This is a genomic window from Micromonospora aurantiaca ATCC 27029 (assembly GCF_000145235.1).
GTDB lineage: Bacteria > Actinomycetota > Actinomycetes > Mycobacteriales > Micromonosporaceae > Micromonospora > Micromonospora aurantiaca.
The window spans coordinates 2,497,083-2,545,000 of the sequence record NC_014391.1; the positions used below are offsets into that span (position 1 = coordinate 2,497,083).

General features: G+C 73.7%; 49 protein-coding genes, 1 pseudogene and 1 riboswitch (2 of these 51 cut by a window edge). Of the genes and pseudogenes, 34 read left to right on the forward strand and 16 right to left on the reverse strand.

What is annotated here, in order from left to right; translation table 11 throughout:
• Window positions 1-506: the 3' end of an RsmB/NOP family class I SAM-dependent RNA methyltransferase gene (locus MICAU_RS11715; RefSeq protein ID WP_013285525.1), read on the forward strand. It extends 1,144 nt beyond the left edge of the window; only the last 506 of its 1,650 coding nucleotides appear in the window; the start codon falls outside the window, past its left edge; its stop codon occupies window positions 504-506.
• 236 nt (window positions 507-742) lie between these two features.
• Window positions 743-2,491 carry a M28 family metallopeptidase gene (locus MICAU_RS11720; protein WP_013285526.1) on the forward strand — a complete coding sequence of 583 codons (1,749 nt, stop codon included), beginning with the start codon at window positions 743-745 and terminating at the stop codon, window positions 2,489-2,491.
• A 43-nt stretch (window positions 2,492-2,534) separates the two neighbouring features.
• On the opposite strand, the gene MICAU_RS11725 is transcribed toward MICAU_RS11720, so the two are convergent.
• Together MICAU_RS11725 and MICAU_RS11730 are read right to left on the reverse strand one after the other, a co-directional pair.
• A complete protein-coding gene (locus tag MICAU_RS11725) occupies window positions 2,535-3,425 on the reverse strand; it encodes a septum formation family protein (RefSeq protein WP_013285527.1) in 891 nt (296 codons plus the stop codon).
• A 77-nt stretch (window positions 3,426-3,502) separates the two neighbouring features.
• Entirely contained in the window at window positions 3,503-4,390 is an 888-nt protein-coding gene (locus MICAU_RS11730; RefSeq protein WP_013285528.1) for a septum formation family protein, read from the reverse strand.
• Between the two features lie 261 nt (window positions 4,391-4,651).
• Between MICAU_RS11730 and rpe the strand changes: the two genes are divergently transcribed.
• The 25 genes and pseudogenes from rpe to argH all read left to right on the forward strand — a co-directional run bounded on the left by rpe (window position 4,652) and on the right by argH (window position 28,381).
• A complete protein-coding gene (gene rpe, locus MICAU_RS11735) occupies window positions 4,652-5,332 on the forward strand; it encodes a ribulose-phosphate 3-epimerase (RefSeq protein WP_013285529.1) in 681 nt (226 codons plus the stop codon).
• A 1-nt stretch (window position 5,333) separates the two neighbouring features.
• Complete coding sequence (locus tag MICAU_RS11740) at window positions 5,334-6,290, forward strand: response regulator (protein WP_013285530.1); 957 nt, start codon at window positions 5,334-5,336, stop codon at window positions 6,288-6,290.
• Between the two features lie 73 nt (window positions 6,291-6,363).
• A riboswitch (FMN riboswitch) is annotated at window positions 6,364-6,536 on the forward strand.
• Window positions 6,537-6,706: 170 nt separating this feature from the next.
• Window positions 6,707-7,768, forward strand: coding sequence for a bifunctional diaminohydroxyphosphoribosylaminopyrimidine deaminase/5-amino-6-(5-phosphoribosylamino)uracil reductase RibD (gene ribD, locus MICAU_RS11745; RefSeq protein ID WP_013285531.1), 1,062 nt, complete (start codon window positions 6,707-6,709; stop codon window positions 7,766-7,768).
• 1 nt (window position 7,769) lies between these two features.
• A pseudogene (locus MICAU_RS11750) lies at window positions 7,770-8,391 on the forward strand (riboflavin synthase); the annotation flags it as partial.
• Window positions 8,381-9,076 carry a nicotinamide riboside transporter PnuC gene (gene pnuC, locus MICAU_RS11755; protein WP_013285533.1) on the forward strand — a complete coding sequence of 232 codons (696 nt, stop codon included), beginning with the start codon at window positions 8,381-8,383 and terminating at the stop codon, window positions 9,074-9,076. The pseudogene MICAU_RS11750 and the gene pnuC, both read left to right, overlap by 11 nt.
• The gene (locus tag MICAU_RS11760) at window positions 9,073-10,338 is read left to right on the forward strand and encodes a bifunctional 3,4-dihydroxy-2-butanone-4-phosphate synthase/GTP cyclohydrolase II (protein ID WP_013285534.1); all 1,266 of its coding nucleotides are present in this window, start codon (window positions 9,073-9,075) and stop codon (window positions 10,336-10,338) included. Before pnuC ends, MICAU_RS11760 begins: the two co-directional genes overlap by 4 nt.
• 4 nt (window positions 10,339-10,342) lie before the next feature.
• Window positions 10,343-10,840, forward strand: a complete 498-nt coding sequence (gene ribH / locus MICAU_RS11765) for a 6,7-dimethyl-8-ribityllumazine synthase (protein ID WP_013285535.1) — start codon at window positions 10,343-10,345, stop codon at window positions 10,838-10,840.
• Between the two features lie 44 nt (window positions 10,841-10,884).
• Window positions 10,885-11,148 carry a phosphoribosyl-ATP diphosphatase gene (locus MICAU_RS11770; RefSeq protein ID WP_013285536.1) on the forward strand — a complete coding sequence of 88 codons (264 nt, stop codon included), beginning with the start codon at window positions 10,885-10,887 and terminating at the stop codon, window positions 11,146-11,148.
• Window positions 11,149-11,191: 43 nt separating this feature from the next.
• Window positions 11,192-12,037: an ATP phosphoribosyltransferase gene (gene hisG / locus MICAU_RS11775; protein ID WP_013285537.1), complete on the forward strand. Its 846-nt coding sequence runs from the start codon at window positions 11,192-11,194 to the stop codon at window positions 12,035-12,037.
• Window positions 12,034-12,996, forward strand: a complete 963-nt coding sequence (locus MICAU_RS11780; RefSeq protein ID WP_013285538.1) for a DMT family transporter — start codon at window positions 12,034-12,036, stop codon at window positions 12,994-12,996. The genes hisG and MICAU_RS11780 overlap by 4 nt, the downstream gene beginning before the upstream one ends.
• Window positions 12,993-13,466, forward strand: a complete 474-nt coding sequence (locus tag MICAU_RS11785; RefSeq protein ID WP_030271068.1) for a PH domain-containing protein — start codon at window positions 12,993-12,995, stop codon at window positions 13,464-13,466. Before MICAU_RS11780 ends, MICAU_RS11785 begins: the two co-directional genes overlap by 4 nt.
• Window positions 13,467-13,791: 325 nt before the next feature.
• The gene (infC, locus tag MICAU_RS11790) at window positions 13,792-14,439 is read left to right on the forward strand and encodes a translation initiation factor IF-3 (RefSeq protein ID WP_013285540.1); all 648 of its coding nucleotides are present in this window, start codon (window positions 13,792-13,794) and stop codon (window positions 14,437-14,439) included.
• Between the two features lie 19 nt (window positions 14,440-14,458).
• Window positions 14,459-14,653, forward strand: a complete 195-nt coding sequence (rpmI, locus tag MICAU_RS11795) for a 50S ribosomal protein L35 (RefSeq protein ID WP_007075851.1) — start codon at window positions 14,459-14,461, stop codon at window positions 14,651-14,653.
• Window positions 14,654-14,685: 32 nt separating this feature from the next.
• Window positions 14,686-15,078, forward strand: a complete 393-nt coding sequence (gene rplT, locus MICAU_RS11800; RefSeq protein ID WP_013285541.1) for a 50S ribosomal protein L20 — start codon at window positions 14,686-14,688, stop codon at window positions 15,076-15,078.
• Window positions 15,079-15,110: 32 nt separating this feature from the next.
• A complete protein-coding gene (locus tag MICAU_RS11805) occupies window positions 15,111-15,995 on the forward strand; it encodes a TrmH family RNA methyltransferase (RefSeq protein ID WP_013285542.1) in 885 nt (294 codons plus the stop codon).
• Between the two features lie 168 nt (window positions 15,996-16,163).
• Window positions 16,164-17,225 (forward strand): phenylalanine--tRNA ligase subunit alpha, encoded by a 1,062-nt coding sequence (gene pheS, locus MICAU_RS11810; protein WP_013285543.1) that lies wholly within the window; start codon window positions 16,164-16,166, stop codon window positions 17,223-17,225.
• A 26-nt stretch (window positions 17,226-17,251) separates the two neighbouring features.
• A complete protein-coding gene (locus tag MICAU_RS11815; protein ID WP_013285544.1) occupies window positions 17,252-19,846 on the forward strand; it encodes a phenylalanine--tRNA ligase subunit beta in 2,595 nt (864 codons plus the stop codon).
• A gap of 172 nt (window positions 19,847-20,018) precedes the next feature.
• The gene (argC, locus tag MICAU_RS11820) at window positions 20,019-21,020 is read left to right on the forward strand and encodes an N-acetyl-gamma-glutamyl-phosphate reductase (protein ID WP_013285545.1); all 1,002 of its coding nucleotides are present in this window, start codon (window positions 20,019-20,021) and stop codon (window positions 21,018-21,020) included.
• Complete coding sequence (gene argJ / locus MICAU_RS11825; RefSeq protein ID WP_013285546.1) at window positions 21,017-22,189, forward strand: bifunctional glutamate N-acetyltransferase/amino-acid acetyltransferase ArgJ; 1,173 nt, start codon at window positions 21,017-21,019, stop codon at window positions 22,187-22,189. The genes argC and argJ overlap by 4 nt, the downstream gene beginning before the upstream one ends.
• Complete coding sequence (gene argB, locus MICAU_RS11830) at window positions 22,186-23,073, forward strand: acetylglutamate kinase (protein ID WP_013285547.1); 888 nt, start codon at window positions 22,186-22,188, stop codon at window positions 23,071-23,073. The genes argJ and argB overlap by 4 nt, the downstream gene beginning before the upstream one ends.
• Window positions 23,070-24,269, forward strand: coding sequence for an acetylornithine transaminase (locus MICAU_RS11835; protein WP_013285548.1), 1,200 nt, complete (start codon window positions 23,070-23,072; stop codon window positions 24,267-24,269). The genes argB and MICAU_RS11835 overlap by 4 nt, the downstream gene beginning before the upstream one ends.
• Window positions 24,266-25,192 carry an ornithine carbamoyltransferase gene (gene argF / locus MICAU_RS11840; RefSeq protein WP_013285549.1) on the forward strand — a complete coding sequence of 309 codons (927 nt, stop codon included), beginning with the start codon at window positions 24,266-24,268 and terminating at the stop codon, window positions 25,190-25,192. Before MICAU_RS11835 ends, argF begins: the two co-directional genes overlap by 4 nt.
• Window positions 25,189-25,701: an arginine repressor gene (locus MICAU_RS11845; protein WP_013285550.1), complete on the forward strand. Its 513-nt coding sequence runs from the start codon at window positions 25,189-25,191 to the stop codon at window positions 25,699-25,701. The genes argF and MICAU_RS11845 overlap by 4 nt, the downstream gene beginning before the upstream one ends.
• A complete protein-coding gene (locus MICAU_RS11850; protein ID WP_013285551.1) occupies window positions 25,698-26,903 on the forward strand; it encodes an argininosuccinate synthase in 1,206 nt (401 codons plus the stop codon). Before MICAU_RS11845 ends, MICAU_RS11850 begins: the two co-directional genes overlap by 4 nt.
• A gap of 14 nt (window positions 26,904-26,917) precedes the next feature.
• Window positions 26,918-28,381, forward strand: coding sequence for an argininosuccinate lyase (gene argH, locus MICAU_RS11855; protein ID WP_030271078.1), 1,464 nt, complete (start codon window positions 26,918-26,920; stop codon window positions 28,379-28,381).
• Between the two features lie 275 nt (window positions 28,382-28,656).
• Here the strand turns inward: argH and MICAU_RS11860 are convergent, their stop codons facing one another.
• The 3 genes from MICAU_RS11860 to MICAU_RS11870 form a co-directional block, all read right to left on the reverse strand.
• Window positions 28,657-29,010 carry an MmcQ/YjbR family DNA-binding protein gene (locus MICAU_RS11860; RefSeq protein ID WP_013285553.1) on the reverse strand — a complete coding sequence of 118 codons (354 nt, stop codon included), beginning with the start codon at window positions 29,008-29,010 and terminating at the stop codon, window positions 28,657-28,659.
• Between the two features lie 72 nt (window positions 29,011-29,082).
• A complete protein-coding gene (locus tag MICAU_RS11865; protein WP_013285554.1) occupies window positions 29,083-29,508 on the reverse strand; it encodes a hypothetical protein in 426 nt (141 codons plus the stop codon).
• A gap of 154 nt (window positions 29,509-29,662) precedes the next feature.
• Entirely contained in the window at window positions 29,663-30,301 is a 639-nt protein-coding gene (locus tag MICAU_RS11870) for a DNA-3-methyladenine glycosylase (RefSeq protein ID WP_013285555.1), read from the reverse strand.
• Between the two features lie 139 nt (window positions 30,302-30,440).
• Here MICAU_RS11870 and MICAU_RS11875 point away from each other — a divergent pair, with 139 nt between their 5' ends.
• Both MICAU_RS11875 and MICAU_RS11880 read left to right on the forward strand, forming a co-directional pair.
• Window positions 30,441-31,538: an LLM class flavin-dependent oxidoreductase gene (locus tag MICAU_RS11875; RefSeq protein WP_013285556.1), complete on the forward strand. Its 1,098-nt coding sequence runs from the start codon at window positions 30,441-30,443 to the stop codon at window positions 31,536-31,538.
• A complete protein-coding gene (locus tag MICAU_RS11880; protein ID WP_013285557.1) occupies window positions 31,535-32,161 on the forward strand; it encodes a CE1759 family FMN reductase in 627 nt (208 codons plus the stop codon). The genes MICAU_RS11875 and MICAU_RS11880 overlap by 4 nt, the downstream gene beginning before the upstream one ends.
• Before the next feature lie 178 nt (window positions 32,162-32,339).
• On the opposite strand, the gene MICAU_RS11885 is transcribed toward MICAU_RS11880, so the two are convergent.
• Both MICAU_RS11885 and MICAU_RS11890 read right to left on the reverse strand, forming a co-directional pair.
• Complete coding sequence (locus MICAU_RS11885) at window positions 32,340-33,224, reverse strand: universal stress protein (protein WP_013285558.1); 885 nt, start codon at window positions 33,222-33,224, stop codon at window positions 32,340-32,342.
• Between the two features lie 70 nt (window positions 33,225-33,294).
• Window positions 33,295-34,203 carry a universal stress protein gene (locus MICAU_RS11890; protein ID WP_013285559.1) on the reverse strand — a complete coding sequence of 303 codons (909 nt, stop codon included), beginning with the start codon at window positions 34,201-34,203 and terminating at the stop codon, window positions 33,295-33,297.
• Between the two features lie 158 nt (window positions 34,204-34,361).
• On the opposite strand from MICAU_RS11890, the gene MICAU_RS11895 reads away from it, so the two are divergent.
• The gene (locus tag MICAU_RS11895) at window positions 34,362-34,832 is read left to right on the forward strand and encodes a cyclic nucleotide-binding domain-containing protein (protein ID WP_013285560.1); all 471 of its coding nucleotides are present in this window, start codon (window positions 34,362-34,364) and stop codon (window positions 34,830-34,832) included.
• A 12-nt stretch (window positions 34,833-34,844) separates the two neighbouring features.
• On the opposite strand, the gene pflA is transcribed toward MICAU_RS11895, so the two are convergent.
• From pflA to ppdK, 5 genes are all read right to left on the reverse strand, one after another.
• Complete coding sequence (gene pflA / locus MICAU_RS11900; protein ID WP_013285561.1) at window positions 34,845-35,672, reverse strand: pyruvate formate-lyase-activating protein; 828 nt, start codon at window positions 35,670-35,672, stop codon at window positions 34,845-34,847.
• Window positions 35,669-37,912: a formate C-acetyltransferase gene (gene pflB, locus MICAU_RS11905; protein WP_013285562.1), complete on the reverse strand. Its 2,244-nt coding sequence runs from the start codon at window positions 37,910-37,912 to the stop codon at window positions 35,669-35,671. The genes pflA and pflB overlap by 4 nt, the downstream gene beginning before the upstream one ends.
• A 66-nt stretch (window positions 37,913-37,978) precedes the next feature.
• Window positions 37,979-38,989: an alcohol dehydrogenase AdhP gene (gene adhP, locus MICAU_RS11910; RefSeq protein WP_013285563.1), complete on the reverse strand. Its 1,011-nt coding sequence runs from the start codon at window positions 38,987-38,989 to the stop codon at window positions 37,979-37,981.
• 167 nt (window positions 38,990-39,156) lie between these two features.
• Window positions 39,157-39,600, reverse strand: coding sequence for a hypothetical protein (locus tag MICAU_RS11915; RefSeq protein WP_013285564.1), 444 nt, complete (start codon window positions 39,598-39,600; stop codon window positions 39,157-39,159).
• Window positions 39,601-39,612: 12 nt separating this feature from the next.
• The gene (ppdK, locus tag MICAU_RS11920; RefSeq protein WP_013285565.1) at window positions 39,613-42,273 is read right to left on the reverse strand and encodes a pyruvate, phosphate dikinase; all 2,661 of its coding nucleotides are present in this window, start codon (window positions 42,271-42,273) and stop codon (window positions 39,613-39,615) included.
• 133 nt (window positions 42,274-42,406) lie between these two features.
• Here ppdK and MICAU_RS11925 point away from each other — a divergent pair, with 133 nt between their 5' ends.
• From MICAU_RS11925 to MICAU_RS11935, 3 genes are all read left to right on the forward strand, one after another.
• Window positions 42,407-42,910, forward strand: a complete 504-nt coding sequence (locus MICAU_RS11925) for a GNAT family N-acetyltransferase (protein WP_041798969.1) — start codon at window positions 42,407-42,409, stop codon at window positions 42,908-42,910.
• A 9-nt stretch (window positions 42,911-42,919) separates the two neighbouring features.
• Window positions 42,920-43,555: a hypothetical protein gene (locus MICAU_RS11930; protein WP_013285567.1), complete on the forward strand. Its 636-nt coding sequence runs from the start codon at window positions 42,920-42,922 to the stop codon at window positions 43,553-43,555.
• 146 nt (window positions 43,556-43,701) lie between these two features.
• Window positions 43,702-45,057 (forward strand): hemolysin family protein, encoded by a 1,356-nt coding sequence (locus MICAU_RS11935; RefSeq protein ID WP_013285568.1) that lies wholly within the window; start codon window positions 43,702-43,704, stop codon window positions 45,055-45,057.
• A 30-nt stretch (window positions 45,058-45,087) separates the two neighbouring features.
• Here MICAU_RS11935 and MICAU_RS11940 read toward each other — a convergent pair whose 3' ends face one another.
• From MICAU_RS11940 to MICAU_RS11955, 4 genes are all read right to left on the reverse strand, one after another.
• Entirely contained in the window at window positions 45,088-45,405 is a 318-nt protein-coding gene (locus tag MICAU_RS11940; RefSeq protein ID WP_013285569.1) for a hypothetical protein, read from the reverse strand.
• On the reverse strand, window positions 45,392-45,772 hold the full coding sequence (locus MICAU_RS11945; protein ID WP_013285570.1) for a hypothetical protein: 381 nt from the start codon (window positions 45,770-45,772) through the stop codon (window positions 45,392-45,394). Before MICAU_RS11945 ends, MICAU_RS11940 begins: the two co-directional genes overlap by 14 nt.
• Window positions 45,769-46,995, reverse strand: coding sequence for an NRAMP family divalent metal transporter (locus MICAU_RS11950; RefSeq protein ID WP_013285571.1), 1,227 nt, complete (start codon window positions 46,993-46,995; stop codon window positions 45,769-45,771). Before MICAU_RS11950 ends, MICAU_RS11945 begins: the two co-directional genes overlap by 4 nt.
• An 86-nt stretch (window positions 46,996-47,081) precedes the next feature.
• Entirely contained in the window at window positions 47,082-47,471 is a 390-nt protein-coding gene (locus MICAU_RS11955; RefSeq protein ID WP_013285572.1) for a PaaI family thioesterase, read from the reverse strand.
• 101 nt (window positions 47,472-47,572) lie between these two features.
• Here MICAU_RS11955 and tyrS point away from each other — a divergent pair, with 101 nt between their 5' ends.
• Window positions 47,573-47,918, forward strand: partial view of a tyrosine--tRNA ligase gene (gene tyrS / locus MICAU_RS11960; protein ID WP_041799235.1) — the start only. Its footprint extends 938 nt past the window's final position; 346 of the gene's 1,284 nt are visible here — the first part of the coding sequence; it begins with the start codon at window positions 47,573-47,575; its stop codon lies off the right edge, out of view.

Genomic DNA, 47,918 nt, shown 5'->3' on the forward strand with positions numbered 1-47,918 from the left:
GGCTGACAGCTGTCGAGGTGGCCGAGCACCGGGCCCGGCTGGTCGCCCAGGCCACCCGCGGGCTGCCGGTGACTGTGGTGCACACGGACGGGCGCACAGTGGGCAGCGACCCGAAGCTGCCGGAGGAGCACTTCGACCGGGTGCTCGTGGACGCGCCGTGCACCGGGCTGGGCGCGCTGCGCCGTCGCCCGGAGTCGCGGTGGCGCCGCCAGCCGTCGGACCTGCCGCCGCTGACCCGGTTGCAGCGGGAACTGCTCACCGCCGGGCTGCGGGCGGCCCGGCCGGGCGGCCTGGTCGCGTACGTGACGTGCTCGCCGCACGTGGTGGAGACGCACGTGACGGTGACCGAGGCGGCCCGGCGGTGCGGCTTCGACGTCGACTTCGTCGACGCGCGGCCGTTGCTGCCGGCCGGCATGCCGGGCCTGGGCGACGGCCCCACTGTGCAGCTCTGGCCGCACCGCCACGGCACCGACGCCATGTTCCTGGCGGTCCTCCGCCGGGTCTGACCCACCTCTCCTCGCAGTCGATCAAGGAGTTCGTGTCGCCTGGGCCGCCGTGCCCGGACACGAACTCCTTGATCGTCATGCGGAGAAATGGGGAGGGATGGAGCGTGTGCGGCATCCCGGTGGGGAGAGGGGGCCGGTGGGATGTGACAGCCCGTTGACTGTTTGATCGATGCATGTAACTGTTTCGACCACCGGTCCCGGCACCCCCGCCCGCCGAACCCCCACGAGGAGTCTCCATGAGACGCAGAACGCCGACCACGAGCCTCGCGCTCGCCCTCGTCGCCACCCTGACGACGGCGAGCCTGGCCGGCACCGCCTCCGCCGCGCCCGCTCCGGCCGCCGCCCCCGCCCCGGCCGTCGCCGCCCTCGCCGCGCCGGACGTCTCCCTGAGCAACATCCAGGCCCACCTCACCCAGTTCAACTCCATCGCCACCAGCAACGGCGGCAACCGGCGCTCCGGCTCGGCCGGCTACACGGCGTCGGTCAACTACGTCAAGGGCAAGCTGCAGGCCGCCGGCTACACGGTCACCGAGCAGAACTGCTCCACCTGCACCTACCCCGGCAACAACCTGATCGCCGAGTGGCCGCAGGGCCCTTCCGACCAGGTCGTCATGTTCGGCGCCCACCTGGACGGCGTCTCCGCGGGCCCCGGCATCAACGACAACGCCTCCGGCTCGTCGGTGCTGCTGGAGAACGCGCTGGTGCTGGCCGCGCAGAACCCGACCATGACCAAGCGGGTCCGGTTCGCCTGGTGGAACGGCGAGGAGCAGGGCCTGCAGGGCTCCAAGCACTACGTCAACCAGCTCAGCTCCACCCAGCGGGGCTACATCAAGGGCTACTACAACTTCGACATGGTGGGCTCGCCCAACGGTGGCTACTTCATCAACCGGATCACCTCGGCCACGGCCGCGCCGCTGAAGGCGTACTGGGACTCGTTCGGCATCTCGCCGGAGGAGAACACCGAGGGCCAGGGCCGCTCGGACGACTACTCGTTCGCCAACGCCGGCATCCAGACCTCCGGCTACGCGGCGGGCGCCAGCTACACCAAGAGCTCGGCGCAGGCCAGCAAGTGGGGCGGCACTGCCGGTGCGGCGTACGACGGGTGCTACCACCGCTCCTGCGACAACACCAGCAACATCAACACGACCATCCTCAACCGGGCCGCTGACGGTGTGGCGTACGCGATCTGGCAGCTCGCCGTCGGCGGCGGCACGCCGTCCAACGACTTCTCCGTCTCGGTGAGCCCCACCTCCGGCAGCGTCGCCCGGGGCGGCTCCACCACCGCCACGGTCAGCACCGCCACCACCGCCGGCAGCGCGCAGACCGTGGCGCTGTCCGCCAGCGGCGCCCCGAGCGGCGTCTCGGTGAGCTTCAGCCCGTCCTCGGTCACCTCGGGCGGCTCGGCCACCATGACCGTCACCGCCTCGTCGACGGCCACCACCGGCACGTTCACGCTCACCGTGACCGGCACCGGCTCGGCCACCCGCACCGCCAGCTACACGATCACCGTGACCGGCGGCAGCGGCGGCTGCACCGGCGGCCAGCTCATCGGCAACAGCAGCTTCGAGTCCGGCACCACGCCGTGGACGGCCAGCTCCGGCGTGATCACCAACAGCTCCAGCCAGGCGGCCCGCACCGGGTCGTACAAGGCGTGGATGAACGGGTACGGCTCCTCGCGTACCGACACGCTGTCCCAGTCGGTCACGCTGCCGTCCGGGTGCAGCAGCTACACGTTCTCGTTCTGGCTGCACATCGACTCGGCCGAGACGACCACCTCGACCGCGTACGACAAGCTCACGGTGCAGGTCGGTTCGACGACGCTGGCCACGTACTCGAACCTGAACAAGGCCACCGGCTACACCCAGCGCACCTTCAACCTGGCCGCGTACGCCGGTCAGACGGTCACGCTGAAGTGGACCGGGGTCGAGGACTCCTCGCTGCAGACCAGCTTCGTCGTGGACGACGTGACGCTGCAGGTCGGCTGAGCGGTCCCGGGCGGGGTGGGCGCCGGCCCACCCCGCCCGGGTCTCACGTGATCGGCAGCGCCTTCGCGCCCGCGCCCTTGACCGACCGGGTCAGCGAACGTTCGGAGACCCACAGGAAGCACTGCACGCCCCGGTCACCGTCGCGCCACTGCTCCTCGAACGGGTGGTAGATGATGGTGCCGGCCCGGTACTGCATGTTGCCGTCGTTCGGCAGCCCGGCGTACTTGGCGATCAGGCCGCGGCAGGCCTTGTGCGTGCGCAGCGGCGTGCGTTCGAACTCGGCGTAGCTGATGTCCGGCGCCTGGTAGACGCCGACGAACTCGGCGTGGTGCTTGCTGGTGCAGGCCACCGGCCGCATCGACTGCACCTCGTCCTTGCTCAGCTTCGGGTTGAAGCAGCCGAGCGCGAGCTTCGAGCCGGGCTTCAACGCACCCCGCAGACTGCCGGTGCGCTGGGCCACGGCACCCTCGTCCAGATCGGTGATCTCGGCGACGTCGCAGCGGTACCAGCGGGCCCCGCCGGACCACGCGAGCGCCGAGGGGAAGACCACCGCCAGGCGTAGCCGCCCGCCGCGCCAGTCCCCGCCGACGGCCCTGGTGACCTGCCGGGCGCAGTCGGCGTGCGCGGCGCGCACGCCGGCCGAGCCGGTCCGCGGCGGTGCGGAACGCTCCGCCTCCGCGCCGGTCATCGTGCCCACGTGCAGCGTCTCGGTGCGGTGCGGGGTGGCGCAGTCGACCGGCTGGTAGCCGCTGAGGTAGCCGACGTCGGCGACAGTGGGATGACAGGCCCCGCTCTGCGGCACGAAACCGACCGGCGCGGCGAACGCGGGCCAGTCGTCGACCAGGTCCCGGTCCACTCCGGCCGGCGCGGCACAGCCGCCGAGCGCCAGCGCCAGCGCCGCGCCCACTGTGACCGCCACCCGCCATCGCCGCATCCCGACCGACCTCCCCCGCGCATCCGGCGCCGCCCGGTCGACCGGTACGCCTCGGCGGTGCAGCATACGGCAGCCGCTCAGGTGACCGGGAGTCCCTCGGGTCCGGCGCCGCGCACCGAGCGGTTCAGCTTGCGGTCGTCACTCCACAGGAAACAGCGCACGCCCCGGTCGCCCTCCTCCCACTCCCGCTGCGACGGCGGGTAGAAGATGGACCCGGCCCGGTACGGCAGCTCGGCGTTGTCCGGCACCTCGGCGAACGCGGCGATGAGCGTCATGCAGCGCCGGTGCGTGGCGGGCGCGCCCCGGGTGAACTCCGCCCAGCTCATGTCGCGTTCCTCGTACACGCCGACGAACTCCGCCCGGTGCGGTTCGGTGCACAGCACCGGGGCCATGTAGTTGAGGTTCTGGCCGATCAGCTTCGGGTCGAAGCACCTGTGCACCAGCGGGTTGTCGCCGACCAGCGCGCCCCGCAGGCTGCCGACCCGGTTGACCGGGCGGGTGTTGTCGATGCTGTCGGTCTCGGCCAGGTCGCAGCGGAACCAGCGGGCGCCGGACGTCCAGGCGGTGACGGTGGGCAGCGCGATGTTCAACGTGAGCCGGGCGGCGCGCCAGTCCCCGCCGATCATCTCCCGGGCCCGCTGGTCGCACTCGGCGCGCGCGGTCCGCAGCGCCGGTGAGCCCGGTTCGGGGCGTACGCCCTGCGCCGCCGGCCCGCTGAACCGGCCGACGTGCACGGTCTCGGCCAGGTGGCTGCCCGCGCAGTTCACCGTCTCGTACGTGGCGGCGGCCACCACTGTGCTCAGCCGGGGCAGGCACGCCTCGGTCGCCGGGACGAACAGTTGCGGCACCGGCAGCGCCGCCCAGTCGTCGATCAGGTCGCCGTCGGCCCGATGCACCTGAGCGCAACCCGCGAGCACCGCAGTCGCGGCGCCGGCCAGCGCGAGCACGTGGAGCCACCGTCGCATCGTCCGCCCCTTCCGGGAGAGATGACAGCCGGTCGTCATAGGCCCGACCGGCGTCCCCCGCGCCCGGGCGTGCAGCATACGTGACCGTCCCTGTAGGAGTTTCGTCATCTTTCAATCGATCGGCCAGTCACCGGCGACTATTCGTGCCGATTTTTTCTCCGGACGGCCGGATGGTGCACCACGGGTGACGGAAGGATCACCGCTGGTCGCTCCGGGAGCCGTGCCGCTACCTCCGGATCACCGCGTTCGTACACTGGCCCCGTGACCGTACCGCCGCCGATCGTCGCGCCCAGCATCCTGGCCGCCGATTTCGCCCGCCTCGCCGACGAGGTCCGTGCCGTGGAGCCCGCCGCCGACTGGCTGCACGTCGACGTCATGGACAACCACTTCGTACCCAACCTGACCATCGGGCTGCCGGTGGTGCAGAGCCTGCGCGCCGTCACCGGGATCCCGTTCGACGTGCACCTGATGATCACCGACCCGCGCCGCTGGGCGCCCGGGTACGCCGACGCCGGGGCGTACAACGTCACGTTCCACGCCGAGGCGTGCGACGACCCGGTGGCGCTGGCCAAGGACCTGCGCTCGGCCGGGGCGAAGGCCGGGCTGGCGATCGACCGGGACACCCCGATCGAGCCGTACCTCGAACTGCTGCCGAGCTTCGACACGCTGCTGATCATGACGATCAAGGCCGGCTTCGGCGGCCAGCGCTTCCTGCCGCAACTGCTGGACAAGGTGCGCGCGGCCCGCCGGCACGTCGACAGCGGGCACCTGGAGCTGCGCATCGAGGTCGACGGCGGCATCGCCGCGGACACCATCGAGCAGGCCGCCGCGGCCGGGGCCGACGCGTTCGTCGCGGGCACCGCCGTCTACGGCGCCGACGATCCCGCGGAGGCGGTACGCCGCCTGCGGGGCCTGGCGGAACGCGCGATGACCGGGGCCTGAGATGGACCCGGCCGGCGAGCGACCCGACGTGATCCTCGTCGTCGACGACGACGAGGACATCGCCCGCTTCGTCGAGTTCAACCTGCGCCTGCACGGCTTCGAGGTGCTGCACGCCGCCGACGGCCAGGAGGCGCTGGAGGTCATCGAGCGGCAGCGGCCCGACCTCGCAGTCGTCGACCTGATGATGCCGCGCATCGACGGGCTGGAGCTGACCCGGCGGCTGCGCGCCGACCCGATGACCTCGGCCCTGCCGGTGATCATGCTGACCGCCAAGGGGATGACCCAGGACAAGGTCAACGGGCTCAGCGTCGGCGCGGACGACTACCTGGTCAAGCCGTTCGACACGCTGGAACTGGTGGCCCGGGTCAACTCCACGCTGCGGCGCAACAAGGAGTTCCGGGAGGTCTCGCCGCTGACCGGGCTGCCCGGCAACAGCCGGATCCGGCGGGAGATCAGCGACCGGGTACGCAACGGCGTCGACTACGCCGTCGGCTACATCGACATCGACCGGTTCAAGAGCGTCAACGACCGGTACGGCTTCGTGCGCGGCGACGAGTTCATCTCGGCGCTGGCCCGCAGCCTGCACCGGGCGGTGGTGTCGATCGGGCTGCCGCCGGCGTTCCTCGGCCACGTCGGCGGCGACGACTTCGTCATCGTCTGCGCGCCCAGCCAGGTCCGGCCGCTGACCAGCCGGGCCGTCGTCGACTTCGAGAAGGCCGCCGACGCGCTCTACGACGCCACCGACCGGGAACGCGGCTTCGTCGAGCTGAAGGACCGGCGCGGCAACATCCGCCGCGCCGCGCTCGTCACGCTCTCCATCGGCGTGTCGCTGTCCGATTCCGGCAAGCGGTTCACCGACCCGCTGGAGGCGATCGCGGTGGCCTCGGAGATGAAGACGGTGGCCAAGAGCCAGCCCGGCTCGTACGTGGCGGTGGACCGCCGGCGCGGCGTCACCTGACCGGTCCTGTGAGGTAGCTCGCCTCTGTGGCGCGCGCCCGGGCGGAACGTGTAAGACTTCCCCTATACCCACCACGCGCTGGCGGGGCTCGGTGAAATTCCGAACCGGCGGTGATCCACGGTCCGACCGTGGTAAGCCCGCGACCCGGACGGCTTCGGCCGGACGGTGGACCTGGTGAGAATCCGGGGCCGACGGTTGGGGTGCGGCTCGTCCGCCCCCAGAAAGTCCGGATGGGAGACAGCGCGCGGAACGGGGGAGGCCCCTGCCGGCCGCTGAGCACCCTCAGCCGCCGCGTGGGCTCCCCGGGGTCGGCGTCGCCGTCCCCGGGTTCTCCGCCGCCGCGTGTCCGCGGCTTTCGTGGCCGTTCCTCCCGAACCCCGCCCGCGCGCGACCGGCGAGCGGGAGGACAGGCGGCCATGGCGAGCGTCTCCGTCGACGAGGCGATGCGTCGTGCCATCGAACTGGCCGTGCGCGGCCTCGGCGCCACGAGCCCCAACCCGGTGGTCGGCTGCGTGCTGCTCGACACCGACGGCGAGGTCGTCGGCGAGGGCTTCCACGCGTACGCCGGCGGCCCGCACGCGGAGATCGTCGCGCTGGCCCAGGCCGGCACGCGGGCCCGCGGCGGCACCGCGGTGGTCACCCTGGAACCCTGCGACCACACCGGCCGCACCGGCCCGTGCAGCCACGCGCTCATCGCCGCCGGGGTGTCCCGCGTGGTGATCGCCGTGCCCGATCCCAACCCGGTCGCCTCCGGCGGCGCCGCCACGCTGCGCGCCGCCGGGGTCCAGGTCGCTTTGGGGGTACGCGCGCAGGAGGCCGAGGCCGGCAACGTCGCCTGGCTCACCTCGATGCGCCGCGGCTGGCCGTACGTGATCTGGAAGTACGCGGCCACGCTCGACGGGCGTTCCGCCGCCGCCGACGGCACCAGCATGTGGATCACCTCCGAGGCGGCCCGGATCGACGTGCACGCGCTGCGCGGCACCGTCGACGCGGTGCTCGCCGGGGTGGGCACCGTGCTCACCGACGACCCCCGGCTGACCGCCCGCAACCTGCGCGACGGCACCATGGCCATCCGGCAGCCGCTGCGGGTGGTGGTGGACAGCTCGGGGCGTACCCCGGCCGACGCCCGGGTCCGCGACGGCGCCGCCCGCACGTGGATCGCCACCGCCGCGGAGGTCGGCGCCGGGCCGGACGGCCGGGTCGACCTGCCGGCGCTGCTCGCGGAGCTGCACCACCGGGGCGTGCGGGCCGCGCTGCTGGAGGGCGGGCCGACGCTGGCCGGCGCGTTCCTCGCCGCCGGCCTGGTCGACAGGATCGTCGGGTACGTCGCGCCGAAGCTGCTCGGCGCCGGCCCGACCGCGCTGCTCGACGCGGGCGTGAGCACCATCGCCGACGCCATCGATCTGGAGATCACCGACGTTACGCGGGTCGGTCCCGACCTGCGGATCACCGCGCTGCCCCGGAAGAGGGAGAGCTGACATGTTCACCGGCATCGTCGAGGAACTGGGCGAGATCGTCCGGAGCACCGAGACCGGCGACGACTCCGCGCTGGTCGCCATCCGCGGCCCGCTCGTCACCTCGGACGCCCGGCACGGCGACTCGATCGCCGTCAACGGCGTCTGCCTCACCGTGGTCGACGTCGACGGCGGCGTGTTCACCGCCGACGTGATGGGAGAGACGCTGCGCCGTACCGCGCTCGGCGCGCTGCGCCCCGGCGACCCGGTCAACCTGGAACGAGCCGCCGCGCTGAACAGCCGTCTCGGCGGGCACCTGGTGCAGGGCCACGTCGACGGCGTCGGCGAGATCGTCGCCCGGGAGCCCGCCGCGCAGTGGGAGACCGTGCGGTTCCGGCTGCCCGCCGGGCTCGCCCGGTACGTGGTGGAGAAGGGCTCGATCACCGTCGACGGCGTGTCGCTCACAGTCGCCGAGGCGGGCGACGACTGGTTCTCGGTCGGCCTGATCCCCACCACGCTCAAGCTCACCGTGCTCGGCACGAAGCGGATCGGCGACCCGGTCAACCTGGAGGTCGACGTGCTGGCCAAGTACGTCGAGCGGCTGCTCGGCGACCGCGGCGCGGGGGGTGCCCGGTGATGGGCCCGCTCGGCTGGCTGCTCGACGCCCAGGTGCACGTGGCCGGCTCGCCGGTGCTGGTCCGGGAGATCGTCGGCAACGTCTTCGGGCTCGGCTCGGCGCTGCTCGGGCTGCGCCGCGTGGTTTGGGCCTGGCCGGTCGGCATGATCGGCAACGCGCTGCTGTTCACCGTGTTCCTCGGCGGTGTCTTCGTCACCCCGCAGGCGCACGACCTCTACGGCCAGGCCGGCCGGCAGGTCTTCTTCTTCGCCGTCAGCGTGTACGGCTGGTGGCGCTGGTCGCGCAACCGGCGTGCCGGTGGCGGGGAGGAGCCGGCCGTGGTGCCGCGCTGGGCCACCTGGCCGGAGCGGCTCGGCCTGCTCGTGGCCGCCGCCGTCGGCACCGCCGCCGCGTACCCGGTGCTCGCCGCGCTCGGCTCGTGGGGGCCGCTGCCGGACGCCTGGATCCTGGTCGGCAGCCTGCTCGCCACGTACGGCATGGCCCGCGGCTGGGTCGAGTTCTGGCTGATCTGGATCGCCGTCGACGCGGTCGGCGTACCGCTGCTGCTGCGCGGCGGCTTCTACCCGTCGGCCGCCATGTACCTGGTCTACGGCGCGTTCTGCGCCGCCGGCCTGTACAGCTGGTGGCGCACCTCCCGGGCCGTCGCGACCGCGCCCGCCCCGATCCCGGCGACGTACTCGGAGGCCGTGGCATGAGCACGTTCGGTTCGATCGAGCAGGCGGTGGCGGACATCGCCGCCGGGCGTCCGGTGGTCGTGGTCGACGACGAGGACCGCGAGAACGAGGGCGACCTGATCTTCGCGGCCGAGCTGGCCACCCCGGAGCTGGTCGCGTTCATGGTCCGGTACACCTCCGGCTACATCTGCGTGCCGCTGACCGAGGACGAGTGCGACCGGCTGGATCTGCCGCCGATGCACCACACGAACCAGGACCGGCGCGGTACCGCATACACGGTGACTGTGGACGCCCGGGAGGGCGTCAGCACCGGCATCTCGGCCGCCGACCGGTCGCACACCATCCGGCTGCTCGCCGACGCCGCCACCGGCCCGACCGACCTGGCCCGGCCCGGTCACGTGGTGCCGCTGCGCGCCCGCGCCGGCGGGGTGCTGCGCCGTCCCGGGCACACCGAGGCGGCGGTGGACCTGACCCGGATGGCCGGGCTGCGCCCGGCCGGGGTGCTCTGCGAGCTGGTGAACGACGACGGCACCATGATGCGCCTGCCGGACATGGAGAAGTTCTGCGCCGAGCACGGGCTGACGCTCGTCACCATCGCGGACCTGATCGCACACCGGCGGCGTACCGAGAAGCAGGTCGAGCTGGCCGCCGAGGCCCGGATGCCCACCCCGTACGGCGTGTTCAAGGCGCTCGGCTACCGCGCCGAGCACGACCCGGCCGAGCACGTCGCGCTGGTCATGGGTGACCTCGGCGACGGGCGGGACGTGCTGGTGCGGGTGCACTCCGAGTGTCTCACCGGCGACGTGTTCGGCTCGCTGCGCTGCGACTGCGGGCCGCAGTTGCAGGCCGCGCTGGCCCGGGTCGCGCAGGAGGGCCGCGGCGTGGTCCTCTACGTGCGCGGGCACGAGGGCCGGGGCATCGGCCTGCTGCACAAGCTCCAGGCGTACCAGCTCCAGGACCAGGGCCGCGACACCGTGGACGCGAACCTCGACCTGGGCCTGCCGGCCGACGCCCGCGACTACGGCACAGGTGCGCAGATCCTCTACGACCTGGGCGTCCGGTCGATGCGGCTGCTGACCAACAACCCGGCCAAGCGGGCCGGGCTGGAGGGGTACGGCCTCACCGTGACCGGCCGGGAGGGGCTGCCGGTGCGGTCCAACCCGGAGAACGTGCGCTACCTGCGCACCAAGCGGGATCGGATGGGCCACCTGCTGGACGGACTGGACGAGGTGACCGAGGCGCCGATGGGCCGCCCGGTCGCCGGTGACGAGATCGGAGCGTAGGGCGATGGCGGGTTTCGGTGAGCCGGGCGTGACCGCGGTGGACGCCGCCGGGATGACTGTGGGCGTGGTGGCCGCCCGGTGGCACGGCGACCTGACCGACCACATGACCGAGCGTGCGGTGGCCGCCGCGCAGGCGTGCGGGGCGCGGGCCGTGGTGGCCCGGGTGGCCGGCTCGGTGGAGCTGCCGGTGGTGGCCCAGGCGATGGCCCGCCGCTTCGACGTGGTCGTCGCGCTCGGCGTGGTGGTACGCGGCGCGACGGCGCACTTCGACTACGTCTGCAAGTCGGTCACCGAGGGGCTGACCCGGGTGGCGCTGGACGAGGGCAAGCCGGTGGCGCACGGGGTCCTCACGGTGGACACCGTCGAGCAGGCCCGCGACCGGGCCGGGCTGCCCGGCTCGGCCGAGGACAAGGGCTGGTCGGCGACCGTGGCCGCGCTGGACGCCGCCCTGGCCGTCCGCGCCCTCGACGCACAGTCCGCCCACCGGGTCGGCTTCGCCTGACCCACCCGGCCCGTCACCAGGAGCGGCTGGAAGAATCGCCTTCCGTGAAGACGTTCGAGGAGTTGTTCGCCGAGCTGCAGGCCAAGGCCGCCGCCGGCACCCCGGGCTCGGGCACCGTCGAGGCGCTCGCCAAGGGCGTGCACTTCATCGGCAAGAAGGTCGTCGAGGAGGCGGCCGAGTCGTGGATGGCCGCCGAGCACGAGGGCCCGGAGCGGGCCGCCGAGGAGATCTCCCAGCTGCTCTACCAGGCGCAGGTGCTGATGCTCGCCACCGGCCTGGAACTGAAGGACGTCTACCGACATCTCTGAGTGCCCGTCCGCTGATCATCCGATCGAACGAAGGAGCACTCCCATGCTGCGTGTCGCAGTACCCAACAAGGGCGCCCTGGCCGAGTCGGCCGCCGGGATGCTGCGCGAGGCGGGCTACCGCCAGCGCACCGACCCGAAGGACCTCGTCTGCCGGGACGAGGCCAACGACATCGAGTTCTTCTACCTGCGCCCCAAGGACATCGCCACCTACGTCGGCTCCGGTGACCTGGACGTCGGCATCACCGGCCGCGACCTGCTGATCGACTCCGGCGCGCCGGCCGAGGAGATCGTCGACCTCAACTTCGGGCGGGCCACGTTCCGGTTCGCCGCCCGGCCCGACGACGTCGCCTCCGTCCAGCAGCTCGGCGGGCACCGCATCGCCACCGCGTACCCGGGTCTGGTCGAGCGGCACCTGGCCGAGCTGGGCGTCAAGGCCGACGTGATCCGCCTGGACGGCGCGGTGGAGAACGCCATCCGCCTCGGCGTGGCCGACGTGGTCGCCGACGTGGTGGAGACCGGCGCGACGCTGCGCCAGGCCGGCCTGGTGGTCTTCGGCGAGCCGCTGCTGCGCTCCTCGGCGGTGCTGGTCCGCCGCGCCGGTGCTCCCGGCGGCGCGCAGCAGGAGCAGTTGCAGCGCCGGCTGCACGGCGTGCTCGTCGCCCGCCGGTACGTGATGCTCGCCTACGACGTCCCGGCCGGCCTGCTCGACCGGGCCAGCTCGCTGACCCCCGGCATCGAGTCGCCCACCGTCTCGCCGCTGCACCGGGAGGGCTGGGTCGCGGTGCAGGCGATGGTGCTCCGCGACGACGTCCACCGGATCATGGACGAGCTGTACGAGCTGGGCGCCCGCGCGATCCTCGTCACCAACATCCACGCCTGCCGGCTGTGAGACCGCTGCCGCTCCCGGCCGCGCTCGCGGTGGTCGTGGCCGGCGGCGTGGCCTCGGCCGCCCAGGGCGCGGTCAACGCCGAGATGGGGGAGCGGACCGGTGCCCCGGTCCTCGGCGCGGTCGTCAACAACCTCGGCGGCTGCCTGCTGGTGCTGGCCGGGATCGTGGCGCTGCCGTCGATGCGCGCCGGGCTGGCCGGGCTGCGCCGCTCCGGGCTGCCGTGGTGGGCGTACCTCGGCGGGGTGGGCGGCGCGGTGATCGTGCTGGTCGCTTCGGTGGTGGTGCCGGTGCTCGGGGTGGCGGTGTTCACGATCGCCCAGGTGGCAGGCGGCAGCCTCGGCGGCCTCGCGGTGGACCGGGCCGGGCTGGCCGCGACCGGGCGGATGCCGCTCACAGTGCCCCGGGTCGGCGGCGCGGTGCTCGGCGTCGGCGCGGTGGCCCTCGCCCAGCTCGGCCGCCCGGTCGGTGACCTGGCGGTCGGGCTGGTGCTGCTCTGCGTCCTGGGCGGGCTGGCGGTGGCGGGGCAGTCCGCGCTCAACGGCCGGGTCGCCGCCTCGGTCGGCCCGGCCGCCGGCCTCGCTGTCAACTTCGCGGTCAGCACAGTGCTGATCGGCGCGGTCGCGGCGCTGACCGGAGCGCTCGCGAGCCAGCCCCGCTGGCCTGCCCAGTGGTGGCTCTACGTCGGCGGCCTGCTCGGCGTCGGCATCGTGCTCTCGCTGCTGGTCGGGGTACGCGCCGCCGGGGTGCTGCGTACCGGCCTGGCGCTGGTGGCCGGGCAGCTCGGCGGCGCGCTGCTGCTGGACCTGGTGCTGCCCGGCGGCCCCGGTGTCCGGCTGCCGGTGCTGGCCGGCGCCCTGCTCACGCTGCTCGCCGTGGTGGTCACCAGCCTGCGCCGGCGTGGCCCGGACCGTGTGGCGGCCGAAGGCGCGCCCGAACCGGATGGCAGACTGGTCGGGTGAGCGATTCCGTGGTGACCGTGCGACCCCGCCGCGTCCGGGTCGTCTGCTGGGTGTCGGCCGTCACGCTGATCGTGGTGTTCAGCCTCGTCGCGACGTCGCTGACCGGCGCCACCGGCAACGGATACGGCACGTTCCAGCGCGGCGACCAGTTCGCCATGATCGGCCTGGGTGTCTTCGGCGCGCTCGGCTTCCTGCTGTTCACCCGCCCTCGCGTGATCGCCGACGCCAGGGGCGTCCGGGTGCGCAACGTGTTCAGCTCGTACGAGCTGCCGTGGGAGGTCGTCCGCGGTGTCCGGTTCGACAGGGGCGCCCCGTGGGCCAGCCTGGAGCTGCACGACGACGACCTGCTGCCGATGGTCGCCTTGCAGGCCGCCGACAAGGAGAGCGCGGTCGAGGCGGTCCGCGCGTTGCGCCGCCTGCACCAGGCGCACCTGGCGGCGCTGTCCGCCGGCCAGTCGGCACCCCGCTGACCAGCGAGCCCGGTTTGGGCTGGCCTGGGCCGAGGGTGTAGTGTTGCGGAGTCGACCAGACTGCCCCCGTCCCTGACGCGCGGGCGGTCGAGAAGCGGAGCGCCCGCTCCCACCCGAGTCGCCGCCACGGTGGCCGGGTCCGGTCCCCGGTTTCGGGCACGTCCCGACGCCGGATGCGCGATCCTGTGATCGTGCCGACCGGTCGAGTGGGCCCTGGCATACGCCGGGGCCTTCTGCTTTCCGGGTCGGCTCCCACCCGGGAGCCCACGGAGTCGGCACCGTAGGAGACTCGACTCGAGGAGGCCCCATCAGCGTCGAACCACGCGTGAACGAGCAGATCCGGGCACGTGAGGTCCGACTGGTCGGCCCTGAGGGTGAGCAGGTGGGCATCGTCCCGCTGGAGCGCGCCCTGCAGCTGGCCGCGGACGTCGACCTGGACCTGGTCGAGGTTGCGCCGATGGCGCGCCCGCCGGTGTGCAAGCTCATGGACTTCGGCAAGTTCAAGTACGAGAGCGCACTGAAGGCGCGCGAAGCGCGGCGTAACCAGCAGCAGACCGTCATCAAGGAGATGAAGCTCCGGCCGAAGATCGACCCGCACGACTACGAGACCAAGAAGGGTCACGTGGTGCGGTTCCTCAAGGCCGGCGACAAGGTCAAGGTGACGATCATGTTCCGCGGTCGGGAGCAGAGCCGCCCGGAGCTGGGCTACCGGCTCCTGCGCCGGCTCGAGTCCGAGATCACGGACCTTGGATACGTCGAGGCCGCGCCGAAGCAGGACGGCCGAAACATGATCATGGTTCTCGCTCCGCACCGGGCCGTCAAGGCCTCCGCGGTCGCCGCCACGGCGTCCCGCGGTGGACCGCGCGACCGGGCAGCGGAGGAACCGGCCGCTCCGGCCGGCGAGACCCCGGCGGCCGGCGAGACCGCAGCAGCCGGTGAGACCGGCACGACCGCTGAGACCAGCGGCCAGTAACAGGGGAGAAGACGTTCCAATGCCGAAGATGAAGAGCCACACGGGTATGGGCAAGCGGGTCAAGGTGACCGGCAAGGGCAAGATCGTTGCCCAGCAGGCCGGCCTTCGCCACAACCTGGAGAAGAAGCCCAGCACCCAGACCCGTCGGCTGACCGGCACCGTCGAGCTGGCCAAGGCCGACACCAAGCGCATCAAGAAGCTGCTCGGCCGCTGACGCGAGCCACCTGAACCGAAGAAGGAGTTGAGATGGCACGCGTCAAGCGGGCTGTGAACGCCCAGAAGAAGCGTCGTACCCTGCTGGAGACCGCGAGCGGTTACCGCGGTCAGCGCTCCCGGCTGTACCGCAAGGCCAAGGAGCAGGTGCTGCACTCGATGCAGTACTCCTACCGGGACCGTCGCGACCGCAAGGGCGACTTCCGGCAGCTCTGGATCCAGCGGATCAACGCCGGCGCCCGGGCCAACGGCCTGACCTACAACCGCCTGATCCAGGGCCTGCGCCTGGCCGGCATCGAGGTCGACCGGAAGATCCTGGCCGACATGGCCGTCAACGACGCCGCCGCGTTCGCGGCGATCGTCGAGCTGGCCCGCGCCGCCGTGGCGGCCGAGGGCACCGGTGGCGCCGCGGCTCAGGCCGCCTGACCCACCCCGTACGGCAGATCGAGGCGTCTCCCATGCAGTCACAGTCGCAGGGGAGGCGCCTCGACGCCGTTCCCGGACCGTTCACCCCGCGTACCCCGAGGGTCGTTGCCGCCCGCCGGTTGCAGCGCCGGCGCGACCGCGACCAGGCCGGCCGGTTCCTGGCCGAGGGGCCGCAGGCGGTCCGGGAGGCGCTCGCCCGCACCGGCACCGTGGTCGAGCTGTTCGGCACCCCGGCGGCGCTCGACAGGTACGCCGACCTCGCGGCCGCCGCCGCCCGCGCCGACGTGCCGGTCTCCGAGGTGACCGACGACGCGCTCGCGGCGCTCACCGAGACCGTCGCGCCGCAGGGCCTGGTGGCGGTGTGCCGGCACCTCGACGTACCCCTGGAGCAGGCAGTGGCGCGCGGGCCGCGCCTGGTCGCGGTGCTCGCCGGGATCCGTGACCCGGGCAACGCCGGCACCGTGCTGCGTACCGCCGACGCGGCGGGCGCGGGCGCTGTGATCTTCGCGGGCGAGGCGGTCGACCCCTACAACGGCAAGTGCGTGCGGGCCTCCGCCGGCAGCCTCTTCCACGTCGACGTGGTGCGCGCCGCCGACCCGCTCGCCGCCGTCGAGGCGCTGCGGGCCGCCGGCCTGGAGATCCTGGCCACCACCGGGTACGGCGACAGCGACCTGGACGACCTCGCCGACGCGGGACGGCTGGCCGCCCCCACCGCGTGGCTGTTCGGCTCGGAGGCGCACGGCCTGCCCGACGAGTTGACCGCCGCCGCCGACGCCCGGGTCCGGGTGCCGCTGCACGGGCGCGCGGAGAGCCTGAACCTGGCTGCGGCGGCGGCCGTCTGCCTGTATTCTTCCGCCAGAGCACTGCGTGTCCCCCGGGGCACGCGAGAGACAGCAGGGGAGTCCGCCTCGTCATGAACGCGCCACGGCGTTCGTTTAGCCAGCCCGCCGGTGTCGGCGGGCGGCGGGCCTGACCCTTCCCCCTGCACGACTCCCCACCGGCGGGCTGCGGCGAAGCCGCGCGTCCGTAGACTCGCCTAGCCACCCGCGAGGGTCGGCGCCGCCGTGAGGGAGTGCCCGTTCACCATGAGCTACCGCAACGATCCGTACGACCCGAAGCAGGTCGCCCTGCTCGACCCGGACGCCCTGGCCGGGGCCGTGGCCGACGCCGAGAAGGCGTTCGCCGAGGCCACCGACCCGGACGCGCTCACCGCGCTGCGCCCCGCGCACCTCGGTGACCGGTCCCCGGTGTCGCTGGCCCGCCGGGAGATCGGCGCGCTGCCGCCGGCCGCGAAGGCCGACGCCGGCAAGCGGGTCAACGAGGCCCGCCGGGCCATCGAGTCCGCGTACGCCGCCCGGCAGGAGATCCTGGACCGGGAACGGGCCGCGCGGGTACTGGTCGAGGAGCGGGTCGACGTGACCCTGCCGTACGACCGCCGGCCGCGCGGCGCCCGCCACCCGCTGAGCGTGCTGATGGAGCAGATCAGCGACCTGTTCATCGGCATGGGGTACGAGGTGGCCGAGGGCCCCGAGGTCGAGCTGGAGTGGACCAACTTCGACGCGCTGAACATCCCGGCCGACCACCCGGCGCGCGGCCTGATGGACACGTTCCACATCGCACCCGAAGGCTCGGGCCTTGTTCTGCGCACCCACACGTCGCCGGTGCAGGCGCGCACCATGCTCAGCCGCAAGCCGCCGATCTACGTGGTGGTGCCCGGCCGGGTCTACCGCACCGACGAGCTGGACGCCACCCACGCGCCGGTGTTCCACCAGGTCGAGGGCCTCGTGGTGGACAAGGGCATCACCATGGCGCACCTGCGCGGCACGCTCGACCACTTCGCCCGGGCCATGTTCGGCGAGGGTGCGAAGACGCGCTGGCGGCCGCACTACTTCCCGTTCACCGAGCCGTCGGCGGAGTTCGACGTCTGGTTCCCGGAGCACCGGGACGGTCCGCAGTGGGTCGAGTGGGGCGGCTGCGGCATGGTCAACCCGCGGGTGCTGCGCGCCTGCGGCATCGACCCGGAGGTCTACTCCGGATTCGCGTTCGGCATGGGCATCGACCGGACCGTGATGGTCCGGCACGGCGTCAGTGACATGCGGGACATGGCCGAGGGCGACGTGCGGTTCACCCGCGCGTTCGGCGCCTGAGCTACGGGAACGGTGGTTTAACAGTCATGCGAGTCTCTGTCAGTTGGCTGCGGGAGTACGTGGACCTGCCGGCCGACCTGCCCACCGGCGACCTGGAGCAGGCGCTGGTCGACCTCGGCATCGAGGTCGAGTCCGTGGTGGACCTGCGCGAGTCGGTCACCGGCCCGCTGGTCGTCGGCGAGGTCCTGGAGATCGAGGAGCTGACCGGCTTCAAGAAGCCGATCCGCTTCTGCCGGGTCGACGTCGGCGCCGCGAACGGCACCGGTGAGCCGCAGGAGATCGTCTGCGGGGCGCGCAACTTCGCCGTGGGCGACAAGGTCGTGGTGATCCTCCCCGGCGGCGTGCTGCCCGGCGGGTTCGCGATCGGCGCGCGCAAGACGTACGGGCGCAACTCCCACGGCATGATCTGCTCGGCGCAGGAGCTGGGGCTCGGCGACGACCACTCGGGCATCGTCGTGCTGCCCGAGGACGTCAAGGCCCAGCCCGGCGACGACGCCCGGCCCGTCGTCGGCCTGGACGACGTCGTGGTCGAGATGGAGATCACCCCGGACCGCGGGTACGCGCTGAGCGTGCGCGGCATCGCCCGGGAGCTGTCGCACGCGCTCGGCGTGCCGTTCCGCGACCCGGCCGACGCGCCCGCGCCCGGCGCGACCGCCGAGCCGGCGTACCCGGTCGAGGTCCGTGACCCGGTCGGCTGCGACCGGTTCGCGGCGCGGATGGTGCGCGGCGTCGACCCGACGGTCGAGACGCCCGGCTGGATGCGGCAGCGGCTCACGGTGGCCGGGGTGCGTAGCATCTCGCTCGCCGTCGACATCACCAACTACCTGATGCTCGAACTCGGCCAGCCGATGCACGCCTTCGACGCGGACCGGATCGCCGGCACGCTCGTGGTGCGCCGCGCCGAGGCGGGGGAGAAGCTGACCACGCTGGACGGGGTCAACCGCACGCTGTCCGCCGAGGACCTGGTCATCTGCGACGCTGGGCTGCCCAACGCCCTCGCAGGCGAGGACGCCGGCGTTCCGATCTCGCTCGCCGCGGTGATGGGCGGCGAGACCAGCGAGGTGCTCGCCTCCACCACGAACGTGCTGTTCGAGGCGGCGCACTGGGATCCGGCCACCGTCGGCCGTACCGCGCGGCGGCACAAGCTGTTCAGCGAGGCCGCGAAGCGCTGGGAGCGGGGCGTGGACCCGGCGCTGCCGCTCGTCGCGCTGGAAAAGGCGGTCCGGCTGCTCACCGACCTCGCCGGTGGTACGGCAGGCGAGGAGGTGCTCGACATCGACCACGTCGCGCCGCGTACGCCTGTCACGCTGCCGGTGGACCTGCCGTCGCGGCGCGTCGGCGTGACCTACTCGCCGGACCGCGTGGTCGAGCTGCTGGAGCAGGTCGGCTGCACCGTCACCCGCGGCACCGACCGGCTCGCCGAGGACCCGGGCGCCGTCGGCACGGCCGGGGTCGGCCCGGGCGCCGGTGCCGGTGAGGTGCTGACCGTCACGCCGCCGAGCTGGCGGCCCGACCTGACCGACCCGGCCGACCTGGTGGAGGAGGTGGTACGCCTCGACGGCTACGACCGCGTGCCGTCGGTGCTGCCCACCGCGCCGCCCGGCCGGGGCCTGACCTGGCAGCAGCAGCGCCGCCGGGCCGTCGCCCGCTCGCTCGCGGAGCGCGGCTACGTCGAGGTGCTGGCGCAGCCGTTCGTCGCGCCGGAACTGGTCGACCAGCTCGGCCTGCCCGCCGACGACCCGCGCCGCCCCGCGGTACGGCTGGCGAACCCGCTGTCGGAGGAGGAGCCGCTGCTGCGCACCACGCTGCTCGGCCCGCTGCTCGGCATCGTCAAGCGCAACGTCGGCCGGGGCCAGCGGGACGTGGCGATCTACGAGATCGGCACGGTCTTCCACCCGCGTCCCGGCGCCGGCACCCCGCCCGCGATGGGCGTGGACCGGCGGCCCACCGACGAGGAGTTCGCCGCCGCCGACGCGGTCGTTCCCGCCCAGCCCCGGCACGTCGCGGTGGCGCTCACCGGCGAGATCGAACCGGCCGGCTGGTGGGGCGCGGGCCGCACGGCCGGCTGGGCGGACGCCGTCGAGGCGGGCCGGGCGGTGCTCGACGCCGCCGGGATCCCCGCCGACCGGGTGACGGTACGGGCCGGCGAGCGGGCGCCCTGGCACCCGGGCCGCTGCGCCGAACTGGTGGTGGACGACGTGGTCGTCGGCCACGCCGGTGAGCTGCACCCGGCCGTGCTGGCCGCGCTGGAGCTGCCCCGGCGTACCAGCGCCATGGAACTGGACCTGGACGCGCTGCCCGCCGCCCCGCTGGCGGCCGGGCCGACCATCTCCACGTTCCCGCCGGCCCTGATCGACGTGGCGCTGGTGGTGGACGACTCGGTGCCGGCGGCCGAGGTGCGGGCGGCGCTGGTCGAGGGCGCGGGCGCGCTGCTGGAGGACGTCCGCCTGTTCGACGTCTACACCTCCGAGCAGCTCGGCGAGGGACGCAAGTCGCTGGCGTACAAGCTGACGTTCCGCGCCCCGGACCGGACCCTCGCGGGCGAGGAGGCGGTGGCCGCGCGCGACGCGGCGGTAGCGGTAGCCGCCGAGCGTTTCGGCGCCACCCTGCGCGGCGCATGAAAGGAGGGGCCCCCTCTTAACGCCTCCGGTAGAGGAGGGGGCCCCTTTTAACACGCCGGCTCACGCGAGCCGCTGGTGAACGTCATCTCATGGCTATGCAACGCGCCGTATGACCTTGCGGTGGCGCTGCCCCGACCGGTACTCTTCTCTGCATAGTCATGCGGAGGTGGGTATGGGCATTCGGGTTGCCGTGGCCGGGGCGAGTGGATACGCCGGGGGCGAACTGCTGCGCCTGCTCGCCGGTCACCCCGAGTTCGAGCTGATCGCCGCCACCGCACACAGCCAGGCCGGTCAGCCAGTCACCGCCGTACACCCGCACCTCGCGGGCCTCGACCTGGTGTTCGCCGCGACCGAACCGGCGACCCTCGCCGACGCGGACCTGGTCTTCCTGGCCCTGCCGCACGGGCAGTCCGCGGCGCTCGCCGCGGCGCTGCCCGACCCGGTCAAGGTGGTCGACCTCGGCGCTGACCACCGGCTGCGTGACGCCGCCGCCTGGTCCCGCTACTACGGCGGCGAGCACGCCGGTGCCTGGACCTACGGGCTGCCCGAGCTGCCCGGCCAGCGGGCCGAGATCGCCGCCGCGACGCGGGTCGCCAGCACCGGCTGCTACGCGGCGGCGACCACGCTGGCGCTGGCGCCACTGATCGCCGCAGGCGCGGTACGCCCCGACGACGTGGTGGTGGTCGCCGCCTCCGGCACCTCCGGCGCGGGCCGGGCCGCCAAGGCCCACCTGCTCGGCAGCGAGGTGATGGGCGACCTGACCCCCTACAAGGTGGGCGCGCACCAGCACGTGCCGGAGATCAAGCAGGCCACCGGCGCGACCGGCCTGTCCTTCACCCCGGTGCTCGCGCCGATGCCCCGGGGGATCCTGGCCACCGTCACCGCGGTGCCCACCGGCGACGCCGACCCGCGCGCGGTGCTGGCCGCCGCCTACGCCGACGCGCCGTTCGTGCACGTGCTGCCCGAGGAATCGTGGCCGCACACCGCGGCCACCGCCGGGTCGAACTCCTGCCACCTCCAGGCGACTGTGGACGTCGACTCGGGCCGGGTGATCGTGGTCAGCGCGATCGACAACCTGGGCAAGGGCGCGGCCGGCCAGGCCGTGCAGAACGCCAACCTGATGGTGGGTCTCCCCGAGACCACCGGTCTGTCCGTGTTTGGAGTGGCCCCGTGAGCGTCACCGTCCCCCGTGGGTTCCGCGCCGCAGGTGTCGCGGCCGGACTGAAGTCCTCCGGCGCCGCCGACGTCGCCCTCGTGATCAACGACGGCCCGGACGCCGGTGTGGCCGGTGTGTTCACCGCCAACCGGGTCAAGGCCGCGCCGGTGCTGTGGAGCCAGCAGGTCGTGCACGGCGGCGTCGTGCGCGCCGTGGTGCTCAACTCCGGCGGCGCGAACGCCTGCACCGGCCCGGCCGGCTTCCAGGACACCCACGCCACCGCCGAGCACACCGCCGCCGCGATCACCGCGGCGAACGCGCGGCTGATCGTCGGCGCCGGCGAGGTCGCGGTCTGCTCGACCGGCCTGATCGGCGAGCGGCTGCCGATGGACAAACTGCTTCCCGGCGTACGCGAGGCGGTGCGCGGCCTGTCCCGCGACGGCGGCCCGGCGGCCGCCGAGGCGATCATGACCACCGACACCCGGCCCAAGACGACTGTGGCGCAGGGTACGGGCTGGACCGTCGGCGGCATGGCGAAGGGCGCGGGCATGCTCGCCCCGGCCATGGCCACCATGCTCTGCGTGCTCACCACCGACGCGGTGGCCGGGCCGGACGCCCTGGACGCCGCACTGCGCGCCGCCACCCGGATCACGTTCGACCGGATCGATTCCGACGGCTGCATGTCCACCAACGACACGGTGCTGCTGCTGGCCAGCGGCGCCTCCGGCATCGAGCCGACCGCCGAGGAGCTGACGGCCGCGGTCACCGCCGCCTGCCACGACCTGGCCCAGCAGCTCCTGGCCGACGCGGAGGGCGCGACGAAGGAGGTCGCGATCGAGGTGGTCGGCGCGGCGAGCGAGGACGACGCGGTCGAGGTGGGCCGCACGGTGGCCCGCAACAACCTGGTGAAGACCGCGCTGTTCGGCAACGACCCGAACTGGGGCCGGATCCTCGCCGCGGTCGGCACCACGGCCGCCGTGTTCGAGCCGGACGGCGTGGACGTCGCGGTCAACGGCATCTGGGTGTGCCGGGGCGGCGCCGCCGCCGAGGACCGCGCCAAGGTGGACCTCACCGGCCGCGGCGTCACGGTCCGGATCGACCTGCACGCCGGCGCCGACACCGCCACCATCTGGACCAACGACCTGTCCCATGCGTACGTCCACGAGAACTCGGCCTACTCCACATGAACCTCTCCGCTGACCTCACCCGGGCCCAGGCCAAGGCCGCCACGCTGATCGAGGCGCTGCCCTGGCTGGCCCGTTTCTCCGGCGCCACGGTCGTGGTCAAGTACGGCGGCAACGCCATGGTCGACCCCGAACTCCAGCGGGCGTTCGCCGCCGACATGGTGTTCCTGCGCTACGCCGGCCTGAAGCCGGTCGTGGTGCACGGCGGCGGCCCGCAGATCTCCGCCATGCTCGGCCGCCTCGGCATCGCCAGCGAGTTCCGGGGCGGCCTGCGGGTCACCACCCCGGAGGCGATGGACGTGGTCCGGATGGTCCTGGTCGGTCAGGTCGGCCGGGAACTGGTCGGGCTGATCAACGCGCACGGCCCGTACGCGGTCGGCCTCTCCGGCGAGGACGCGGGGCTGTTCACAGCGGTGCGCCGTCCCGCGTACGTGGACGGCGAAGCGGTCGACGTGGGCCAGGTGGGCGACGTGGAGTCGGTGAACGTCTCGGCGGTCACCGACCTGATCGAGGCCGGCCGGATCCCGGTCATCTCGACAGTCGCGCCGGACGCCGACGGGGTGCTGCACAACCTCAACGCGGACACCGCCGCCGCCGCGCTGGCGGTGGCGCTGGACGCCCGCAAGCTGGTCGTGCTGACCGACGTGCCCGGCCTGTACGCCGACTGGCCCGACACGTCCAGCCTGATCAGCGAGATCACCGCGGACGACCTGGCGAAGCTGCTGCCGTCCCTGGAGTCGGGCATGGTCCCGAAGATGGAGGCCTGCCTGCGGGCGGTGCGCGGGGGAGTACCGGCCGCGCACGTCGTCGACGGCCGGGTCGCCCACTCCACGCTGCTGGAAGTGTTCACGTCGGAGGGCTTCGGAACGATGGTGATCGAGTCATGAGCACGCTGGTGCAGCGGTGGAACGCCACCATGATGGACAACTACGGCACGCCGCCGCTGGCGCTCGTCTCCGGCTCCGGCGCCGTCGTGGTCGACGAGACCGGCCGGGAGTACGTCGACCTGCTCGGCGGCATCGCCGTCAACGCGCTCGGCCACGCCCACCCGGCGGTGGTCGCAGCCGTCAGCAAGCAGGTCGCGACGCTCGGGCACGTGTCGAACCTGTTCGTCGCCGAGCCGCCGGTGGCGCTGGCCGAGCTGCTGCTCGCGCTGGCCGGCCGCCCGGGCCGGGTGTTCTTCGCCAACTCCGGCGCGGAGGCCAACGAGGCCGCGTTCAAGCTGTCCCGGCTCACCGGCCGCCGGCACGTGGTCGCCACCCACGGCGGTTTCCACGGCCGGACCATGGGCGCGCTGGCGCTCACAGGGCAGCCCGCGAAGGCCGACCCGTTCCGCCCGCTGCCCGGCGACGTGACCCACGTGCCGTTCGGCGACGCCGACGCGCTGGCCGAGGCGGTCACCGACGACACCGCCATGCTGATCATCGAGCCGATCCAGGGCGAGAACGGCGTGGTCGTCCCGCCGCCCGGCTACCTGGCCGCGGCCCGGCGGATCACCGCCGCGCACGGCGCGCTGCTGGTGCTCGACGAGGTGCAGACCGGCGTCGGCCGGACCGGCCACTGGTTCGCCCACCAGGCCGAGGGCGTCGAGCCGGACGTCGTCACGCTCGCCAAGGGCCTCGGCGGCGGGCTGCCGCTGGGCGCCTGCCTGGCCTTCGGCCGGGCCGCAGACCTGCTCACCCCCGGCTCGCACGGCACCACGTTCGGCGGCAACCCGATCAGTTGCGCCGCCGCGCTCGCTGTCGTCTCCACGATCGCGCACGAGGGCCTGCTCGACCACGTCAAGCGGATCGGCGAGCGGCTGCGCCGGGGCGTCGAGGCGCTCGGGCACCCGCTGGTCCGTGAGGTACGCGGCTCCGGCCTGCTGCTCGGCATCGTGCTCGACCAGCCGGTCTCCGCCGCCGCCGCGGCAGCGCTGCGCGAGGCGGGCTTCCTGGTCAACCCGGTGCAGCCGGACGTGGTCCGGCTCGCCCCGCCGCTGATCCTCACCGCGGCGCAGGCCGACGCGTTCCTCGCCGCGCTGCCGGCCGCGCTGTCCGCCGCCGCGCCCGACGCCACGACCCCGACGGAGGCTCCCGCATGATCCGCCACTTCCTGCGCGACGACGACCTCACGCCCGCCGAGCAGGCCGCCGTGCTCGACCTCGCCGCCCGCATGAAGGCCGACCGGTACGCGCACCAGCCCCTGACCGGGCCGAAGTCGGTGGCGGTGCTGTTCGACAAGCAGAGCCTGCGCACCCGGATCTCCTTCGATGTGGGCATCGCCGAGCTGGGCGGGCACCCGCTCGTGGTGGACACCCAGGTCACCCACTTCGGCCGGGGCGAGACGCTCGCCGACGCGGGCCGGGTGCTGTCCCGCTACGTCGCCGCGATCGTGCTGCGCACCCACGGCGACGACCGGATCGCCGAGGTCGCCGCGCACGCGACGGTGCCGGTGGTCAACGCGCTGACCGACACGTACCACCCCTGCCAGCTGCTGGCCGACCTGCTCACCGTGCGGGAACGGTTCGGCGGGACCGCCGGGCGGATCCTCACGTACGTGGGCGACGCGGCGAACAACATGGCGCACTCGTACCTGCTGGCCGGCGCGACCGCCGGGATGCACGTGCGGATCGCCGGCCCGGCCGGGTTCCAGCCCGACCCGGAGATCGTGGCCCGCGCCGAGAAGATCGCCGCCGCCACCGGCGGCTCGGTCCAGGTGCTCACCGACCCGGCCGAGGCGGTACGCGGCGCGCACGTCGTCGCCACCGACACCTGGACGTCGATGGGGCAGGAGGAGGACGGACTGGACCGGACCACGCCGTTCCTGCCGTACCAGGTCAACGCCGCGCTGCTCGGCCACGCCGACGCCGACGTGATCGTGTTGCACTGCCTGCCCGCCCACCGGGGCGAGGAGATCACCGACGAGGCGCTCGACGGCCCGCACAGCGCGGTGTTCGACCAGGCGGAGAATCGGCTGCACGCCCAGAAGGCGCTGCTGACGTTTCTCCTGGAGGAATCCGCATGACCGCTCCGCTGACCCGCGCCGCGCGGCACGCCCGCATCGTCGAGCTGATCCGCGACACCCCCATCCACTCGCAGACCGAGCTGGCCGACCTGCTCGCCGGCGACGGCATCCAGGTCACCCAGGCCACCCTGTCGCGCGACCTGAAGGAACTGGGAGCGGTGACCGCGCGTGGCGGCGACGGGCGGGGCGTCTACCTGATCCCGGAGGACGGGCACCGGCCGCTGCGCGACGCCGAGGGCGCACCGGCCCGGCTGATCCGGCTGCTGCGGGAGCTGCTCAACGGCGTCGACTCCAGCGGCAACATCGCGGTGCTGCGCACCCCGCCGGGCGCGGCGCAGTACCTCGCCAGCGCACTGGACCGGGCCGGCCTGTCCGAGATCGTCGGCACCATCGCCGGCGACGACACCATCCTCGTCGTGGCCCGCGAGGCCGACGGCGGCGCCGCGCTGGGTGAGCGGCTCGCCGCGTGGGCCCGCCGCGACGACCCAGTCGAAGGGGGCACCTCGTGACCGAGCGGGTCGTGCTCGCGTACTCCGGGGGCCTGGACACCTCGGTCGCCATCCCGTACCTGGCCGAGCGGACCGGCGCGGAGGTGATCGCGGTCGCTGTCGACGTCGGCCAGGGCGGCGAGGACATGACAGTGATCCGGCAGCGCGCGCTCGACTGCGGCGCCGTCGAGTCCGAGGTGGTCGACGCCCGCGACGAGTTCGCCGCCGACTACTGCCTGCCGGCGATCCGGGCCAACGCCCTCTACATGGACCGCTACCCGCTGGTGTCCGCGCTGTCCCGGCCGCTGATCGTCAAGCACCTGGTCGCGGCGGCGCGCGCCTACGGCGGCACGATCGTGTCGCACGGCTGCACCGGCAAGGGCAACGACCAGGTCCGGTTCGAGGTCGGCCTGGCCGCCCTCGCGCCCGACCTGAAGGTCGTCGCGCCGGCCCGGGACTTCGCCTGGACCCGGGACAAGGCGATCGCGTACGCCGAGGAGAAGGGGCTGCCGATCGACGTGTCGGCGAAGTCGCCGTACTCGATCGACCAGAACCTGTGGGGCCGGGCCGTGGAGACCGGCTTCCTGGAGGACATCTGGAACGCCCCGGTCGAGGACCTCTACGCGTACACCGAGGACCCGGCGTCGGAACGCGACCCGGACGACGTGGTGATCACGTTCGACGACGGCGTCCCGGTCGCGATCGACGGCGAGACGGTCACCCCGTACCAGGCGATCCGGGAGCTGAACCGGCGGGCCGGGGCGCACGGCGTGGGCCGGCTCGACATGGTCGAGGACCGGCTGGTCGGCATCAAGAGCCGCGAGGTGTACGAGGCGCCCGGCGCGCTCGCCCTGATCACCGCCCACCAGGAGCTGGAGGCGGTCACAGTCGAGCGGGACCTGGCCCGGTTCAAGCGCGGCGTCGACCAGCGCTGGGGTGAGCTGGTCTACGACGGGCTCTGGTTCTCGCCGCTGAAGCGGTCGCTGGACGCGTTCATCGACGACGCGCAGCGGCACGTCAGCGGCGAGGTACGGCTGCGCCTGCACGGCGGCCGGGCGGTGGTCACCGGCCGGCGCTCCGAGGCGAGCCTCTACGACTTCGGCCTCGCCACCTACGACACCGGCGACACGTTCGACCAGTCGCTGGCGAAGGGATTCGTACGACTGTGGGGACTGCCCAGCACGATGGCCGCGCAACGGGACGCCCGGATGGGAGGGGCCTGATGGGGGGCACCACAATGGGTGGGGTGGACGACAAGAGCCTGACCGAGAACAGCGCCCCCGCCAACCGGACGAGCCTCTGGGGCGGCCGGTTCGCCGGCGGTCCCGCCGAGGCGCTCGCGCGGCTGTCGGTGAGCGTCCAGTTCGACTGGCGCCTCGCCCCGTACGACATCGCCGGTTCCCGCGCGCACGCCCGGGTCCTCGCCGGCGCCGGCCTGCTCGACCCGGACGAACTGGGCCGGATGCTGGCGGCGCTGGACGACCTGGAGGCGGCCTGCGCCTCCGGCGCGTTCCGCCCGACCGTCGACGACGAGGACGTGCACACCGCGCTGGAACGTGGCCTGCTGGAACGGCTCGGCAGCCTCGGCGGCAAGCTGCGCGCCGGCCGGTCCCGCAACGACCAGGTCGCCACCGACCTGCGGCTCTACCTGCGCGACCACGCCCGCGGCGTGGCGGCCCGGCTGGTCGAGCTGGCCGAGGCCCTCGTCGAGCAGGCGGAACGGCACGTGGACACCGCCGCGCCGGGCATGACGCACCTGCAGCACGCCCAGCCGGTGACGTTCGGGCACTGGCTGCTGGCCCACGTGCAGCCGCTGCTGCGCGACCTGGAGCGGATGCGCGACTGGGACGAGCGGACCGCGATCAGCCCGCTCGGCGCGGGCGCGCTGGCCGGCTCGGGACTGCCGCTGGACCCGGTGGCGGTCGCGAAGGAGCTGGGTTTCCGCACCTCGTTCGCCAACTCGATGGACGCGGTCGCCGACCGCGACTTCGTGGCCGAGTTCCTGTTCGTCACCGCGATGATCGGCGTGCACCTGTCCCGCCTCGGCGAGGAGGTGGTGCTCTGGACCTCGCAGGAGTTCGGCTGGGTCGAGCTGGACGACGCCTTCGCCACCGGCTCGTCGATCATGCCGCAGAAGAAGAACGCGGACATCGCCGAGCTGGCCCGGGGCAAGTCCGGCCGCCTGGTCGGCGGCCTGATGAGCGTGCTCACCATGCTCAAGGGCCTGCCCATGACGTACGACCGGGACATGCAGGAGGACAAGGAGCCGGCGTTCGACGCGGTCGACACGCTGGAGCTGCTGCTGCCCGCGCTGGCCGGGATGATCTCCACGATGACGGTCCGGGTGGACCGGCTGGTCGCGAGCGCGCCGTCGGGCTTCTCGCTGGCCACCGAGGTCGCCGACTGGCTGGTGCGGCGCAACGTGCCGTTCCGCGACGCGCACGAGATCACCGGCAAGCTGGTGGCGCTGTGCGCGGCCCGCGACTGCGCGCTGGACGAGGTGTCCGACGCCGACCTGGCCGCGGTGAGCGAGCACCTGGACCCCTCGGTGCGCGACGTGCTCTCGGTGCGCTCGGCGCTCGCCGCCCGCATCACGCCCGGCTCCACCGGCCCCGGCCCGGTCGCCGACCAGCTCGCCGCCGCGGCGGACAAGCTGACCGGCTGGCGGGAGTGGGCCGCCGAGCGGGTCGTACCCCGCTGACCTGCGCGGCTGGTCCGGGGCAGGGCTCGCCCCGTCCCGGACCAGCCGCACGCCCCACGCCGGGCGCCCGACGCGGCGCCCCGCGCCCCGCGCCGAGATCTTGGTACGAAATGGCCCCCATAGGGGCGCTAAGCTTCCAAGATCTACAGCGGTCCTGCCTTGTGGAATGCGGATCCTGCCTTGCGGGACCTCGGGCTGCGGTCTCGGACTTCGGACTCCGCCGCTCGGTGCACCGTCCGATCCAGCGCTGTTCGGTGCTCCGTCCGGTTCTTCGGTCAGCCGGTGGGGCGCTCGCGTTTCGGGAGCTTGGCCACCACCGCGTCGTACGAACCGTCGGCCGCCTCGATCAGCTCGTCGTCCGGGATGCCGCCGGAGAGCCGCAGCGTGTTCCAGCCCGACCGGCCGATGTAGGGGGAGGGGCGTGCGTCGGCCGGGAACCGGTGCAGCCACTCGTCGGCCACCTCCCGGGACGCCCCGCACTTCACCCCGAGACGGGCCTCACCGTCGGGGGAGCCGAGGAACGCGAAGATGCGGCTGCCCACCTTCACCACCTCGTCGCCCTCCCACGGCCGGTCGAGCCAGGCTCCCGGCTTGGCCAGGCAGTAGGCCAGCATCTCCTCGCGCGTCATCGCGTCCTCCCGTGCCGTCGTCCGGCACAGTCTCGCCCGCCGCTGTGACAGCCCGCGCCGCCGGGCGGCCGGTCAGTCGCCGGTGCCGGTGCGGACGGTGAGCCGCTCGTAGCGCTGCCGGGCCGCCTGGGCGCTGCCCAGCCCCAGCCCGAAGGCGATCGCCTGCCAGGTCATGCCCCGGCCGCGGGCCACCTGCAACAGGCCGGCCTCCAGCGCGTCCACCTCGGCCCGCACGTGCGGGATCAGCGTCAGCGCGGCCATCAGGTCGGCCTGGTCGACGGGCTCCTCACCCTCGTCCAGCTCGGCGCCCCCGGCCAGCGCCATCACCAGCGTGGCCGCCTCGTAGGCGTCGGGCACGTCCGGGTGGGCGTAGCGCCGGCGGCGGGAGTTGGTGCCGGCGTGCCGCTCGGCGATCCGCAGCAGCGCCGCGTAGTTGCGGTGCGCCCGGGCCTGGGCAGCATCCGGAGCGGTGAACGGGTCGTTGTCCACGGTGACCATGCCGTCCATCCCACACCCAAGAATGACCTGTTGTCAACACCCTGTTGAAAGTCATTCGTGCACAACGCCGTGCCTCCGGGGAGTGGTGAGAAGACGGCGCGTCATGCACGACAGACGCGCCGCGGGGTGTTCCGGGTTGCCCGGAACGGCCGATTCAGGCCGGTGAGTTCCGCACCGGGGCGGCCGGAGCGGGCCGGCGGCGCGGCGCGTGCCGCCGGTAGACGCTGACGCTGGGCTCGTCCGCCAGCCAGAACCGCCACGGCAGGTCGTGCGCGGCGGCGACCCCGACGCGTGGCCCGGAGACGATCCGCGCCGGGTCGACGGGGCTCGCCGGTGGCGTCAGCAGCAGCGGGCCGCTGCCGTCGATCGCCGAGGTGCCGTTCGCCTCCCGCCCGAGCCCGAGCGCGGTGACCAGCCGGGCCGGCCCGCGGGCCAGCTCCCGGTCGGCGGCGCGCGGCCGGCGCTCGCGAGCGGTCTCGATGCCGTCGACCACCTCGCCCGCGCGCAACAGCACCGCCGCCGCCTCGCCGTCGCGACCGCAGACGATGTTCGCGCACCAGTGCATGCCGAACACGAAGTACACGTAGACGTGCCCGGCGGGCCCGAACATGACCCTGTTGCGCGGCGTCGGCCCGCGGTGGGCGTGCGACGCCGCGTCCTCGCCGGTGCCCGCGTACGCCTCGACCTCGGTGAGCCGGACGGTGACGACGCCGGACGACACGGTCCAGCCGAGCAGCGTCCGCGCGGTGTCGGCGACCTGCGCGGCGGGTGCGTCGAGCCAGGGGTACGTCATCGCGGCAAGGGTAGTCGGTGGGCGGCGCGTGATCCGGGCCACGCGGGGGTGGGCAGCCACCGGAATAGTTGACTCGTCAAATATGTTGTGAGGAGCGATCCCGGGCCGACCGGTCCGGACCCCACGCGAGGAGCTGGTCATGCAGTTCGGAGTCTTCACCGTCGGTGACGTCACCGTCGACCCCACGAACGGGCGGATGCCGTCCGAGCGTGAGCGGATCAAGGCCATGACCGCCATCGCGCTCAAGGCCGAAGAGGTCGGCCTCGACGTCTTCGCCACCGGCGAGCACCACAACCCGCCGTTCGTGCCGTCGTCACCCACCACCATGCTCGGCTGGATCGCCGCGCGCACCGAACGGCTGCTGCTGTCCACCTCGACCACGCTGATCACCACGAACGACCCGGTGAAGATCGCCGAGGACTACGCGATGCTCCAGCACCTGGCCGACGGCCGGGTGGACCTGATGATGGGCCGCGGCAACACCGGCCCGGTCTACCCGTGGTTCGGGCAGGACATCCGCAACGGCATCCCGCTGGCCATCGAGAACTACGACCTGCTGCACCGGCTGTGGCGCGAGGACGTGGTCGACTGGAAGGGCCGGTTCCGCACGCCGCTGCAGTCGTTCACCTCGACCCCGCGCCCGCTCGACGGCGTACCGCCGTTCGTCTGGCACGGCTCCATCCGCAGCCCGGAGATCGCCGAGCAGGCCGCGTACTACGGCGACGGCTTCTTCGCCAACCACATCTTCTGGCCCAAGGAGCACACCCAGCGGATGGTCGGCCTCTACCGCGAGCGGTACGCGCACTACGGCCACGGCTCGCCGGACCAGGCCGTCGTCGGCCTCGGCGGGCAGGTGTTCATGCGCCGCAACTCCCAGGACGCGGTACGCGAGTTCCGCCCCTACTTCGACAACGCCCCGGTCTACGGGCACGGGCCGTCGCTGGAGGAGTTCACCCGCGAGACGCCGCTGACCGTGGGCAGCCCGCAGCAGGTCATCGACCGCACGCTGGGCTTCCGCGAGTACGTCGGCGACTACCAGCGGCAGCTGTTCCTGATGGACCACGCCGGGCTGCCGCTGAAGACGGTGCTGGAGCAGCTCGACCTGCTGGGCGAGGAGGTGGTGCCGGTGCTGCGCAAGGAGTTCGACTCGCTGCGTCCCGCGCACGTGCCCGAGGCGCCCACCCACGCGAGTCTGCTGGCCGCCCGCGACGCCGCCCCGGCCGGGGAGCAGCGATGACCAGCCGTACCCTCGCGGTCGTCTCGGCCGGTCTCGGCCAGCCGTCGTCGACCCGCCTGCTCGCCGACCAGCTCGCCGCGGCCGCCCGCGACGAGCTGGCCGGCCGCGGCGCCACTGTGGAACTGCGCGTGGTCGAGCTGCGCGAGCACGCCCACGACGTGGTGAACCACCTGCTCACCGGCTTCGCCCCGGCCGCGCTGCGGCGGACGCTCGACGAGGTGGCGGCCGCCGACGGGCTGATCGCGGTGACGCCGATCTTCAACGCGTCCTACAACGGGCTGTTCAAGTCGTTCTTCGACGTGGTCGACCGGGACGCGCTCGCCGGCAAGCCGGTGCTGCTCGGGGCGACCGGCGGCACCGCCCGGCACTCGCTGGCGCTGGAGCACGCGGTCCGGCCGATGTTCACGTACCTGCGGGCGGCGACACTGCCCACAGCGGTCTTCGCCGCACCGGAGGACTGGGCCGGCGACGACGGCGACAGCGCGCTGCGGTCCCGGATCCGCCGGGCCGGAGCCGAGCTGGCCGAGCAGGTGGACCGCCGCCCGCCCGCGACCGGCCCGGCCGACCCGTTCGCGCTCACCACCGACTTCGCCGACCTGCTCGCCGGCCGCGACCCGTCCTGACGCCTGGGCGGGTCGGCGCGGACCCGACAGCTACCGGCCGTGGCCGTCGCCGGAGAACCACGCCGGAGAGCTCGTTATGACTGAGAGGCATAAATATGCCTCTCAGTCATAACGCTTGCAGGACATCTCTCTGGCCGGGCGGACCGGTCCGGAGCGGGCCGGCCAGACGCGCGGCGCGTCAGTCGTCGGCCGGCTCCGGCCGGTGGGCGACGAGCACCGGGCAGTGGGAGTGCTGCACCAGCGCCTGGCTGACCGAGCCGAGCAGCAGCCCGGCGAAGCCGCCCCGGCCCCGGGAACCGACCACCACGAGCGACGCCTCGCCGCTGGCCTCCCGGAGCGCGGTCTCCGGCGAGGCGGCGGTCACGGCCCGTTCCGCCACGCGCAGGTCCGGGTGCGCCGCCCGGACCCGGGCCGCGGCCTCGGCCAGCAGCCCGGCTGCCTCGGCCCGCGCCGCGGTGGACGCCTCCGCCGCGACCTCCGGCGCCACCGCGCCGCGTTCGGGCGACCGGACGTGCATCAGCACCAGCTCCGCGTCGCGCCGGTCGGCCTCGTCCGCCGCCAGCTCGATCGCGTACGCGGCCGAGTCGGAACCGTCCACGCCGACCAGCACCGGACCGTCCACCGGGATCGGCTGCTCCTCCGGGCGGACGATCAGCACCGGGCAGTGCCCGTGCTGCGCGAGCTGCCCGCTGACCGAGCCGAGCAGCAGGCCGGCGAAGCCGCCCACGCCCCGGCTGCCCACCACGACCAGTTCGGCGCGGCGGGACTCCTCGACCATCGTGGCGCCCGGGCCGCCGGCGACCTGGCGTACCTGCACCCGCAGGCCCGGGTGCCGCTCGGCCAGGTCGGCGGCGACCGACTCCAGCATCTTCTCCGACTCCGCGGTGGGCGCCGGCACCCCCAGGTCGTACGGGTTGAGCGGCACGCCGTACCCCATCGGGTGCAGGTAGCCGTGCACGAGCAGCAGCGGCCGGGAACGGGCGACGGCGGTCGCGGCGGCCAGGTCGGCGGCGGCCAGGCTGGACGGCGATCCGTCCACTCCCGCCACGACGGGTCGGTTCATCTGGTGCTTTCCCTCCGGTCGGCTCAGGCCATTGTGGCGCTGCCGGCCCCGGCCGGGCCGGTGAACCGGCTCAGTGGGTCCGGTCGCCCCGGTGCCGGACGACGGCGAGCGGGCTGTGGCAGTGGTGCAGCACGGCGTGGCTGACCGAGCCGAGCAGCAGCGCACCGAGGCTACCGCGCCCGTGCGCGCCGACCACCGTCAGCTGCGCGCCGACGGACTCCTCGACGAGCACCCGGGACGGGGTGGCGGCGGCGACCAGCTTCGGCCGTACCGTGACCTCCGGGTACCGCTCGGCCCAGCCGGCGATCGCCTCGGCCAGCACCCGCTGCTCGTCGGCGCGCAGCTCCTGCGGGTCGTACGCCAGCGGCACGACGTCGCCGAACGCCTCCCGGTAGGTCACCGGCTGCGGGTACAGCCAGGTGTGCACCACGACCAGCTCGGCGCCGCGCGCCGCGGCCTCGGCGAACGCGAACCCGACCGCCTCGTTCGACAGCGCGGAGCCGTCCACGCCGACCACCACCGGGCCGTCGGCGCGGGCCTCACCCCGGGCCACGAGCACCGGGCAGTCCGCGCGGGCGGAGAGCTGCACCGCGGCGGAGCCGACGAGGAGTTCGGCGAAGCCGCCCAGTCCCCGGTGACCCAGCACGAGCAGCGCGGCGTCGCGGCTCTCCCGCAGCAGCACCGCCACCGGACCGCCGTCGACGACCGCGCCGGTCACCGCCAGCTCCGCGTCGACCTTGCGGGCCTCGTCCACCGCCTCCTCGACCAGCTTCTCGGCCTCCTGGCGCAGCTCGATGTCGGGCAGCACCGGGGCGACCATGCCCAGCGGCGTGCCGACCAGCGGCCACAGGAAGGCGTTCACCACCCGCAGCGGCCGGTGCCGCAGCACCGCCTCGCGTGCGGCCAGCCGTACCGCGTCCAGCGCGGACGGGGAGCCGTCCACGCCCACCACGACGGGGGCACCGGTTCTGTCGGTCATCACGTCCTCCTTCGGTTCCCCTTCAGCCTGCGCCGACGGCCCCCACCTGGGCAGAGTCGATCCGCCCGGCACGTCCGGGACCATCGGCCCCTACCGGTCGGGCCGGCGGCGGGGTGGAATGGGACCAGTGCTCCCCTCCTGTCGACCCTGGAGGCGCGATGACCCCGCTGGAGATGCTCCGCGTCCACCCCTTCCTGGCCGGGCTGCCCGACGAGTGGCTGCCCCGGCTCACCGGTTACGCCCGCCCGGTGGTCTGGCACCCCGGGCACCGGCTGTTCCGCGCCGGCCAGCCGGCCGACCGGTTCTGGCTGGTCCGCGGCGGCCAGGTGGCGCTGGACTTCCCGGTGCCGGGCCGTGGTGACGTGGGCATCGAGACGATCGGGCCGGGCGGCGTGCTCGGCTGGTCCTGGCTGTTCCCGCCGTACCGCTGGCAGTTCGGCGCGGTCGCCACCCAGCGCAGCACCGCCGTCGAACTCGACGCCGACGGGGTACGCCGGCTGATGGAGTCCGACGACACGCTCGGCCGTCAGCTCACCACCCGGTTCATGAGCGTGGTGGTGGACCGCCTCCAGGCGTCCCGGGTCCGGCTGCTCGACCTGTACGGCTACCCGACGGCGGCGGCCAGCTGAACCGGCGCGCCGTCAGGTGACGGTGAGACCGCGGGCGGCGAACTGGCCGCGTACCCGGGTCAGCAGGCCGGCATCCGGCGGCTCGGTGTCCGCCAGCGGGAACGTCAGGCCCAGCTCGGCGTACTTGTGGGCGCCGAGCCGGTGGAACGGCAGCACCTCGACGCGCTGCACCGTCGCCAGCCCGGCGGCCACGTCGGCCACCCGCTCCACCTCGTCGACCGCGTCGGTCAGCCCGGGCACCAGCACGTACCGGATCCAGATGGGCGTACCCCGGTCGGCCAGCCGTTGCGCGAACCGCAGCGTCGGCGCGAGCCGGCCGGTGCCGGTGACCCGGCGGTACGTCTGCGGGTTGCCCGCCTTCACGTCGAGCAGCACCAGGTCGGTGGCGTCCAGCAGCGCGTCGTCGGCGCGGACGCCGAGGAAGCCGGACGTGTCGAGCGCGGTGTGCAGGCCGAGGTCGTCGTGGCAGCGGCGTAGCAGTTCCCGGGTGAACGCCGGTTGCAGCAGCGGCTCCCCGCCGCTGACCGTGACGCCACCACCCGCCACCTGGATGAAGCGGCGGTACCGGGTGGCGAGCGTGACCATCTCGTCCACCGTGCGGCGGCGACCGCTGCGGCCGTACCAGGTGTCCGGGCTGTGGCAGTAGCGGCAGCGCAGCGGGCAGCCGGCCAGGAAGACCACGAACCGGGTGCCCGGCCCGTCCACCCCGACCGAGGTGTCCCACGAGTGCACCGCGCCGGAGACGGCACCCGGCGCCGCCGGAGTCACCTCCGGCGCCGCCGGAGTCACCTCCGGCGCCGCCGGAGTCACCTCCGGCGGCGCGGGCAGGCGGCCGTTCACAGCGACCCGTGGAAGGTCCGCGACACCACGTCGCGCTGCTGCTCCGGCGTGAGCCGGACGAAGTTCACCGCGTACCCGGACACCCGGACGGTGAGCTGCGGGTACCGCTCCGGGTGCGCCATCGCGTCCAGCAGCGTGGCCCGGTCCAGCACGTTGACGTTGAGGTGGAACCCGCCGGCGTCCGCGTAGCCGTCGAGCACACCGGCCAGGTTCGCGATCCGCTCGTCGCGGGTGTGACCCAGGCCGTCCGGCGTCACGGTGCCGGTGAGCGAGATGCCGTCGCGGGCCGCGTCGTACGGCAGCTTCGCCACCGACAGCGCCGAGGCGACCAGACCGTGCGTGTCCCGCCCGTTCATCGGGTTCGCCCCCGGCGCGAACGGCTCACCGGCGCGCCGGCCGTCCGGCGTGTTGCCGGTGTGCTTGCCGTACACCACGTTCGAGGTGATGGTGAGCACCGACATGGTCAGCTCCGCGTCGCGGTACGTGCGCTGCCGGCGCAGCTTCTCCGCGAACGTCTCGACCAGCCACACCGCGATCTCGTCGGCCCGGTCGTCGTCGTTGCCGTACGTCGGGAACTCGCCCTCGACGGCGAAGTCGACGGCCAGGCCGGTGGCGTCGCGCAGCACCTTCACCCGGCCGTACCGGATGGCCGACAGGCTGTCCACGGCGACCGACAGGCCGGCGATGCCGGTGGCCATGAACCGGCGCACCGGGTGGTCGTGCAGCGCCATCTCCAGCCGCTCGTACGCGTACCTGTCGTGCTGGTGGTGGATCACGTTCAGCGCGTCCACGTACGTCTGCGCCAGCCAGTCCAGTGTCCGGTCGTACGCGGCCAGCACCTCGTCGTAGTCGAGCGTCTCGCCGCCCACCGGCGCGGCCGGCGGGGCCACCTGCGTGCCGGTCAGCTCGTCCCGGCCGCCGTTGATCGCGTACAGCAGCGCCTTCGCCAGGTTCGCCCGGGCGCCGAAGAACTGCATGTCCCGGCCGACCCGCATGGCCGACACGCAGCAGGCGATCGCGGTGTCGTCGTCGTACGCCGGGCGGATCAGCTCGTCGTTCTCGTACTGGATGGCGCTGGTGTCCAGCGACACCTGGGCGCAGAACCGCTTGAAGCCCTCGGGCAGCCGCGGCGACCAGAGCACAGTCAGGTTCGGCTCGGGCGCCGGGCCGAGGTTGTAGAGCGTCTGGAGGTAGCGGAACGCGGTGCGGGTGACCAGCGGCCGGCCGTCCGCGCCCATCCCGCCGAGCGACTCGGTGACCCAGGTCGGGTCGCCGGAGAACAGCTGGTCGTACTCGGGCGTGCGCAGGAAGCGGATGATCCGCAGCTTGATCACGAAGTCGTCGATCAGCTCCTGCGCGCCGCTCTCGTCCAGCCGCCCCTCGGCGATGTCCCGCCGCAGGTACGCGTCGACGAACCCGGCGGTGCGGCCGAGCGACATCGCGGCCCCGTTCTGCTCCTTCGTGGCGGCCAGGTAGGCGAAGTAGAGCCACTGGATCGCCTGCGCGCCGGTGGCGGCCGGGCGGGAGATGTCGAAGCCGTACGAGGCGGCCATCTCCTTCAGCTCACCGAGCGCGCGGATCTGCTCGGCCAGTTCCTCCCGGTCGCGGATCACGTCGTCGGTGCTGCGCCGGTCGTCCAGCGCCGCCTTGAGCGCGCGGCGCTCCTCGACCAGCCGGTCCACGCCGTACAGCGCCACCCGGCGGTAGTCGCCGATGATCCGCCCGCGCCCGTACGCGTCGGGCAGCCCGGTGATCACGTGCGAGCGCCGCGCGGCCAGCACGTTCGCCGGGTACGCGTCGAAGACCGCGTCGTTGTGCGTGCGGCGGTACCGGGTGAAGATCTCGTGCACCCGCGGGTCCGGTTCGCGTCCGTACGCCCGCAGCGCCGTCTCCACCATCCGCAGCCCGCCGGCCGGCATGATCGCCCGCCGCAGCGGCGCGTCGGTCTGCAACCCGACGATCAGCTCCCGCTCCCGGTCGATGTAGCCCGGTGCGTGCGAGGTGATGGTCGACGGGGTGGCCGCGTCGACGTCGTACACGCCGCGCCGCCGCTCCTCGCCGAACATCTCCCGCAGCCGGTCCCACACCGCGAGCGTGCGCGGCGTCGGCCCGGTGAGGAACGACGCGTCCCCGGTGTACGGCTCGTGGTTGTGGCGGACGAAGTCGGCCACGTCGACTGTCTCCTGCCACGCTCCGGCGTGGAATCCGCGCCAGGGGGCCAGGGGTTCGGTGGCGGTCATGTCGGTCCCTCTCCGGGCGTCGGCGGTGGCCCGGTCCCCGCCGGGTGCGGGGACCGGGGGCGGGGGTCAGGGCTGGAGCACGAGCCGGGCGGCGACCCGGCCGGCGAGGACGTCGTCCACCGCCTCGTTGATGTCGTCCAGCTTGCGGGTCTCGTAGACGACCCGGGTGCGGCCGGCGGCGTGCAGCGCGAAGACCTCGGCCAGGTCGGCGCGGGTGCCGACGATCGAGCCGAGCACCGTGATGCCCTTGAGTACCGTCTCGAAGACGGGCAGGGTGATCGCGTTGTCGGCGGGCAGCGACACCAGCACCAGCCGGCCGCCGCGGCGCAGCGAGCGGTGCGCCTGCTCGATCACGCGAGGGCTCGCGGCCAGCACGATCGCCACGTCCACGCCGCCCAGCGCGGTGATCCGCTCGACCGGGTCGGTGGTGGCGGCGTCGACGGTGTGCGCGGCGCCGAGCGAGGTGGCCAGCTCCAGCTTCTCGGCGGTCACGTCCACCGCGATCGTCTCGGCGCCGAAGATCTGGGCGTACTGCTGGGCGAGGTGACCCAGGCCGCCGATGCCGAAGATCGCGACCCGCTCGCCCGGCCGCACCCCGGCGACCTTGACGGCCTTGTACGTGGTGACGCCCGCGCAGGTCAGCGGCGCGGCCTCGAACGGGTCCACGCCGTCGGGCACGCGCACCGCGTACCGGGCGGCGGCGACCGCGTACTCGGCGTGCGCGCCGTCGATGCTGTAGCCGGTGTTGCGCTGCGACTCGCACAGCGTCTCCCAGCCGGTCACGCAGTACGCGCAGGTGCCGCAGGCCCAGCCGAGCCAGGGCAGCGCGACGCGGTCGCCGACGGCGTGCTCGGTGACGCCGGGGCCGACCTGCTCGACCAGGCCGACGCCCTCGTGTCCGGGGACGAACGGCGGGGTGGGCTTCACCGGCCACTCGCCGCGGGCGGCGTGGATGTCGGTGTGGCAGAGTCCGCTGGCTTCGATGCGGACCAGGATCTCGCCCGGGCCGACCTCCGGCACGGGACGCTCGGTGATCTCCATCGGACGGTCGAACGCGGTGACGACACTGGCGCGCATCGGGGGCCTCCCTCTCTCGTTCTCCCCCTCAGCGTCGTCCACCCGGGAGCGTCCGGGCAGGGGCGCAGGACCGCGGTGACCCGGGACCAACGGCCCTCCTCGCGGGCGCGCGGGGGAACGGCGGTACGGCCGCCGGTGACGTACCGGCGGCCGTACCCCTGGGGTGCTCAGCGGTCGACGACCAGGCGGCGGGCCCGCAGCAGGCGCGCCCACCAGGGCCTGTGGTCCGGGCGCAGCTGCGGCGCCGGCACGCCGCGCAGGCTGACCCATCCGCCCGGACCCATGGTGACGGTGCCGACCGACGGCAGGCGGCGCCGCGACCACACCGCCACGGCGGCGGTGAGCGCGGCCACCGCGAACGCGCCGGTGGCGGCGGCGACCAACTGGTCGGGTTCGACCACGCGCCGGTAGCGGACCCGGCCGCCGGCCGCGACGAAGACGCCGACCGGGCGGCCGTCACGGTTCACCGGCACCAGCGCGGCGTCCCCGGGCAGTTCCAGCACCGGGCCGACCGGCCCGGCCGGGGCGGGGGCGGGAGTCGCGGCCGGCGGCGGCGCGGGCCGGGGGAGCGGCGTGACAGCCGGTCCGGTCGGGTTGAAGATGGCGGTCATGGTGCTGCCCTCCTAGCGGGAGTCGGACTTCTCGGTGCGGGCCTCGACAGCGGCCCGGCCGGCGGCCAGCCGTGCCACCGGCACCCGGTACGGCGAGCAGGAGACGTAGTCGAGCCCGGCGTCGGCGAAGAACCCGATCGATTCCGGGTCGCCGCCGTGCTCACCGCAGACGCCGACGGTCAGGTCCGGCCGGGCCGCCCGCCCCTCGGCGACGGCGAGGCGGACCAGCCGGCCCACGCCGGTGGCGTCGATGCTCTCGAACGGCGACACCGGGAAGATCCCCCGTTCCAGGTACGTGGAGAAGAACGCGCCCTCCACGTCGTCCCGGGAGAACGCCCAGGTCATCTGCGTCAGGTCGTTGGTGCCGAAGGAGAAGAAGTGCGCCTCGGCGGCGATGTCCCCGGCGGTCAGCGCCGCCCGGGGCGTCTCGATCATGGTGCCGACCGGGATGTCCGGTGCGTCAGGCACCTCGGCCAGCACCCGCCGTGCCTCGTCCGCCACCGCGGCGAGTTCCCGCACGTCACCGACGAGCGGCACCATGATCTCCGGGCGCGGGTCACCGCCGGCCCGGACCCGCTGCGCGGCCGCCTCGGCCAGCGCCCGCACCTGCATCGCGAACAGGCCCGGCACCACCAGCCCGAGCCGTACGCCCCGCAGCCCCAGCATCGGGTTCGTCTCGTGCATGCGCCGCACCGCCGCCAGCAGCACGCCGTCGTGGCCCGGTTCCTCGCCGCGCGCCTGCGCGCCCGCCACCCGGGCGGTCAGCTCGGCGAGCGGAGGCAGGAACTCGTGCAGCGGCGGGTCGAGCAGCCGGACGGTCACCGGCAGCCCGTCCATCGCGGTGAGCAGTCCGAGGAAGTCGGCCCGCTGCAACGGCAGCAGCTCGTCCAGCGCGGCGCCGACCTCGGCCGGGCCGTCGGCCAGGATCAGCCGCTCGACCAGTTCCCGGCGCTCGCCGAGGAACATGTGCTCGGTGCGGCACAGCCCGATCCCGGCGGCGCCCAGCTCGCGGGCCCGGCGGGCGTCGTCCGGGGTGTCCGCGTTGGCGCGGACGCCGAGCGTGCGGACCGCGTCGGCGTGGCCGAGCAGCCGGTGCACGGCGGCGATCAGCGGGTCGGCCTCCGGCCGCAGCTCACCGGTCAGGTACCGGGCCACCGGCGACGGCTGCACCGGCACCTCGCCGAACCAGATCCGCCCGCTGGTGCCGTCGATCGAGATCACGTCGCCGGCGCGCACCACCTGCTCGCCCACCGTGAACTCACCGCGTTCGACGTCGATGCCCAGCGCCTCGGCGCCGCACACGCAGGTCCGGCCCATGCCCCGGGCCACCACCGCGGCGTGCGAGGTCTTTCCGCCGCGCGAGGTGAGCACCCCGGTCGCGGCGATCATGCCGGGCAGGTCGTCCGGGTTGGTCTCCGGCCGGACCAGGATCACCGGTCCGTCGGCCGCCGCCGCGGCGGCGGAGTCGAACACCACCCGCCCGACCGCGGCGCCGGGCGAGGCGCCGACGCCGACCGCGAGCGGCTCGGGCGCGCCGGCGGCGTCGAAGGCCGGGAACATCAGCTGGGCGAGCTGCGCCCCGCTGACCCGGGTCAGCGCCTCGTCGGCCGTGATCAGGCCCTCCTCGGCCAGTTGCGCGGCGATCACGAACGCCGCCGCCGCGGTGCGCTTGCCGACCCGGGTCTGGAGCATCCACAGCCGGCCGCGCTCGATGGTGAACTCGACGTCGCACAGGTCGCGGTAGTGCCGCTCCAGCGTCGCCATGATCTCCCGCAGCCGGTGGAAGCTCGCCGGGTCCAGCCGCTCCAGCTCGGTCAGCGGCACCGTGTTGCGGATGCCCGCCACCACGTCCTCGCCCTGCGCGTCGGTCAGGTAGTCGCCGTACACGCCGGGGGCGCCGGTGGCCGGGTCGCGGGTGAAGGCCACACCGGTGCCGGAGTCCGGGCCGAGGTTGCCGAACACCATCGCCATCACGTTGACGGCGGTGCCCAGGTCGTCCGGGATGCGCTCCTGCCGCCGGTAGATCCGGGCCCGCTCCGAGTGCCAGGACTCGAACACCGCGCGCACGGCCAGGAAAAGCTGCTCGTGCGGGGCCTGCGGGAAATCGTGCCCGACGTGCCGGGTGAAGATCTTCTTGTACGTCTCGACCAGGTCGCGCAACTGGTCGGCGCCCGGCCCGCCCGGCCCGGCGGTGGCCCGCAGCGCGGCCAGCTCGTGCTCGAACTCCTCGGCCGGGATGCCGTGCACGGTCCGGCCGAACATCTGGATCAGCCGCCGGTACGAGTCCCAGGCGAACCGCTCGTCACCGGTGCGGGCGGCCAGCCCGGCCACGGTGGTGTCGTTGAGCCCGATGTCGAGGATCGTCTCCATCATCCCCGGCATCGAGTACCGCCCGCCGGAGCGCACCGCCAGCAGCAGCGGGTCACGCGGGTCGCCCAGCCACCGGTCCAGCCGCGCCTCGACCTCCCGCAGATGCGCGTTGATCTCCTCGTACAGGCCGTCCGGCGGCGCACCGGTGGCCAGGTACGCCCGGCACGCGTCGGTGGTGACTGTGAACCCGGGCGGCACCGGCAACCCGAGCCGGGTCATCTCGGCGAGGTTCGCGCCCTTGCCGCCGAGCAGGTCGGCCCGGCTGCGGTCACCCTCGATGAAGTCGTAGACGTACTTCGACATGGTCCGGCCTCCTCGGCTGAGTCGTTCCACCTCCTTGGTAGCCGGGCCGGGCGGCGGCGCGGCAGGGCCGGACGGGACACACACCGGGCCGGAGGTCCCGAGAGTGTCGGGGGGTGCCCGTATCGTTCCGGCCGTGACCAACGAGGTGCTGCTCCGCCCGGTGCGCGACGACGACCTGCCCGCCTTCTTCGCCCACGAGCAGGACCCGCAGGCGAACTGGATGGCCGCGTTCGGCCCGAAGGACCCGTCCGACCGGGCCGCGTTCGACGCGCACTGGGCGCGCATCCGCGCCGACGAGCGGATCGTGAACCGCGCCGTCGTCGTCGGCGGCCGGCTGGTCGGGCGGGTGGCCGCGTTCCCGGTCGGCGAGCAGACCGAGGTCAGCTACTGGATCGACGCGGCGCACTGGGGGCGCGGCCACGCCACCGCCGCGCTGCGCGCGCTGCTGCGCGAGGTGCCGCACCGGCCGCTGCACGCTCGCGCCGCGAAGGACAACGCCGCCTCGCTCGCGGTGCTGCGCAAGTGCGGCTTCGTCGTGATCGGCGAGGACTCCGGGTACGCCCCGGCGCGCGGCACCGAGGTCGAGGAGTACGTCCTGGAGCTGCCCGCCGAGGGGTCTGACCAGGCAGACCGCTAGTCTCCCCGGGTGAACTGGCTGGAACTCGTCGGCTGGGCCGGCTCCGCGCTGCTGGTCTGGTCCCTGCTGCAGACCCGGATCCTGCGGCTGCGCGCGCTCAACCTGGTCGGCTGCCTCATCCTGATCGGCTACAACACCGCCGTGCAGGTCTGGCCGATGGTCGGGCTGAACGTGGTGCTCGCCGTGATCAACGTCTGGTACCTGCGCAAGCTGCTGGCGACCCGGCACGACGAGCAGACCTACCAGGTGGTCGAGGTGGGCACCGGCGACGCGTTCCTGGCGCACACGCTGCGGGTGCACGCCGCCGACATCGCCCGGTTCAACCCGGGCTTCCGCTGGGATCCGGCCGCCGCCGACCGCTCGGCGTTCCTCGTGGTACGCGCCGACGAGGTGGTCGGCGTGATGCTCTCGCACGCCGAACCGGGCGGGGTGGCCCAGATCGACCTGGACTACGTGACACCGCCGTTCCGCGACTTCACGCCGGGGGAGTTCGTCTACCGGCGCAGCCGGCTGTTCACCGACCGGGGCTTCCGCCGGGTGGTCAGCCCGCCCGGCATGATCGCCCCCTACTACCACCGGCTCGGGTTCCGCCCCGAGGGCGGCGCGTACGTGCTCGACCTGCCGGTCCCCGCCACGAGCGGGTGAACTCGGCACCCGCCGCCCGACGCTCAGTGATCACACAGGATTCAGGCGCGGGCCCGCGGGGCAACAGAGGGCCACGCCGACCGGATCTACCGGCCGGCGAGTCGGCCATCGGCCGACCCGGATCGGGCCGAGGGAGATAACCGGTCGTGCAGAGCTACTGGAGCCAGCTTGCCCTGGTCGGTGTGCTGGTGATCCTCAACGCGGTGTTCGCCGGCAGCGAGATGGCCCTGGTCTCCCTGCGCGACAGCCAGGTGCAGCGGCTGGAGCGCAGCAGCCGCGGCGGACGGACCCTCGCCCGTCTCGCGAAGGACCCGAACCGGTTCCTGGCCACGATCCAGATCGGCATCACACTCGCCGGGTTCCTGGCCTCCGCCGCCGCCGCGGTGTCCCTGGCCCGGCCGCTCGTCCCGCTGCTGGGCGTCTTCGGCAACGCCGCCGAGACCGTCGCCATCGTCGCGGTCACCCTGGTGCTCACGTTCGTCACGCTCGTCTTCGGTGAGCTGGCCCCGAAGCGCATCGCCATGCAGTCGGCCGAGCGGTGGGCGCTGCTGGTGGCCCGTCCGCTGGACGTGCTGTCCAGCATCACCCGGCCCGCCGTCTGGCTGCTGGGCGCGACCACCGACCTGGTGGTACGCCTGTTCGGCCTGGACCCGAAGGCCGAGCCGGACGAGATCGGCCCGGACGAGCTGCGCGACATCGTGGCCGGCAACCACGGCTTCACCAAGGAACAGCGCACGATCATCGCCGGCGCGGTGGAGATCGCCGACCGGCAGTTGCGGGCGGTGCTCGTACCCCGGTTGCAGGTCTTCACGCTCGACAGCGGCACCACCGCGGAGGCCGCGCGGCTCGTCCTGGCGGCGACCGGCCACTCCCGGGCGCCGGTGGTCCGCCACGGCGGCCTGGACGAGGCGGTGGGCGTGATCCACCTGCGGGACCTGGTCGGCGTCTCCGACGACCGGCCGGTCGACGAGATCGCCCGACCGCCGATGCTGCTGCCCGACTCGCTGCCCGTGGTCGACGCGCTGCGCCAGTTCAAGGCCGAGCGCCAGCACATCGCGCTCGTGGTCGACGAGCGCGGCGCGGTCGACGGGATCGTGACGCTGGAGGACATCCTGGAGGAGATCGTCGGCGAGATCTACGACGAGACCGACCGGGACCTGCGCGCCGTGCGCACCGAGGCCGACGGCACGCTGGTGCTGCCCGGCACGTTCCCGGTGCACGACCTGACCGACCTCGGCGTGGAGCTGCCGAACCGGCCGGCGGGCGACTACACCACTGTCGCCGGGCTGGTGCTGATCTGCCTCGGGCACATCCCGACGGTGGCGGGGGAGCAGGTGACCGTGGACGGCTGGGAGCTGTCGGTGGCCGGCGTCGACCAGCGGGCCATCACCGAGGTGCACGTCCGCCGCCGCGGCCGCCACGACGGCTCCCCGGACGGCGACACCACCGACGGCGCCGCCGGCCCGGCCGACGCCCCCGAACTCGACGAGGCACGCCGCTGACCGGCCCCGGCCGGTCCCCCGGCGCCCGGCTCAGCGGTGCCCGGCCGGCGGGCCGAACGGGAAGCCGGGCACCGGCGGAAGCAGCTGCACCGCGTCGGCGGGCAGCTGGCGGGTGCTCCGCCCGACCAACCGGGCGATCACCCGCAGCAGCCACGGCCCGGACGGGTGCAGCTCGGGGCCGATCAGCCGGCTGATCACCCGGGTCCACCAGTGCCCGGCGACGATCACGTCGGTGATCCGCAGCCGGTCCGGCGGCCACCCGCCGCGCACCACCACGTCCACCACCCGGCCCAGCCGCCGCCCGTGCAGGTCGTACGCGGTGCGGCCGAGCAGCTCACCCGCTCGCACGACCGGACCCCGGAATGCGCTCGATCAGGTGCCGGCGCAGCCACGCCTCCACCGGTGACGGCGGCAGGTCCGTCGCCGGGCAGCGCAGCCGCACCGCACTGTCCACCCGGGCGACCTGGGACAGCGGTACGCGCAACGGCGGCACCGGCGGGTCGTCGGTGAACCGGTCCGCCACCGCCACCAGCAGCCGCCCGACCCGCCCGCCGATCCGCTCGCCGAGCGCGCCCTGCCCGGTGAGCAGGCTGTCCACGTACGGGTAGCCCTCGTCGTCGACAGCGAACGCGATGTCGTCGACGCGCCCGACCAGCAACCCGTCCACGTCGACGATCTGCCGGTCGAGCAGCCGCCTGGCGAGCTGAACCCTCATGGCCCCATCCCCGTCATGATCGCCAGTGGGATCGCCGCCACCGAGGCCGCGACGATGAGCAGCAGGAACACCGCGCCGAGCAGGTTCAGCCACCGCCCGTTGACCCGGTCGCCGAGATACCCGCGGTCGTTGGCCACGACCAGGATCGGCAGGTACGTCAGCGGCAGCACCACCGCGCTCAGCACCAGCATGTACTCGGTCAGCCGCACCGGGTCCACAGTCGTCATCAGCATCACCACACCGAGCAGCAGACCGACGAGCAGCACGCTGTGGAACCGGGCCGCCTCCCGGGGGCGGACCCGCTTGCCCCACTGCCACCCGAAGTACTGCGCCGCCGCGTACGCCGCCGACAGCCCGGTCTCCAGCGCCGCGCCGAACGTCACCGCGAAGAACGCCAGCACCGCGGCGGCCAGGCCGGCGCCGCCGAGCGCCGTCGCCACCGGCCGCGCCACTTCGTCGAGCGTGCCCAACGACGCCTCGGACGGGTGGTAGGCCACCGCCGCCACGGCGACCAGCGACAACGCCAGGAACCCGCCCACCGGGAAACCGATCAGCACGTTCGAGCGGGCCCGCGCCAGGTCCGCCGCGCCCCACCGCTCCTCGACGCCGCCGGAGGAGAAGAAGAACACCTCGTACGGGCTCACAGTCGAGGCGAACAACGCCACAGCCACGAACCAGTACAGCGGCCAGCCGTGCCCGGACGCGCTGACCTGCCACACGCCCTGCCCGAGTGCCGGCCAGTCGGTCGGCAGCGCAACCAGCGCGACAGCGAACACCAGCAGGGTCAGCCCGGCCAGGCCGAAGATCCGCTCCATCAGCTCGAACCGCAGCCGCCACAGCACCAGCCAGACGGCCAGCGCCGCGAGCGGCACCCAGAACAGGTGGCTCAGCCGGGTCGCCAGTTGCAGCGCCAGCGCCACCCCGCCCAGCTCCGCAGCGAGCGTGACCACAGTGACCAGCCACGACGCGACCAGGTTGAGCAGCGCCACGCGCGGCCCGAGACGCTCCCGGACCAGGTCGAACACCGCCCGTCCGCTCACCGCCGCGATCCGGCCGGCCATCTCCGCGTACGCGCAGATGCCGACCACCCCGACCAGCAGCACCCAGGTGTGGGCCATGCCGAACAGCGCGCCGGCCTGACTGGCCGCCACCAGGTCACCGATGTCGACGAAGCCGCCGACCGCCGACAGCACGCCGAGCGTGGCGGCGAACAGCTTCCTCACGTCGGATCGGGAGCGGATGTCCTCACCGAGGCGACGATATCGGCGTCAGTGCCCCTTTTCGGGCTGAATCGGCGAGCCCGCGGATGTCAGGCGGCGGTGAGGTTCTGCAGCCGTACCTGACCGCGCGCCACCAGCCGGCTGTCGGCGTCGGTGATCTCCACGAGCCAGAGCTGCTGGCTGCGGCCCCGGTGCACCGGCGTGCCGACAGCCGTCAGCTCGCCGTCCCGCACCGCGCGCAGGAAGTCGGTCTGGTTCGACACCCCGACCACGTTGCCCTTGTCGCCCAGCCAGAGCGCGCCGCCGATGCTCGCCGCCGTCTCCACCACCGAGCAGTAGACGCCGCCGTGCTGGATCCCGTACGGCTGGTGCAGCTCCGGGCGCACCTTCCAGCGGATCACCACCCGGTCCCCGCTGACCTCGTCGAACGTCAGGCCCAGCAGGGCCACGAAGCCACCGGTCATGTTCGGCATGTCCACCGCGGTTCCTCCTCGCGTTCGACGGCGCCGCCAGCCTAGTCGGCGTCACATCGGCAAACCCGGTACGGGCCGGGCCCGGTGATGGGGGAGAATCGGTGACCGTGACCGACAGCAACCTCCCGCAGGGGCGGGACTCCCTGACCGACGACCTGCTGTGGCGGGGCCTGATCCAGGACTCGACCGGCCTCGACGAACTGCGCGAGCTGCTCGACGGCGGGAGCACCACCTTCTACGTGGGCTTCGACCCCACCGCGCCGAGCCTGCACATCGGCAACCTGATGCAGGTCGTCATGGCCCGCCGGCTCCAGCAGGCCGGGCACCGTCCGCTGCTGCTCGTCGGTGGCGCCACCGGGCAGATCGGCGACCCGAAGGAGAGCGCGGAGCGGACGCTGAACCCGCCCGAGGTGATCGCCGGCTGGGTCGAGCGCATCCGCGAGCAGCTCTCGC

What these genes read in the sequence shown, in the direction of transcription:
- MICAU_RS11720 (WP_013285526.1), top strand. Translation starts at nt 743, where the DNA reads ATGAGACGCAGAACGCCGACCACGAGCCTCGCGCTCGCCCTCGTCGCC.
- MICAU_RS11725 (WP_013285527.1), bottom strand. Translation starts at nt 3,425, where the DNA reads ATGCGGCGATGGCGGGTGGCGGTCACAGTGGGCGCGGCGCTGGCGCTG.
- MICAU_RS11730 (WP_013285528.1), bottom strand. Translation starts at nt 4,390, where the DNA reads ATGCGACGGTGGCTCCACGTGCTCGCGCTGGCCGGCGCCGCGACTGCG.
- MICAU_RS11740 (WP_013285530.1), top strand. Translation starts at nt 5,334, where the DNA reads ATGGACCCGGCCGGCGAGCGACCCGACGTGATCCTCGTCGTCGACGAC.
- ribD (WP_013285531.1), top strand. Translation starts at nt 6,707, where the DNA reads ATGGCGAGCGTCTCCGTCGACGAGGCGATGCGTCGTGCCATCGAACTG.
- pnuC (WP_013285533.1), top strand. Translation starts at nt 8,381, where the DNA reads ATGGGCCCGCTCGGCTGGCTGCTCGACGCCCAGGTGCACGTGGCCGGC.
- MICAU_RS11760 (WP_013285534.1), top strand. Translation starts at nt 9,073, where the DNA reads ATGAGCACGTTCGGTTCGATCGAGCAGGCGGTGGCGGACATCGCCGCC.
- ribH (WP_013285535.1), top strand. Translation starts at nt 10,343, where the DNA reads ATGGCGGGTTTCGGTGAGCCGGGCGTGACCGCGGTGGACGCCGCCGGG.
- hisG (WP_013285537.1), top strand. Translation starts at nt 11,192, where the DNA reads ATGCTGCGTGTCGCAGTACCCAACAAGGGCGCCCTGGCCGAGTCGGCC.
- rpmI (WP_007075851.1), top strand. Translation starts at nt 14,459, where the DNA reads ATGCCGAAGATGAAGAGCCACACGGGTATGGGCAAGCGGGTCAAGGTG.
- rplT (WP_013285541.1), top strand. Translation starts at nt 14,686, where the DNA reads ATGGCACGCGTCAAGCGGGCTGTGAACGCCCAGAAGAAGCGTCGTACC.
- MICAU_RS11805 (WP_013285542.1), top strand. Translation starts at nt 15,111, where the DNA reads ATGCAGTCACAGTCGCAGGGGAGGCGCCTCGACGCCGTTCCCGGACCG.
- pheS (WP_013285543.1), top strand. Translation starts at nt 16,164, where the DNA reads ATGAGCTACCGCAACGATCCGTACGACCCGAAGCAGGTCGCCCTGCTC.
- MICAU_RS11815 (WP_013285544.1), top strand. Translation starts at nt 17,252, where the DNA reads ATGCGAGTCTCTGTCAGTTGGCTGCGGGAGTACGTGGACCTGCCGGCC.
- argC (WP_013285545.1), top strand. Translation starts at nt 20,019, where the DNA reads ATGGGCATTCGGGTTGCCGTGGCCGGGGCGAGTGGATACGCCGGGGGC.
- argB (WP_013285547.1), top strand. Translation starts at nt 22,186, where the DNA reads ATGAACCTCTCCGCTGACCTCACCCGGGCCCAGGCCAAGGCCGCCACG.
- MICAU_RS11835 (WP_013285548.1), top strand. Translation starts at nt 23,070, where the DNA reads ATGAGCACGCTGGTGCAGCGGTGGAACGCCACCATGATGGACAACTAC.
- argF (WP_013285549.1), top strand. Translation starts at nt 24,266, where the DNA reads ATGATCCGCCACTTCCTGCGCGACGACGACCTCACGCCCGCCGAGCAG.
- MICAU_RS11845 (WP_013285550.1), top strand. Translation starts at nt 25,189, where the DNA reads ATGACCGCTCCGCTGACCCGCGCCGCGCGGCACGCCCGCATCGTCGAG.
- argH (WP_030271078.1), top strand. Translation starts at nt 26,918, where the DNA reads ATGGGTGGGGTGGACGACAAGAGCCTGACCGAGAACAGCGCCCCCGCC.
- MICAU_RS11860 (WP_013285553.1), bottom strand. Translation starts at nt 29,010, where the DNA reads ATGACGCGCGAGGAGATGCTGGCCTACTGCCTGGCCAAGCCGGGAGCC.
- MICAU_RS11865 (WP_013285554.1), bottom strand. Translation starts at nt 29,508, where the DNA reads ATGGTCACCGTGGACAACGACCCGTTCACCGCTCCGGATGCTGCCCAG.
- MICAU_RS11870 (WP_013285555.1), bottom strand. Translation starts at nt 30,301, where the DNA reads ATGACGTACCCCTGGCTCGACGCACCCGCCGCGCAGGTCGCCGACACC.
- MICAU_RS11875 (WP_013285556.1), top strand. Translation starts at nt 30,441, where the DNA reads ATGCAGTTCGGAGTCTTCACCGTCGGTGACGTCACCGTCGACCCCACG.
- MICAU_RS11880 (WP_013285557.1), top strand. Translation starts at nt 31,535, where the DNA reads ATGACCAGCCGTACCCTCGCGGTCGTCTCGGCCGGTCTCGGCCAGCCG.
- MICAU_RS11885 (WP_013285558.1), bottom strand. Translation starts at nt 33,224, where the DNA reads ATGAACCGACCCGTCGTGGCGGGAGTGGACGGATCGCCGTCCAGCCTG.
- MICAU_RS11890 (WP_013285559.1), bottom strand. Translation starts at nt 34,203, where the DNA reads ATGACCGACAGAACCGGTGCCCCCGTCGTGGTGGGCGTGGACGGCTCC.
- MICAU_RS11895 (WP_013285560.1), top strand. Translation starts at nt 34,362, where the DNA reads ATGACCCCGCTGGAGATGCTCCGCGTCCACCCCTTCCTGGCCGGGCTG.
- pflB (WP_013285562.1), bottom strand. Translation starts at nt 37,912, where the DNA reads ATGACCGCCACCGAACCCCTGGCCCCCTGGCGCGGATTCCACGCCGGA.
- adhP (WP_013285563.1), bottom strand. Translation starts at nt 38,989, where the DNA reads ATGCGCGCCAGTGTCGTCACCGCGTTCGACCGTCCGATGGAGATCACC.
- MICAU_RS11915 (WP_013285564.1), bottom strand. Translation starts at nt 39,600, where the DNA reads ATGACCGCCATCTTCAACCCGACCGGACCGGCTGTCACGCCGCTCCCC.
- ppdK (WP_013285565.1), bottom strand. Translation starts at nt 42,273, where the DNA reads ATGTCGAAGTACGTCTACGACTTCATCGAGGGTGACCGCAGCCGGGCC.
- MICAU_RS11945 (WP_013285570.1), bottom strand. Translation starts at nt 45,772, where the DNA reads ATGAGGGTTCAGCTCGCCAGGCGGCTGCTCGACCGGCAGATCGTCGAC.